Source organism: Ruegeria sp. BH8 (assembly GCF_056538065.1).
In genome coordinates, this window is the sequence record NZ_JBQFSP010000006.1 from 1 (window position 1) to 57,059 (window position 57,059).

General features: G+C 55.4%; 51 protein-coding genes, 2 tRNA genes, 1 pseudogene and 1 riboswitch (1 of these 55 running past the window's edge). Of the genes and pseudogenes, 33 read left to right on the plus strand and 21 right to left on the minus strand.

The features are described from left to right. Positions 1-465: 465 nt before the first annotated feature. Positions 466-642 (plus strand): hypothetical protein, encoded by a 177-nt coding sequence (locus tag ACR0AD_RS11975; protein WP_480487734.1) that lies wholly within the window; start codon positions 466-468, stop codon positions 640-642. A 282-nt stretch (positions 643-924) separates the two neighbouring features. Further along, positions 925-3,036, plus strand: a complete 2,112-nt coding sequence (locus ACR0AD_RS11980; RefSeq protein ID WP_480487732.1) for an ankyrin repeat domain-containing protein — start codon at positions 925-927, stop codon at positions 3,034-3,036. A 438-nt stretch (positions 3,037-3,474) separates the two neighbouring features. On the opposite strand, the gene ACR0AD_RS11985 is transcribed toward ACR0AD_RS11980, so the two are convergent. The 3 genes from ACR0AD_RS11985 to ACR0AD_RS11995 are packed head-to-tail and all read right to left on the minus strand — an operon-like array spanning position 3,475 to position 6,757. After that, a complete protein-coding gene (locus ACR0AD_RS11985) occupies positions 3,475-4,374 on the minus strand; it encodes a plasmid partitioning protein RepB C-terminal domain-containing protein (RefSeq protein ID WP_480487731.1) in 900 nt (299 codons plus the stop codon). Beyond that, positions 4,371-5,264, minus strand: a complete 894-nt coding sequence (locus tag ACR0AD_RS11990) for a plasmid partitioning protein RepB C-terminal domain-containing protein (protein WP_480487729.1) — start codon at positions 5,262-5,264, stop codon at positions 4,371-4,373. Before ACR0AD_RS11990 ends, ACR0AD_RS11985 begins: the two co-directional genes overlap by 4 nt. Continuing rightward, positions 5,264-6,757, minus strand: a complete 1,494-nt coding sequence (locus tag ACR0AD_RS11995; RefSeq protein WP_480487727.1) for a recombinase family protein — start codon at positions 6,755-6,757, stop codon at positions 5,264-5,266. The genes ACR0AD_RS11990 and ACR0AD_RS11995 overlap by 1 nt, the downstream gene beginning before the upstream one ends. A gap of 39 nt (positions 6,758-6,796) precedes the next feature. On the opposite strand from ACR0AD_RS11995, the gene ACR0AD_RS12000 reads away from it, so the two are divergent. From ACR0AD_RS12000 to ACR0AD_RS12010, 3 genes are all read left to right on the plus strand, one after another. Continuing rightward, positions 6,797-7,294 (plus strand): hypothetical protein, encoded by a 498-nt coding sequence (locus ACR0AD_RS12000; RefSeq protein ID WP_480487725.1) that lies wholly within the window; start codon positions 6,797-6,799, stop codon positions 7,292-7,294. A gap of 1,080 nt (positions 7,295-8,374) precedes the next feature. Further along, positions 8,375-9,001, plus strand: a complete 627-nt coding sequence (locus tag ACR0AD_RS12005) for an AbiV family abortive infection protein (protein ID WP_480487723.1) — start codon at positions 8,375-8,377, stop codon at positions 8,999-9,001. After that, complete coding sequence (locus ACR0AD_RS12010) at positions 8,991-9,461, plus strand: hypothetical protein (RefSeq protein WP_480487721.1); 471 nt, start codon at positions 8,991-8,993, stop codon at positions 9,459-9,461. Before ACR0AD_RS12005 ends, ACR0AD_RS12010 begins: the two co-directional genes overlap by 11 nt. 29 nt (positions 9,462-9,490) lie before the next feature. Here ACR0AD_RS12010 and ACR0AD_RS12015 read toward each other — a convergent pair whose 3' ends face one another. Beyond that, on the minus strand, positions 9,491-10,306 hold the full coding sequence (locus ACR0AD_RS12015; protein ID WP_480487719.1) for a hypothetical protein: 816 nt from the start codon (positions 10,304-10,306) through the stop codon (positions 9,491-9,493). A gap of 430 nt (positions 10,307-10,736) precedes the next feature. Further along, positions 10,737-10,929: riboswitch (cobalamin riboswitch) on the plus strand. Positions 10,930-11,082: 153 nt separating this feature from the next. On the opposite strand from ACR0AD_RS12015, the gene ACR0AD_RS12020 reads away from it, so the two are divergent. The 3 genes and pseudogenes from ACR0AD_RS12020 to ACR0AD_RS12030 form a co-directional block, all read left to right on the plus strand. Next, positions 11,083-12,087: an ABC transporter substrate-binding protein gene (locus tag ACR0AD_RS12020; protein WP_480482083.1), complete on the plus strand. Its 1,005-nt coding sequence runs from the start codon at positions 11,083-11,085 to the stop codon at positions 12,085-12,087. A gap of 14 nt (positions 12,088-12,101) precedes the next feature. Beyond that, positions 12,102-13,133, plus strand: coding sequence for a FecCD family ABC transporter permease (locus ACR0AD_RS12025; protein WP_480487737.1), 1,032 nt, complete (start codon positions 12,102-12,104; stop codon positions 13,131-13,133). After that, positions 13,130-13,639 (plus strand): annotated as a pseudogene (locus ACR0AD_RS12030) (ABC transporter ATP-binding protein); the annotation flags it as partial. The gene ACR0AD_RS12025 and the pseudogene ACR0AD_RS12030, both read left to right, overlap by 4 nt. Positions 13,640-14,529: 890 nt before the next feature. Here ACR0AD_RS12030 and ACR0AD_RS12035 read toward each other — a convergent pair. Next, positions 14,530-15,480 (minus strand): GlxA family transcriptional regulator, encoded by a 951-nt coding sequence (locus ACR0AD_RS12035; protein WP_267365279.1) that lies wholly within the window; start codon positions 15,478-15,480, stop codon positions 14,530-14,532. A 166-nt stretch (positions 15,481-15,646) separates the two neighbouring features. On the opposite strand from ACR0AD_RS12035, the gene ACR0AD_RS12040 reads away from it, so the two are divergent. From ACR0AD_RS12040 to ACR0AD_RS12055, 4 genes are read left to right on the plus strand one after another with little or no spacing between them, the layout of a single operon-like run. Further along, on the plus strand, positions 15,647-16,357 hold the full coding sequence (locus ACR0AD_RS12040) for a GntR family transcriptional regulator (RefSeq protein ID WP_480475669.1): 711 nt from the start codon (positions 15,647-15,649) through the stop codon (positions 16,355-16,357). A 7-nt stretch (positions 16,358-16,364) separates the two neighbouring features. Further along, positions 16,365-17,282, plus strand: a complete 918-nt coding sequence (locus ACR0AD_RS12045) for a dihydrodipicolinate synthase family protein (RefSeq protein ID WP_480487717.1) — start codon at positions 16,365-16,367, stop codon at positions 17,280-17,282. A 5-nt stretch (positions 17,283-17,287) separates the two neighbouring features. Then, positions 17,288-18,784, plus strand: a complete 1,497-nt coding sequence (locus tag ACR0AD_RS12050; protein ID WP_480487715.1) for an aldehyde dehydrogenase — start codon at positions 17,288-17,290, stop codon at positions 18,782-18,784. Beyond that, on the plus strand, positions 18,781-20,121 hold the full coding sequence (locus ACR0AD_RS12055) for an NAD(P)/FAD-dependent oxidoreductase (RefSeq protein ID WP_480487714.1): 1,341 nt from the start codon (positions 18,781-18,783) through the stop codon (positions 20,119-20,121). Before ACR0AD_RS12050 ends, ACR0AD_RS12055 begins: the two co-directional genes overlap by 4 nt. A 9-nt stretch (positions 20,122-20,130) precedes the next feature. Here ACR0AD_RS12055 and ACR0AD_RS12060 read toward each other — a convergent pair whose 3' ends face one another. Further along, positions 20,131-21,678 carry a trimethylamine methyltransferase family protein gene (locus ACR0AD_RS12060; protein WP_480487712.1) on the minus strand — a complete coding sequence of 516 codons (1,548 nt, stop codon included), beginning with the start codon at positions 21,676-21,678 and terminating at the stop codon, positions 20,131-20,133. Positions 21,679-21,906: 228 nt separating this feature from the next. Here ACR0AD_RS12060 and ACR0AD_RS12065 point away from each other — a divergent pair, with 228 nt between their 5' ends. The 4 genes from ACR0AD_RS12065 (at position 21,907) to ACR0AD_RS12080 (ending at position 25,729) form a co-directional block, all read left to right on the plus strand. Further along, positions 21,907-23,373 carry a flavin-containing monooxygenase gene (locus tag ACR0AD_RS12065; protein WP_480487710.1) on the plus strand — a complete coding sequence of 489 codons (1,467 nt, stop codon included), beginning with the start codon at positions 21,907-21,909 and terminating at the stop codon, positions 23,371-23,373. Next, positions 23,374-24,375 carry an alpha/beta fold hydrolase gene (locus ACR0AD_RS12070; protein ID WP_480487708.1) on the plus strand — a complete coding sequence of 334 codons (1,002 nt, stop codon included), beginning with the start codon at positions 23,374-23,376 and terminating at the stop codon, positions 24,373-24,375. It abuts the gene before it with no gap. A gap of 55 nt (positions 24,376-24,430) precedes the next feature. Continuing rightward, positions 24,431-24,507: transfer RNA gene (locus ACR0AD_RS12075), tRNA-Met, on the plus strand. An 820-nt stretch (positions 24,508-25,327) separates the two neighbouring features. Next, positions 25,328-25,729: a hypothetical protein gene (locus tag ACR0AD_RS12080; RefSeq protein ID WP_480487707.1), complete on the plus strand. Its 402-nt coding sequence runs from the start codon at positions 25,328-25,330 to the stop codon at positions 25,727-25,729. A gap of 122 nt (positions 25,730-25,851) precedes the next feature. On the opposite strand, the gene ACR0AD_RS12085 is transcribed toward ACR0AD_RS12080, so the two are convergent. Genes ACR0AD_RS12085 through ACR0AD_RS12095 form a run of 3 tightly spaced genes read right to left on the minus strand, consistent with a single transcriptional unit; the run spans position 25,852 to position 26,849 of the window. Then, the gene (locus ACR0AD_RS12085) at positions 25,852-26,343 is read right to left on the minus strand and encodes a hypothetical protein (RefSeq protein WP_480487705.1); all 492 of its coding nucleotides are present in this window, start codon (positions 26,341-26,343) and stop codon (positions 25,852-25,854) included. 57 nt (positions 26,344-26,400) lie between these two features. Beyond that, on the minus strand, positions 26,401-26,691 hold the full coding sequence (locus ACR0AD_RS12090) for a hypothetical protein (protein ID WP_480487704.1): 291 nt from the start codon (positions 26,689-26,691) through the stop codon (positions 26,401-26,403). Next, positions 26,688-26,849 (minus strand): hypothetical protein, encoded by a 162-nt coding sequence (locus ACR0AD_RS12095; RefSeq protein WP_480487702.1) that lies wholly within the window; start codon positions 26,847-26,849, stop codon positions 26,688-26,690. Before ACR0AD_RS12095 ends, ACR0AD_RS12090 begins: the two co-directional genes overlap by 4 nt. A 228-nt stretch (positions 26,850-27,077) precedes the next feature. Here ACR0AD_RS12095 and ACR0AD_RS12100 point away from each other — a divergent pair, with 228 nt between their 5' ends. Beyond that, on the plus strand, positions 27,078-27,239 hold the full coding sequence (locus tag ACR0AD_RS12100; RefSeq protein ID WP_480487700.1) for a hypothetical protein: 162 nt from the start codon (positions 27,078-27,080) through the stop codon (positions 27,237-27,239). A gap of 238 nt (positions 27,240-27,477) precedes the next feature. Then, the gene (locus ACR0AD_RS12105; protein ID WP_480487699.1) at positions 27,478-27,978 is read left to right on the plus strand and encodes an invasion associated locus B family protein; all 501 of its coding nucleotides are present in this window, start codon (positions 27,478-27,480) and stop codon (positions 27,976-27,978) included. A 149-nt stretch (positions 27,979-28,127) separates the two neighbouring features. Here the strand turns inward: ACR0AD_RS12105 and ACR0AD_RS12110 are convergent, their stop codons facing one another. Then, positions 28,128-28,649 (minus strand): hypothetical protein, encoded by a 522-nt coding sequence (locus ACR0AD_RS12110; protein ID WP_480487697.1) that lies wholly within the window; start codon positions 28,647-28,649, stop codon positions 28,128-28,130. Between the two features lie 1,467 nt (positions 28,650-30,116). Here ACR0AD_RS12110 and ACR0AD_RS12115 point away from each other — a divergent pair. Beyond that, complete coding sequence (locus tag ACR0AD_RS12115) at positions 30,117-30,527, plus strand: hypothetical protein (RefSeq protein WP_480487695.1); 411 nt, start codon at positions 30,117-30,119, stop codon at positions 30,525-30,527. A gap of 182 nt (positions 30,528-30,709) precedes the next feature. On the opposite strand, the gene ACR0AD_RS12120 is transcribed toward ACR0AD_RS12115, so the two are convergent. From ACR0AD_RS12120 to ACR0AD_RS12130, 3 genes are all read right to left on the minus strand, one after another. Then, positions 30,710-30,931: an HGGxSTG domain-containing protein gene (locus ACR0AD_RS12120; RefSeq protein WP_480487693.1), complete on the minus strand. Its 222-nt coding sequence runs from the start codon at positions 30,929-30,931 to the stop codon at positions 30,710-30,712. 636 nt (positions 30,932-31,567) lie between these two features. Next, positions 31,568-32,788: a tyrosine-type recombinase/integrase gene (locus tag ACR0AD_RS12125; RefSeq protein WP_480487691.1), complete on the minus strand. Its 1,221-nt coding sequence runs from the start codon at positions 32,786-32,788 to the stop codon at positions 31,568-31,570. Positions 32,789-32,966: 178 nt separating this feature from the next. Beyond that, positions 32,967-33,524, minus strand: coding sequence for a ZrgA family zinc uptake protein (locus tag ACR0AD_RS12130; protein WP_480487689.1), 558 nt, complete (start codon positions 33,522-33,524; stop codon positions 32,967-32,969). Positions 33,525-33,772: 248 nt separating this feature from the next. On the opposite strand from ACR0AD_RS12130, the gene ACR0AD_RS12135 reads away from it, so the two are divergent. The 10 genes from ACR0AD_RS12135 (at position 33,773) to speB (ending at position 44,804) form a co-directional block, all read left to right on the plus strand. Continuing rightward, the gene (locus tag ACR0AD_RS12135) at positions 33,773-35,044 is read left to right on the plus strand and encodes an imelysin family protein (RefSeq protein WP_480487687.1); all 1,272 of its coding nucleotides are present in this window, start codon (positions 33,773-33,775) and stop codon (positions 35,042-35,044) included. Between the two features lie 93 nt (positions 35,045-35,137). Then, positions 35,138-35,431 (plus strand): (2Fe-2S)-binding protein, encoded by a 294-nt coding sequence (locus tag ACR0AD_RS12140; RefSeq protein ID WP_480482354.1) that lies wholly within the window; start codon positions 35,138-35,140, stop codon positions 35,429-35,431. Continuing rightward, positions 35,379-35,864, plus strand: coding sequence for a bacterioferritin (gene bfr / locus ACR0AD_RS12145; RefSeq protein WP_267365109.1), 486 nt, complete (start codon positions 35,379-35,381; stop codon positions 35,862-35,864). The genes ACR0AD_RS12140 and bfr overlap by 53 nt, the downstream gene beginning before the upstream one ends. Further along, positions 35,824-37,371 (plus strand): di-heme oxidoreductase family protein, encoded by a 1,548-nt coding sequence (locus ACR0AD_RS12150; protein WP_480487685.1) that lies wholly within the window; start codon positions 35,824-35,826, stop codon positions 37,369-37,371. The genes bfr and ACR0AD_RS12150 overlap by 41 nt, the downstream gene beginning before the upstream one ends. A 3-nt stretch (positions 37,372-37,374) precedes the next feature. Continuing rightward, entirely contained in the window at positions 37,375-38,385 is a 1,011-nt protein-coding gene (locus ACR0AD_RS12155) for an imelysin family protein (RefSeq protein WP_480487683.1), read from the plus strand. A gap of 3 nt (positions 38,386-38,388) precedes the next feature. Next, positions 38,389-39,474: a DUF1513 domain-containing protein gene (locus ACR0AD_RS12160; protein WP_480487681.1), complete on the plus strand. Its 1,086-nt coding sequence runs from the start codon at positions 38,389-38,391 to the stop codon at positions 39,472-39,474. Positions 39,475-39,574: 100 nt separating this feature from the next. After that, the gene (gene speA / locus ACR0AD_RS12165) at positions 39,575-41,464 is read left to right on the plus strand and encodes a biosynthetic arginine decarboxylase (protein WP_480487679.1); all 1,890 of its coding nucleotides are present in this window, start codon (positions 39,575-39,577) and stop codon (positions 41,462-41,464) included. A gap of 22 nt (positions 41,465-41,486) precedes the next feature. Then, the gene (locus tag ACR0AD_RS12170) at positions 41,487-42,710 is read left to right on the plus strand and encodes a saccharopine dehydrogenase family protein (protein WP_480482112.1); all 1,224 of its coding nucleotides are present in this window, start codon (positions 41,487-41,489) and stop codon (positions 42,708-42,710) included. Between the two features lie 85 nt (positions 42,711-42,795). Next, a complete protein-coding gene (gene nspC / locus ACR0AD_RS12175) occupies positions 42,796-43,965 on the plus strand; it encodes a carboxynorspermidine decarboxylase (protein ID WP_480482114.1) in 1,170 nt (389 codons plus the stop codon). Next, a complete protein-coding gene (speB, locus tag ACR0AD_RS12180; RefSeq protein ID WP_480482116.1) occupies positions 43,962-44,804 on the plus strand; it encodes an agmatinase in 843 nt (280 codons plus the stop codon). The genes nspC and speB overlap by 4 nt, the downstream gene beginning before the upstream one ends. On the opposite strand, the gene ACR0AD_RS12185 is transcribed toward speB, so the two are convergent. Continuing rightward, positions 44,801-45,391, minus strand: a complete 591-nt coding sequence (locus ACR0AD_RS12185; RefSeq protein WP_267365093.1) for an HD domain-containing protein — start codon at positions 45,389-45,391, stop codon at positions 44,801-44,803. The two genes, speB and ACR0AD_RS12185, sit on opposite strands and share 4 nt — an antisense overlap. Before the next feature lie 101 nt (positions 45,392-45,492). Here ACR0AD_RS12185 and ACR0AD_RS12190 point away from each other — a divergent pair, with 101 nt between their 5' ends. Further along, on the plus strand, positions 45,493-46,326 hold the full coding sequence (locus ACR0AD_RS12190; protein ID WP_480482118.1) for a LysR family transcriptional regulator: 834 nt from the start codon (positions 45,493-45,495) through the stop codon (positions 46,324-46,326). A 2-nt stretch (positions 46,327-46,328) separates the two neighbouring features. Here ACR0AD_RS12190 and lptF read toward each other — a convergent pair whose 3' ends face one another. Continuing rightward, positions 46,329-47,468: an LPS export ABC transporter permease LptF gene (gene lptF, locus ACR0AD_RS12195; protein ID WP_480487677.1), complete on the minus strand. Its 1,140-nt coding sequence runs from the start codon at positions 47,466-47,468 to the stop codon at positions 46,329-46,331. Positions 47,469-47,904: 436 nt separating this feature from the next. On the opposite strand from lptF, the gene ACR0AD_RS12200 reads away from it, so the two are divergent. Beyond that, positions 47,905-48,123, plus strand: coding sequence for a hypothetical protein (locus ACR0AD_RS12200; RefSeq protein WP_480487675.1), 219 nt, complete (start codon positions 47,905-47,907; stop codon positions 48,121-48,123). A 164-nt stretch (positions 48,124-48,287) separates the two neighbouring features. Here the strand turns inward: ACR0AD_RS12200 and ACR0AD_RS12205 are convergent. Further along, positions 48,288-48,363 (minus strand) — tRNA-Trp (locus ACR0AD_RS12205). A 141-nt stretch (positions 48,364-48,504) separates the two neighbouring features. Between ACR0AD_RS12205 and ACR0AD_RS12210 the strand changes: the two genes are divergently transcribed. After that, positions 48,505-49,209: a lysophospholipid acyltransferase family protein gene (locus tag ACR0AD_RS12210; protein ID WP_480487673.1), complete on the plus strand. Its 705-nt coding sequence runs from the start codon at positions 48,505-48,507 to the stop codon at positions 49,207-49,209. On the opposite strand, the gene ACR0AD_RS12215 is transcribed toward ACR0AD_RS12210, so the two are convergent. The 5 genes from ACR0AD_RS12215 to ACR0AD_RS12235 form a co-directional block, all read right to left on the minus strand. Continuing rightward, entirely contained in the window at positions 49,206-49,451 is a 246-nt protein-coding gene (locus ACR0AD_RS12215) for a MoaD/ThiS family protein (RefSeq protein ID WP_170346142.1), read from the minus strand. The genes ACR0AD_RS12210 and ACR0AD_RS12215 overlap by 4 nt on opposite strands. After that, positions 49,444-51,699 (minus strand): xanthine dehydrogenase family protein molybdopterin-binding subunit, encoded by a 2,256-nt coding sequence (locus tag ACR0AD_RS12220; RefSeq protein ID WP_480487671.1) that lies wholly within the window; start codon positions 51,697-51,699, stop codon positions 49,444-49,446. Before ACR0AD_RS12220 ends, ACR0AD_RS12215 begins: the two co-directional genes overlap by 8 nt. Beyond that, the gene (locus ACR0AD_RS12225) at positions 51,699-52,178 is read right to left on the minus strand and encodes a (2Fe-2S)-binding protein (RefSeq protein WP_209597982.1); all 480 of its coding nucleotides are present in this window, start codon (positions 52,176-52,178) and stop codon (positions 51,699-51,701) included. The genes ACR0AD_RS12220 and ACR0AD_RS12225 overlap by 1 nt, the downstream gene beginning before the upstream one ends. Then, entirely contained in the window at positions 52,175-53,041 is an 867-nt protein-coding gene (locus ACR0AD_RS12230; RefSeq protein WP_480482127.1) for an FAD binding domain-containing protein, read from the minus strand. Before ACR0AD_RS12230 ends, ACR0AD_RS12225 begins: the two co-directional genes overlap by 4 nt. 125 nt (positions 53,042-53,166) lie before the next feature. Further along, positions 53,167-56,379 (minus strand): reductive dehalogenase, encoded by a 3,213-nt coding sequence (locus ACR0AD_RS12235; protein ID WP_480487669.1) that lies wholly within the window; start codon positions 56,377-56,379, stop codon positions 53,167-53,169. 75 nt (positions 56,380-56,454) lie between these two features. On the opposite strand from ACR0AD_RS12235, the gene ACR0AD_RS12240 reads away from it, so the two are divergent. After that, positions 56,455-57,059: the 5' portion of a LysR family transcriptional regulator gene (locus tag ACR0AD_RS12240; RefSeq protein ID WP_480487667.1), read on the plus strand. 298 nt of this gene lie beyond the right edge of the window; 605 of the gene's 903 nt are visible here — the first part of the coding sequence; the start codon lies at positions 56,455-56,457; its stop codon lies beyond the right edge, outside the window.

The window sequence follows — 57,059 nt, forward strand, 5'->3', positions numbered from 1 at the left end:
TCTCATCTCCACTCTCTGATGGTTACGATGAGCCTGAAATCCTCCGCTACGCAATCAACCTAGTCTGTTCCATGGGTGCTGATGGCGGACATCCAAATCATTCGATGACGGACAAAAAGCTTCTCACGACCCTCTATGTTCATGGCACTATGGCAGGACCATCTCGGTTCATATCAACGAGGAAGAGGCCTCCGGTCTATCCATCTTCAAAACCCCCTCCAAGATCGAGAATATTCTCGTCACGATCGATCCCCGCCCAGCATCTTCGACGGCGCCAAAATCGAACCTTAGGTGAAAGACGCGGATTCCGGCGACAGTCCATAGGTTATCCAGGACGGCCTCCTTGCGTGTGGTCACGCCGCTGATCCATCTGCCTGGACACACACAAGTCAATTCAAAAGAGCTCTTAATAAACTGGAATCGGTGTCCCCAATCTGTCCGATGACGTCAAGACCTACAAAACGCATGATGCCAATTGTCGAACAAACAAAGGAAGATCAACCGATGTCGAAGCCAACCAAAATGACGCCGAAAGATGCAGCGCGTATTCAGCGTGCAACAGCCAAAAAAACTGGCGGTGGAGTTCCCAAGGGCAGTTTTGCCGCAAAAGCGCAGTCTGCCGCGTACAAACCCAAGAAATAGGGCTCAGGCGACGGCGGGGGAGCGAAAGCTCCCCCGCTTAAAACAAGCGGAAAAGCGTATGAAGTATTGCAAAAACAAAGACATGAATCGAATGATACAGCACGAAGTCAGGGAAGGCGCTCTGTTCCGGAGCGGGCGAAAGCACGGCAAGTTGGAGCTTTCCAATGGGGGCCTTCTGGTGGTTTCCAAGAGCCCAAGCGACTGGCGAGCATTCAGGAACACGCGTGCAAGGTTGCGCGCTCTAAAGAACATAACGAAACAAATTCATACTCGAGAAACCTAATGACACCTATTCCTCAACCCGCAGAGATCGTGGCATTTATCGTCCGGTGTTTTTATCGCGTGGATCACGAGAACAACCCGGCCCTGAAGAAAAAGCTGCAAAGGCTAAAACAGGAAAAACCATTGTCGGTGGATGCGGCGATGGACATCCTGGAAGAGAACCTTGGTGAATTATTGGATGCGAGCCCAAACAAGGGACAAGTCTTGCTTGGAATCCGCCATTACTTTGGCGCCTATGTTGGATTTGCGAAAGACCTGGACTGCGGTGCGCTGCCGGCGAGCGAAGTTCGTCGTGTTTTTGATCAATACGCCGTTGGAATGTTTGCGGCCGCCCTCACACCGCTTCTGAGCAAGTATCGTGTCTACCCAACGGATGTCCTGGGGTCACCAGAACAATGCCTTTCGGTTCTGTGGAAGTCATATTGCCAAGGGCGGACAATTGGAGAGAAGGCGGCGTATTTCCAATCGAAAATGGCCAAGGAGGACGGCACTTGGGAAAAGAACATCCAACGCTGGCTGAAAGGGCAACGGATGAACGTGTCTACCATTCTGGAGATCACAACCAAGGTTGATTACGACTTTGGCCTGACACTCCTCTATGTCAGTGCCTATCAGGAGTATTGCCAGTTCACTCTCGTGGACTCGTCAACGCACCGGCCGCCGTTTCTCGAAACAGGTGAGAAAATCATTCAGGACATCATCGAATTGGGCGATGGGAAATTTGCGTACTGTGGAACGCTCACGTCCGAAACCCAACAACACGTTGAAAAGCTGACAAAGCTTGTCGATCCTCGCGCACTGAAAGAAGCTGGAGATGCACATAAAGCCGGTGAGTGCATCAAGGCCATCAGGGCAGATCTGGCTGGTGAAGACCGTCTCACGGGCTTGGGTTTTCAGGAAGGCCTTTACGAAGCACAGTTGGGCAACCTTAATCGTGCCCTGGAGCTTTTCGAAGAAGCCGCCGAATGGTTCAAATTCCGCAGCAGTATTCAGCTCAAAGCTTGCTTGCACCTTCTGCTCAACACGGCAGCGGCGCTGGGCAAGAAACGCATTCAGAAAAAATGGGCTGGGTGGTGTGAAACGCTTGGGCTTGAAGTGTTGGATCAAAAAACCGCACGTCCATTTCTGAGGGATTTTCCTCACCCTTTCGTTGAAGCCCAGAATTGGCCGTCGGAAAAACCGAATGACGGGAGCTTTGTGTTTTTGCCCAACTGGGAGACCAGACAGCCAGACCTGAGCAAGCCAAACAAGGTGATTAAAGGCTATGGAGCAACGCCGTCGCCTCAGTTGCACATCTTTGCCCATCTTGGACAGGTCGATAAAGTAAAGGCTCTTCTGGAAAATGGAGCTGACCCCAACAAATTTGATCCGGACAATAGCTCCGCATTGTTTAACGCGATTAAGGGCCGCCACGATGATTGCTTCGAAACGCTATTGGAGGTGACGTTCGAAAACGTAATCAACACAAGAACGCGCGATGGCAATTCATGTCTGCAAGAAGCAATCCACATGGTGAAACCGATTTGGGTGACAGCTCTGCTGGACAGTGGAGCAGATGTGGAAATCGAAGGAACCAAAGGGCAATCTCCGCTGTATTCAGCCGCCAGCCGTTTTCTGGACAAATCCGGAATCAGGCGGGGGTTCCGCGATCCATCGGTTCAGAACAATGGGGCAAAAATGCTGCCGGAGGGCTTGCGACCAAGCAGTTCGCCTTTCGTTGATGTTCAAGCTCAGCTCCTGGACCCAATCACTGAACAGCATCCGGGAATCGCTGCAGCCTTCCTCGACTACTGTGCCGATGAGGTCTTGGGGGACAAGGAAAGTCACCGAGAGATAGTTCTGGCTCTTCTCGAGGTCAGAGCAGACATCAATGCCAAGGTTTCGCCTCAGGGTTGGACGCCGTTTCTCTATGCGGCCGAGATTGGCAATGCGTGGCTTTTCGATACACTGATCGACCATGGCGCCAACATTCGGGACCGGCTGGCGAGCGGGCACACAGCCTACACTTTGCTCACCGGGTATGGACACCTTGACTTGGCCCGGGCATTCCTTCGCAAAACTACGGCGGCTGATCGCATTTGGTTACGCGAAACGCGTCCGTATGGAAGGTAATACGGAAAGGTGTTATTTCTCATTGAGAGATGGGAACTGGCCTCAAACTCTCGTCCAGTCCCTGTCGTTGTATGCGGGAGCGGCATCACGCCGCCATGCCTGACATGAGATTCCAACTTCCTTCAAGTTCTTGGTAAAATCTGACCGGCTTTTATGGACCAATGAGGGATTCCGACCACAGTGGCTATCTTTCGGAAGAAGCTACACGACCTTGAAGTCTGAGGCGGCACGCTCCTTGCCGCGCGCCGCCTCAAATTGAGCAATACTCACGTTTCACCGGGTGTATAATCCCGGAGTGGTGGGCCCCGTACGGGATCGCCGCCATCCCCACCGCCGCACTTGATCCGCCTCACCGTGCGGCTTCTCCTGCGGTCCCCGCGCTTTTCGGGTCCGGGTCCCCTGTCGCGATCCGGCCTTAACTGGCCGAAACCGCTCAATTCAGGAAGTTTGCGCTTCCGTCTCTGTTATTCTTTCGAACTCGGGAAGAAACTCAGGGTGGTGCGTTTCCATGTAACGCATGATGCGCGCATTACTGATGAGTTTCGAAACATACCCCCGCGCAAGAACCAAATCGAGATGATCAGTGCCGTAGGTGTCTTCAACCAGTCGAAGTTCGCGTTCCAGGTTGGTAGACTCGCGTTCCATCAACTCCAGCTGTTGCCGGGAAACGCCTTTGACCGCTTTGGGCTTATCCCGGTTGAGCAACTGGTTTTGAGGTGTAGCCGCAAGGAGCGAGCGTGCATAGTTCACCGTGTATTTATTCATAGCCACCATCAACTCTGCGGCCTCAATCTGACGCAGTGGCTTCATCTTCCTTAAAATTCGAAAACTCGTAAGAGTGACTTGCTTGTCCTTAAGTAGTTCGGCCGCTTCAGGACATATGCCGTCCAGCAAACGCCGCTTTTCCTGGAGTGTTTTGATGTTGATGTTCAGGGCGCGTGCCAGTCGATGTGCGGGAACACCTCGTTTCAAAGCCATCAGGATCATCTTGTGTTCCTGAATTGTTGCAAGTCGGCTAATGCGTTTGTTGTAAGTGAAGGCTTCGTCGTCAGTGGAAATCTGGCAAATCGCTTCTTTTTCTCCAGCGTCCTGCAGGATGGCATGACGCAGATGCCCATCGAGCAAAATATAGTTGTCAGGGTCCGATTTGTCGGGTGCCACTACCAGCGGTTCGACCAGGCCAATTTCCTTTATGGAGGCAGCGACCTGACGGTATTTGACAGTCTCTTTAGTATCTTTGTGGACAGCGTAAAGCGGGCAAATTCGACTAAACTCAATCCTGACAAGCTCTTGCTCGAACGCCAAGCCAATCGGCTTGCCTCGCTTTGAATGAGTCACGGTATTGCCCCCACTTTCGATGTAAGCCTATCCGTTAGATTTTTGGGTATCGTTGCCAATTTTTCCGCCCGAAGCAGCGTCACGAAATTCTCATCGTTCATCAAAGTTCGCAGTGCTTCAGTGATAAAAATCAACTCGTTTTGGGTCGCAGTCGCTTTTCGAAGCAAGACCTTCTTTCGCTCGACATCGTCCTGGTAAGTTCGAAGCAAACTTTCTACAGACAAGGGTCTTCTTTGCCTCTTGTCTGTGCTGCGTTGCCCTTTCCCATGTTTTTGACGGGCTTCTACCAGTCGCTTTGCAGCCAGAAGCTTGCCGCCCCTTAGAAGATTGTTTTCGTAGGCTTGGCGCAATATTTCTTGGATCTTTTCATCTTCAGCATTGGCGATGTCGACAGCAACGCTGACCGGTATTTTCCCGCTTTCCACAGCTCTGAGTAATCTGTGTTCGCCACTTTCCAGAAGCCTAAGAATTCCACGCACATATTTCATTGTTAAGTTGGTTTTTTGCGCGATTTCGATGTCAGAATAACCTCGATCTTTTAAACCTTTGATATCACGAAGCAGATCGAGGGCTTTGTGATGCCGCCGCGCCAAGTTCTCGACAAGGCTCATCACGAGGCAATCCTCGTTACTTGCTGAGATCACAATCGCGGGGATTTCAGTCTGGCCCAGCTCTTTGTAGGCTTCGAGCCGTCCCTGACCACATACCAGGTCGTATCGCGCTCCCTCATGTTTGTCCCTTTTTGCGACCGTAATGGGGCGCTTTAGTCCCAATTCAGCAATACTGTCGACCATTGCATCGAATGCTTTTCGGTTTCGAATGCGAGGATTGATAACCGAGATCAGATCAATTGAGATCATCTCTGCTAAACAAGGATCTTCCTCGAACATCAAGCAACCTCCGGAATTGGCACGTGAGCGCCCATCGAAAACAATGGAGACAAAGTGTCGAAGCGGTATGCATCAAGAGACAGGCCGTTATTCTCGGCAAGCCGTAGGCGCGGTAGAGTCATCGCGATGGAAGGGAGCAGGTAGTAGTCGAGCGGATTCCGATTAGATCGCTCCATCCTCACGGCAACAGTAACGTCGGGTTTCAGACTTGTGTCAAAGCGGATGTTCCAACGAAGCGAGCCAGCGTCGGTCTCACAGCAACGGACAACAACGAGTGACGCCGTAAACTCTTCGTTGATCGTGAGAAGGTCAGTTTGGGCATCCCTTACCACGGTTCCGCCGGCGTCTGTTATTCCGTCAATTGTGTGAGCCACAATACCCGGATGCAAATCACGCAATCGCCGATTGATTTCGACGTAACGGTAGTCCCGACCAGGCTTGAACCCAACAAGCTGATAAGCTCGGAGTAAGCTCCCAAAACGTGAACGATAGCTGCCGCTGGAAGGAAGCGAGCCAGATTCGTCAATGATCAAGCCAGACAAGTGACCCTGGGCTTCCAGTATTTCGCGAAGGCCAGTCAGCATCTCTTCATCAGTCAATCTGACTGATCTGGCGCTAATGATTGCGCTGGCAGCTGCAAAGAGTTCCGGATTGACAACAGGTTCAAATGCACTTTCTGCCCTCACCCAAGTATCCGGGTCGTTTCGCACGCGGTGCTTCTTTAGTTTGAAGGAGCTTCGATTCCATACGTTGTTACCAATGTACTTCTCGTTGATCAGAATCTGGTGGACTGTTCCGCGGGTCCAAGCACGCCCCAAGTCTGTAAGTATTGCTCGCGAGTTGAGGCTCTCCGCTATTTCACTCTCGGTTTTTTGACCTTCGACAAAAGACCTGAATACTTCCGATATAATTGCAACTTCTTCATCAGGTCCAGGGACGAGAATAACTCGATCTGTCTGAATGCTTTTGTGTTGCCCCCTTTCAAGAATACCTTTGGGTTGACCATGTTCATCGATCAGCATGCGTCTCAGACCGAAGCCAGGTGGTCCCCCCTGTCGGTAACCCCTTTCGATCAACCGACATTGGCCTGTGAAGACTTTCTGGGAGAGCTCCCGGCTGTATTCGCCGGCCATTGCGCGCTTGACACCCTTTACTATTGTCGAGACCGGGCTTCCGTCATTCTCGAATTGCTCGGCACAATACTCGATTGAAATGCCTGCTTTTTTGCAGGTGTATTCATAGTAGGCGCTTTCGTCGGCATCCTGAAACCGACCCCAACGGCTGATGTCGTAAACCAATACAATATCAAAGTCTGCATTACCTGACCGAATATCCTCGATCAGATTATTTAGCCCGTCACGCCCTTGGATGCGAAGACCACTCTTGCCCTCATCCGAGTACGTCCGAACAATCTGAATGTTCCGCTGCGATGCGTACCTTGATATCGCATCGGACTGGTTTTCAGTCGAGTAACGCTGATGCTCAGTCGACATGCGCACGTACTGCGCTCCGCGGATAGGCCTCCGGGATTTGTGACCGCCATTGCCATCGGCATGATCATTACTCCAACTCAACTGCGTAGCACCTCCATCCGAATTGCTCAATGTAAGATTGGGATCGCTGTCACTGCTGTGTGCAACAGCTTAAACGCCCATCTTCGGAAAAATGCTTCCGAAGATGGGCAGTTCTTTTCCAATTTGGGCTATCGACGCATGAAAAAGTTAGAGTACCGACGAGAAATCGCCGCAGCGCTGAAACGTGAACTTGGAGGATCACATCAGGCTGTCAAAGCGTGTATGAACTGGACAAACGCATCCGAGCGTACTGCAAAGAATTGGCTGACCGGGGTACATGGTCCTGCCGGTTATCATCTGATCGAACTGATGCGGCACTCAGATGAGGTCACCGAAACTGTTCTGACTTTATGCGGTCGTGGCGAAGTTTGCATATCAATTGAGGTCAGCTATCTACGCAGAGCGCTGCTCCGAATGTTATCTAAAGCGGATGAGATCATTGGGGATGAAGTCTGAGAGTTTCGAAACTTGCACGCGTACCACCGACATAGAAATCGCACTGAACGATGTTTTGAAGCAAAGCGGGCAAGGACTTCAGCCTCGAAGCGGTGTTAAACCTGCTGAGCGCCAAGTCCCTATGTTGGAACGGCCTTGCAGGATTCCCCATAATCGTTCGCGATACCCATAAGTTTTCGCGATACACCCAAAGTCGTTCGTTTTTCTGAATATTGGCGAGTTTCGGGACTGGCACGAAATGTCTGGAAATTCGCCAAAATCTGAAGAATTGACGAAGACGGACGTCAGCATTGTTGGCTCTGCCATTTTTCCTGCTGAGCTGGTTTTGTTGGGGGGTGTCTTCCTTTAATGGATTCGCGAAAAGGCACCAGGTTTTCTATTCATGACGTTGGCGTCTAATACGCCAGTCTGCGTGAATGGCCGTGAGCCGCCGTTTATGGCGCCGGCGGTTGCTGTATTACAGCGTCGACAAAGCAGTATTTCGCATGGTCCTCGCAAAACCCAAGAACAGCTACAGTCCAAAGATTTGCCCCTCATAGCAAGGAGTCGGCTTGACCGGGAACTCGTAAATACCCATGTTTCAGTGGTCATTCAGTTGGGGGCCCTTGGGTCTCTGGGGATGGTGGGGGGTTCAACTCCTCTGGTGTTATCAGGGCTCGCTCTTATTTTTCTGGTTCTAATAATCGCCTCGAAACATTTGCTACGTAGGGGCGCCAGTAAAGAAAGGAGATCCACCATGGAAACAAAGCCTAACGTTAATACCAACATCAGCCTGTCTAAGTCCGTCCACGAAGCTCTTCATGAATTCGCAGTGTCGTTCGGAGCGGGTTTCCTTGGTGGCACCATCCCATCCATTACTCCGCTACGTTTAACCACGTAGCGGACGTTATCTCGTTGTAGCGTTCTTTCACCCACCCGGCCTACGACTGACGTTCAAATCGGATGCGCCAAGTGGGCTATCATCCGTTCTCAGACATTGGACAGGTAGCTCGGCTCCGCTTATTGACCTTTGAAGCTAACATCACCGTCCAGTCCGGGATCAGTTGTAAAAAGGGGTGACGGACGCAATTGGAAAACAGTATGACGAATAGCGATCCACGAAACGTCTCGCATGAAGCGGCGCTTAAAGCGGTAACATTTGGTCCGCCGGATTTCGAAATCAAAACCGCTGATGACTTAAACCGATATCTCGACTACCTTGTGTCGCTTATGGAAGGTGCTGAAACCCTTTTTTCATCAGGGCATTTCCATCTCGCTGCATTCACGGCGATCACTGCGCTCGAAGAAACCAGTCGTGCACATATTTCAGCATTTAGAAAAACGAGCGACGAAAGGCTGAAGGGACGTGATCCCCTTCGCAATCATCTTCACAAGCAGAAGGCAGCAGTCTCTGTAGTGTTCATGGGAAGTAGAATGCATGAGGTGTTTGGCAGCGAGGCGGCTGCCAGAGATTTCCATCGGAAGATCAATGATGGTTACCTTAACGAGATACGAGAAAAAAGTTTATACTGCTTTGCCGGTGCTGATAGCTTCGTGCGGCCCACTGATTTCGTAGGCGCCGAAACTGCTCGAATTGTTTTGTTGGTCGCCATTGAAACTGTTGATGATACATTTTGCGGAATGACTGACTACAGTTATAAGGTATCGAAGGGATTTGACGAAATGTTTGAGAGACTTCGCAGCAACATGGTGTCTTGTGGAAAATAAACATGCACTTGCCGATCTGGCTTCGGACCTTTTCCGCACCTTTGCACAATTCGAATATTGCTTGAAGGTGATCGGATATTGCGTGGCAGGTCGCGGTGACACCGCTAATCCGGACTGGACGCGGTTTGCCCTCGACCTGCCACCTCTCTCAGACGAAACTGGAAATGACGTTGCTGAGGCCATCTCCTATTTGCAACAACGTCCTCCGAAAAAGCAGGTCTTTTTAGAAGGTGTCCTTCAATGGCGCGATGTTGCTCCGCAGGCTGAGAATGAAAACGACCTCATCTTTCTCTACGTTCGTCGGGTCCGGAACAACCTGTTCCACGGAGGCAAGTTCAACGGTCGTTTCTTTGACCCTGAGCGGAGCAGGGAGTTATTGGAGCATTCCATCACGATTCTGATGGCCGCGATATTCATGTCTGAGCCCATGATGGAGGCTTATGAAAATCGTGTGGATTGATGATATGAATATCCCTTAGGCCGCTTGCTTCACCAGCCGCCGATTTCATCATTCAGCATCCTCGTCTGTGCTTTGCGGAGTTCTTCAAGCGTCTGAATTGTCGGAGTGATATGAAGTTCATACATCGGGAGCTGCCAGCGGCCATAGAGCTTAATCAGGTCACCTTGGTCCGCGCTATCGAAGATCAGCCCAGCCGCCTCGATCTTCTCCAGAGTTGCCCGGGTCAGGGATTTGGCTGCTTGTGGCGTTTGTTCATCAGTGAAACGTGTCCGGCTCCAGACTGTCGCAATGATCCGAAGGCCGTCGAGACTAAGCATCCCCAACCGCTGCATGGCGTTGACAAGACTTAAGGCATCGGATTCTTCCGGTCCGAAAAGTGACGGTCTGGTTCTCGGTTCGTGCCAGGCCAATTCATCATTGTCGTATGATTGAATGTCCGCATAAAGAGCGCTTTCACGTTTGTGGACTGGCCCGCCAGGCATGATAAACTCTCCCGCGAAACCCTCCAGCGTGTGTTCTTCGCATTCCTTTTCCAAATAGTTCTGGAGCTGTTGAACGCTCGTCGGTTTCCAACTTGTCGCCTTCGCATAGACCAGCCGTGCCAAGTGATCGTAAAACCAGCGCATCAACTTTCCAATATTCTGGTTCACCTGCGCGGGGGGACAGCGAACAATGTCCATCAAGATAAGAACTTTCGCGGCCTCTTCATCCGCAAAGCTAACAAGCACATCTTCCTCTCTTGGACTGTCATGAAGCCGGGAAGCGGCATCCTGAAAACCCTGGGCACTGGCCAGTAGGATAGGAAGACCTTCAGCGATGAACGCCAGCCGGTCCTCGTGCCGCATTTGACACAATCTACGCCCCTGCCTGAGGCCAATGTCGGGTCTTTTAGCCATACTCTCTGCATAGCAGTCGACTGTCTCAAAATGCGAGAAAATTCCTGTCCGAGGCAGCAGGCGGTCTGAACTCCTCAAAAGAACGGTAGATAACCCAACTTTTCTTTTGCGGATACAAACCGGGATACAAAATTTCTAACTTGACCCCATATTCTTGATATTTTACATTTAAATAATATATATCAAGGACTTAGCATGGCATCCTACCACCCCAGCCATGATTTTCCCTAATATCACACACTATGAATCTGGGTCCGGATTTTGGCGCGTTCTCAGCGGCTTTTCTGATATCAGCGCCATGTTGAGACGCGCAGGTGCATGCTCTTGCGAGAAAATAGGAAAGACCCCGGAGTTTTTTCTTGCCGCAGGGTAAGTGTTAAGGTACCCGCGTTTTACCGGTCCCGATGTGGCTAAGAGGGAATCCGAGGTGCCTTTTGGTGCCAACCGGAACTGCCCCCGCAACTGTAGGCGGCGAGCGCTGTCCATTTCCGTCACTGGGCCATTTTGGTCTGGGAAGACAGGACAGACAAAGACCCGTCAGTCAGGAGACCTGCCGGTATGAAACCGAAACACGCCGGGCGGGGTTGTCCGGGGAGGTTGCCGAAGAAACGCGCCGGGCGGTCTATTTTCTACCCTGCGCTCACGGCAGGCAGTAAAGCGCCTGTTGCTTCGGTAAATGCCCATTCACCCGTTCTCTGGTCATTGACACATGGAGATCGATTGTCATGTTTCTACGCACTGGCCTGTTTGGCCTTTCCTTGCTGGCTACCAGCGCTGCCGCCGAAGGAAACTTTCCCCTTTCTATCGAAAACTGCGGTCACTCGGTCACGTTTGACGCGCCAGTGACGTCGTCAGTCACGGTCGGCCAGGCCGCGACCGAGGTGCTTTATGCGCTGGGTCTGGGCGAGCAGGTTCTTGGAACTTCGGTCTGGTTCAACGAGGTGCTGCCTGAATATGCCGAGGTGAATGCCAAGGTAGAGCGTCTGGCGGACAATGATCCCAGCTTTGAAAGCGTTGTTGCCAAGCGGCCGGGACTGGTCGCAGCGCAATATGAATGGCATGTCGGACCCGAGGGCATCGTCGCCACGCGTGAGCAATTTCACGAACTGGGCATTCCAACGTACGTAATGCCTGCAGATTGCATCGGCAAAGACAATACGGTCGGCGGCGATGGCACCCGCCTGCAAGCGTTCTCGACCGATACGCTGTATCAGGGTATCGAAGAACTGGCGGCAGCCTTTGATGTATCCGAACGCGGCACGGACCTGGTTGCCGAGTACAAGGCCCGCGAAGCCGCAGCCGTCGCCAAGGCGCAAACCGTGAAGCTGGACGATGTGTCAGCCGTATTCTGGTTTTCCTCTCCCGAAATGGAAAGCGACCCGTTTGTGGCCGGACAGAAAGGCGCACCGGGATACATGATGAGTAAATTGGGTATCCGCAACGTCGTCGAGACGGATGAAGAATGGCCAACAGTGGGCTGGGAAACCATTGCCAAAGCCAATCCGACGGTGATTGTTATCGCCAAGATGGACCGCCGTCGCTTTGCTGCGGACGACTACCTGAAAAAGCTGGAGTTCCTGCGCACTGATCCGGTGACCAGCCAGATGGATGCGGTCAAAAATGACCGGATCGTCATTATGGATGCGCAGGCCATGGACGCCACCATCCGCGCAATCCCGGCGCTGGAGGATCTGGCCGAGAAGCTGGATACCATCGGAAACAACCTGTGAACGAGGTCGCCGCAATTTTACGGCAGGGTTTCAAGGCTGCGTGCCTTACCGTGCCATTGTTGATTGCGGCGGTTCTTGCGGGCGCGATGATCGGGGAAACCTCTCTGTCGCCCGATTTGGTTCTCTCCGTTCTGGCCAACAAGCTGGCCGGAGCGGACTTTCCTGTAGACCCAATTGATCAGGGTATTATCTGGAGCTACCGGATTCCTCGCGCTCTGGTCGCTGCGTCCTGCGGTGCCGGTCTGGCTGTCGCAGGGGTCGTGTTGCAGGCTTTGCTGCGCAACCCGTTGGCCGACCCTTACATTTTGGGCATTTCTGCCGGGGCCTCGACGGGTGCCGTGGCTGTAACCATCGCTGGTTTGGGTGGGGGGGCCTTGTCGCTGTCTTTTGGCGCGTTCAATGGCGCGCTTTTGGCTTTTGGTTTTGTCGCGTTGCTGGCCCGAGCCGCTGGCGCAGGGGGCGGACGGGCTGCGACGGCACAGATCGTCCTGGCGGGAATTGCCGGGTCTCAGTTGTTCAATGCGCTGACGGCCTTCATCATCGCCAAATCCGCCAATGCCGATCAGGCGCGCGGGATCATGTTCTGGCTGATGGGAAACCTCAGCGGCGTGCGCTGGCCGGATGTGTATCTGGCCATTCCGGTGGCCCTTGTCGGTTGGCTCATTTGCCGCTTTCACGCCAGAGCACTGGACGCCTTTATTTTTGGCTCTGATTCAGCGGCCTCGCTGGGCATATCGGTACGTCGGGTGCAGGCAACCCTGATCTTTGCGACCGCGCTCACGACAGCTGTCATGGTTTCTATCGTCGGATCCATTGGCTTTGTCGGGCTGGTCATCCCTCATGCTGCCCGGTTCCTTGTGGGACCGGGGCATCGCAGGCTTATCCCAACCTCCGCCTTGATCGGAGCGGTCTTCCTGATCGGCGCAGATATCGTGTCGCGCATCATCATCCCGGGTCAGGTTCTGCCGATTGGGGTGGTCACCGCTCTGATCGGTGCGCCTGCCTTTGCCGTAATTTTGGTGCGCGGCCAGAGGAGCGCCCGATGAAGATCGAGGCGCAAAACCTGACATATTCCGTTCGCGGCAAGACTTTGCTGTCAGACGTATCCTTTGTCGTGGAGCCCGGCGAAACACTTGCTTTGGTCGGACCTAACGGTTCGGGAAAATCAACGCTGATGCGCCTGCTGGCGGGGTTGGTACGTCCGGTTTCAGGAAAAGTCGTCATAGCGGGTCATCCCGTTTCGCATTTGTCGCGCAGACAAATTGCCCAACGGATTGCCATCGTTGAACAACAGGCTGATACGGCCGAACGCGTGACTGCACGATCCGTGGTCGAACTGGGCCGCACGCCCTGGCTGTCGGCCTTACGGCCGTGGCGCGCCGAGGACACCTGGCAAGTCGACAAAGCCCTGCAAACCGTGGAAATGGCCGATATGGCACACAGAGAATGGGCGACATTGTCGGGAGGAGAGCGCCAGCGACTGCACATCGCACGCGCTTTGGCTCAGCAACCGGGACTCTTGCTTTTGGACGAACCGACCAACCATCTGGACATTCATCACCAACTGTCGATCCTGAACTGTGTTCGAATTCTAAAAGTGACGACAGTGATGGCGCTGCACGATCTGAATCAGGCGATGGCCTGTGACCGGGTGGCTGTTTTGTCAAAAGGGCGGCTGGTCTCTCTTGGCCCGCCCGAACATGCCCTGTCTTTGGAAACCGTTTCAGAAGTTTTCGGTGTCAAAGCACAGTGGGGGTATAGTACCGGCGGGACAGAACGATTTCTGTCCTATCATCTGGACTGACGGCTTCCGATCGCTTCTGGTCGTACTGGATATCAGTGTCGTCAGCGCAGCATGCCAGATACGTACAATCTACGGCCTCAAAGCCATATTCCAACGGCGCGCAATCTTGACCTGGGTTTCCTCACAACCCGTCAAGTTGCCCGTCGAATGCTGTCTTGATTCTGACCTGGATTGGATTCGTTCGTTTTTTGCCTTCAAAGATGATCGGCAGGCGCGTTGTCCGAGCGTGGGTCGACCAAACCTCAGTGATATGTTCACTACTTGTTTTGAACCGTGAAACAGATTCCTTTTAGAAACCTCTGAGGCCTGACACAAATCACGACACGCCATCAGGTTGAACAGATTGCGGCGACCGCATGTCGATATTGCAGATTACCCACAATCAAAGCCTCAACTTGAGCCTTAAATTAACGGTAGATTAACGAAACAGGGCACAACAAATCTCTGGATGACAAGTTCTTGATATACTTATGCCTATATCGAGATTTATTGGTGGGTAATCCTGCCGGTCTGTTGACTAGTCCAGTTTTTAACGAGGGGGTATCCCGGCAGGATCAGGGGGTGCCAGATCAGGCCAGTTCGAGGCCAACAGATCGCGGCACCCCCGCCGGTAAGCGCGAACCAGCAACCCATCTTTTTCAGTTGATCTTGTTGCGTTGCGCGTGCGGCGTGATGCCGAAACTGGATCTGTACACCCTAGAGAAATGACCCGGATTTTCGAAGCCGCAGGCCACGGCGACTTCGGTGACCGACGCCTCGGTTTGCAAAAGCAGCTTCCGGGCCCGTTCCAGCCGCATTTCCATAAAGTACCTTTTAGGGGAAGTGTTTAAGTATTTGCCAAACAACCGTTCAAGTTGACGGGTGGAAATACCCAATTTGTCTGCAATGAAGGATGGGGAAACTGGGGTTTCCAGGCTGTCCTGCATAATGTCTATCGCCTTTGCCAGATGGGCATTGCGCATTCCATTGCGCGATTGCAGCGAAACGCGCTGCTTGGCGGTCGCATTACGCACCGTGTTATAGACCATTTGATCCGCAACATCGGTGGCCAGCTCTTCGCCATGGTCGCGTTCAATCAGATGCAGCATCAGGTCTGCGGTCGCGGTCCCACCTGATGCGGTAATGTGTTTTTCGTCGGCGACAAAGACGCTGCGCACCAGATTGATATCCGGAAAGGCTTCCATGAACGCGTCGTGGTATTCCCAATGGATCGCCGCCTGCATACCATTGAGGAACCCGGCCTCGGCCAGCAGCCACGCGCCGGAACACAATGCCCCGATCCGCGTTCCACGCGCTCGTTCGCGCCGCAGTGTGGCCAGAAGGGAACGGGTCACGTGGTCACGCATGTGAATGCCCGACAAAACAAAGAGCTGATCGCACTTGGACAGTTCCTCAAGTCCGGAATGCACAAGGGTGACGGACCCATTGGAAGACACGGCCTGCTCGCCCTGTTCGGATACAAATGACCAGCGATACAGCTCTTCGCCACTTACAAGGTTGGCGATTCTCAGCGGCTCGACCGCACAGGAAAAGGCGAGGTGCGAAAACTCCTCGACCAGGATGAAGGCGAAGTGCTGCGTCTGAGGCATGAGCAGGACCATTTCCAAACTGGGCCGACGCCCGAACGTGAGTCTATTTTGCAGACATCCATGCTGCACGAGATTTTTTTGTATACAAGTTGTATTTTTTAGAAATACAAAACTGTGACCTCCGCGATTCGAACGCGGCGGCCACAGGACATAGTGAGGCCAAAGGATGAAAGACGAAGCCAAGTCGCGCAAAAATGCGCTCAGAGAACACCTGAAGATGTCCATCCTGACGCTGCGCCTTCGTCCAGGTGACGATCTGGATGAGGCGCATCTGTCCGATGAATTCGGCCTGTCGCGCACGCCTCTGCGCGAAGTGTTTCGTCAACTGGCTGGCGAAGGCTATCTGGATCTGCGAAAAAACCGCAGTGCCCGTGTTTCGGAAATGTCCTACACCACACTGCGCGATTTCTTCCTTGCCGCGCCGATGGTTTACGGGGCCATCCTGCGTCTGGCGGCAGTGAACGCGACTAACGCGCAAATCGAAGAACTGAAAGCGGCTCAGCAAGCATTCAAAGCTGCCCTTCGTTCAGGGTCGGCCGAAGATCGCGCACTTGCCAACAACCGTTTTCATGACGTGACCGGAGAGATGTCCGGCAATGTCTACCTGCTGCCGTCATTCAACCGGCTGCTGATCGATCATGCACGGATTGGCATGACATTCTACCGGCCACAGACAGTTGAAATGTCCGAAAACCTGTCGCTGGCCAGCCAACAGCATGACGCGATCATCGCAGCCATCGAGGCACGCGATGAAGCCGCGGCGGCGAAACTGGCCGAGGATCACTGGAACCTGTCCCGGGATCAGATCGGGATGTTCGTGATGCCTGACGCACTGGATGTCGCAATGGGTATCCCGCCACTTTCGAAGCCCGCATGAGGACGGAATGAACCCGATTTTCAAGTTTGAAGGGATATATACCCCTGTGGTCACCCCCTATCACGACGATGGCAGCGTGAACTGGGACGCCCTGTCCGACGTGATCGAATACCTGATCGAAAATAGTGTGCACGGCCTGATTTCCGGCGGATCCACAGGTGAGAATTATGCCCAGACCGTGCCGGAGCGGCTGGAACTGGCCAAATTCACGCATCAGCGCCTGAAAGGGCGGTTGCCCTTGGTGGTTGGCACGGGCGCGATGCTGACTTCGGACTCAATTGCGTTGGCCGCGGGCGCGCGCGACATCGGCGCGGACGCCATCCTGTTGGCAAGCCCGCCCTATTCGGTACCGACGGATCGCGAAAACGCGCTGAACGCGCTGGCCATCGACAAGGCCGCCGACCTGCCGGTGATGCTGTACAACTATCCGCACCGTACCGGCACAATGATGGGGGAAGAGTTCCTTGACCGCGTGGGTCGGAGCCGAAATTTCTGCGGCATCAAGGAAAGCTCGGGCGATATCAACCGGGTGCATCTGTTGGCGCGGGATTATCCGCATATCCAGCTGGGCTGTGGCATGGACGATCAGGCACTGGAGTTTTTCGCCTGGGGCGCACCATTCTGGGTTTGCGGCGGTTCGAACTTCCTGCCAGCGGAACATGTGGCATTGTATCAGGCCTGCGTGATCGAAGGCAACTTTGCCAAAGGGCGCCGGATCATGTCAGCGATGATGCCGCTGATGCGGGTGCTGGAACAGGGCGGCAAGTTTATCCAGACCATCAAGCATGGCGTCACCATGAACGGTATCGACGCGGGTATCATGCGGCCTCCGCTGAAGGGCCTGAACAAAGATGACAAGCGCGCGCTGGAACAGGTGACGCGCGTGCTGAGAAAGACAATCGCCGACATCGTGGCAGAGGGGTAAGAGACATGGATCTGCTGACACAGGACGAATACAAATCCATCGCCGCAGGTCTGAGCCTGCCGACAGGTGCCTTTATCGACGGCGCATTCCGTCCGTCGTTCTCGGGCCAGACCTTTGCGACAGAGAACCCTGCAACCGGTGAAAAACTGACCGATATCGCATCCTGCGATGGGGCGGATGTGGATTTTGCGGTCGCGAAAGCTCGTGAGGCGTTTGACGATGGCCGCTGGAGCAAGCTGCATCCGTCTGATCGCAAGGATATATTGATCAGGTTGTGCAAGCTGATAACCCGCAACGCCCGTGAACTGGCCGTGATGGAGAGCATCGACAGCGGCAAGACCATCTTTGACTGCGAAACTGTTGATGTGCCCGAGACGATCCACTGCCTGAAGTGGCACGCCGAGGCGATTGACAAAATTTACGATCAGGTTTCGCCGGCCAGCGACGATCACATCGCCATGGTGGTGCGCGAGCCAATCGGCGTCGTCGGTCTGGTGCTGCCGTGGAACTTTCCGCTGCTGATGCTGGCATGGAAGATAGGGCCAGCACTGGCGGCAGGCTGTTCTGTTGTTGTGAAACCGGCGATTGAAACCACTTTGACGGCCCTGCGCCTTGCCGAATTGGCGATGGAGGCCGGTTTGCCACGCGGTGTACTGAACATCGTACCTGGTGGCGGGACCGAGGTGGGCGAACCCATTGGGCGGCACATGGATATCGACATGGTGTCCTTCACAGGCTCGACCGTGACCGGCAAACGCTTTCTGACCTATTCGGCGGAAAGCAACGCCAAAGAGGTGGTGCTTGAGATGGGCGGCAAGAACCCTGCCATCGTGATGGAGGATGCCGAAAACCTCGACCGGGTGGCGGCGCATATCGTCAATGGCGCATTCTGGAACATGGGGGAGAACTGCTCGGCCTCGTCACGCCTGATCGTGCATAAGAAAGTGAAGGCCGAGCTGCTGGAGCGCATCGCGCATCACGTCAAACAATGGAACACCGGCGACCCGCTCGACCCCGAAACCCGCATGGGCGCACTGGTGAGCGAAGACCACTACACCAAGGTTTGTGGCTATCTGGATCAGGCCGAGAACGTGGTGATCGGTGGCAAAGCGGACAACGGGTTTGTCGAGGCCACCGTGGTCGAAGTGCCCGGCAACGACGCTGCATTGGCGCGCGAGGAGATCTTTGGCCCTGTCTTGTCGGTAATTGAAGTCTCGGGCTTCGATGAAGCGATCCAGATCGCGAACGACACCGACTATGGCTTATGCGCCTCAATCTTCACGGCCAATGTCAAACGCGCCATACGTGGTGCGCGGATGATCCGCGCAGGCACCGTGACGGTGAACAGCTTCGGCGAAGGTGACATCACGACACCTTTCGGTGGTTACAAGCAGTCGGGTTTTGGGGGTCGCGATAACTCGATCCACGCGCATGACCAGTACACCCAGTTGAAAACCATCTGGATCGATCTGGCCGATGACGCGGATGAGGCCGTCGATTGAGTCGACATGACGCAAAAAGGCTACCCCGGCAGACAGGCCCGTCGGGTTGGAATGCGATTCTGCCGCCCCAAACACCTCTGGCGGTGCTGGAACGGAACCTGACCGCGGATATCACAATAGTTGGCGGCGGGTTTGCCGGGCTCAGCGCGGCACGGCGGCTGCATCAATTGGATTCTTCGCTGAAAATCGTTCTGCTGGAAGCCGATCGCTTCGCGGAGAGCTCGGCAGGCCGGAATTCGGGGTTCATGATCGACTTGCCCCATGATTTGGCCTCGGATAACTACGCGGGCAAGGGATCAGAGGCAGATCGCGCCACCATTGCGCTGAACCGCAAGGCCATTGCCTTTGCGACCGAAGTGGCCTCCGATTGCGGGCTGCCACAGGAAATGTTCGACCCTTGCGGCAAATACAATGCCGCCGCCACCAAAGCGGGCGACGCGCAAAACCGCGCCTTTGCCGCGCACCTGACCAAACTGGGCGAGCCGCATAAGCTTTTAGATCAGCAGCAGATGCAAGAGGTCACGGGCAGCCCGCACTATACCTCGGGACTTTATGCGCCGGGGACAGTGATGATTCAGCCTGCGGCTTATGTGCGTGCGCTATCCGCCCGTCTGGCCGGGCAGATCGAAGTGTTCGAGCATTCACCCGTCACCGGTTTGGAACAACAAGGCGCAGGCTGGGTGGTCAGCACCAACAAGGCCAAGGTGAGCACCGGGCGGATAATTCTGGCCAATAACGGCCACCTGGAGAGCTTTGGGTTCTACCAGCGGCAATTGATGCACATTTGCCTTTACGCCTCGCTCACAGCCCCGCTGAACGAGGCGCAGATCAAGACACTAGGCGGGAAGTCGCGCTGGTCGGTGACGCCAGCGAACCCGATGGGGACGTCAGTACGGCGCATTTCCGGCAGCTATGGGGATCGCATCCTGATCCGCACCTGCTCCAGCTTTCATCCAACAATCGAGACCAGTCCAATGCGACTGCGCAATGCAGGCTGGGTGCATGACCGAAAGTTTAGGGAACGCTTCCCGCATCTGCCGGATGTGCAGATGGAACATCGCTGGGCCGGGATGCTTTGCCTCAGCCGCAATGGATCGGCTGCGTTCGGCGAGCTTGAGGACGGTGTCTACTCAGCCTGTTGTCAGAACGGTCTGGGCATTGCACGGGGAACACTGCAAGGCATGGGCATCGCTGAACTGTTGTTGGACCAGCAGTCTGACATCGCCGATCATTTTCTGGCGCAACCGGACTTGCCGCGTTTGCCGCCCGAGCCATTCGCCTCGCTTGCCGCCAACAGCTATCTAATCTGGAAAGAGTGGCGGTCCGGTAAGGAATGAACTTGACCGTCAGTAAGTCTGGTTCAACTCATCTGCTGCCGGAATTTCCCTCTCACGGCGGGCGATATAGTCCAGAAGGGCGTCGTTCTTGGCCTCGTCCAACTTTGGTTCCTGATACTCGGCTAAAAGCTTCCTCGCGTATTTCAGAGCGCGTTCGGTGATTTCAACTTCACCTTCCGCCACCCATTGTTCGATCGAGTTGTTGTCAAACAGTTCGGGCATGAAAAAAGCCGTCTGAAAATTCTCCTGGGTGTGCGGATGCCCCAAATAGTGCCCGCCGGGACCCACATCCGAAATTGCGGCCAAGCCTTCGTCAAAATCATGCCATTTAGGCCCCTCCGCCATCCGATAGGCCATCGCGCATTGTTCCGCGTCCACAACAAACTTGGCGACTGAACAATGCATCCCCGCCTCGTTCCAGCCTGCCGAATGCCAGATGTAGTGGGCCCCTGCATGCAGAACAGCGCCCAGAGTTGTGGCGGATTCGTACCCGGCCTGCGCGTCAAACGTCTTGGCCCCGCCCAGCGTGTTCGAGGTGCGCCATGGCACATCGTAAAAGCGCGCCATCTGACCAATCATGAAATTCATCAGACTGATTTCAGGCGTCCCTGCCATCGGCGCACCGGATTTCATCGAAACGGTTGACAGATAATGCCCCCAAATCGCCGGACAGCCCTTGCGGATCACCTGCGTATAAGCCAGTGCCGAAAGCGCCTCGGCGGTTAGCTGTGCCACGGTTGCGGGTACCGATGCGGGCGTATTGGCACCGCCCAGAACGAAGGGCGAGCACAAAACCGGCTGATTCCGGCGGCAGAAGGCGCGCATTGCACCCAGCATGGTTTCATCCCAGACCAGCGGGCTGTTGCCATTGCAGTTGCCCGTTGTAACCGGGTGGTCATCAATGAACCCTTGGCCGAAAAGGATATCGCACATGTCCATCACGTCTTCGGCATTCCGGGGCGAGGTGGTCATGCCCATGAACGTTTTGTCCGAGTATTTCATCGACGAATAAGTGATGCGCAGGTGCCGCTGGCTGATCGGGTGGTCGTAAGGTTCGACGATATGATGGGCCGAGCTGTGCAATGCGGGCATCATGTGCGACAGTTTGTGAAACATCGCCAGATCGTCCAGCGTCGGGTTCCGGCGCACGTCGTCAAGATCACGAAGAAACGGCGCGCCGGTCATCGGCACGAAGATCGAGTGCTTGCCGCCTAGAGCGAGGTTCTTTTGCGGATCGCGCGCGTGATAGGTGAATTGCGCCGGAATGGTCGCGATCAGCTCGCGCACCATGTTGCGGTCCAGAAAGACCAGCTCTTCTTCGACCTTTGCCCCCGCTTTCTTCCAGTCTTCCACTGCGGTCGGGTCGCGGAACTGGACACCGACGTTCTCCAGAATATCCATGGCGGCCTTGTCGATAAGCTCAACCTGACTTCCGTCCATAACTTCGCAATGCGGGATGCCGCGTGTCAGCCCCGGCAGCATGTCAAAATTCGGCGCAGTGCGAAGAGCGCGGCGCGCGGAACGCCCACCAGCGCGTGTAAGAGTACGGGTCGACAAGGGGCAATCCTCCTGTTTTGAATCAGACTGGCGGAATTACGCCGCGTTCACCTCTCTGATTGCGATATGTGTTTGCAGGAAGCGACACCGCCCTGATGACGGTTTTTCGCCATGTCTGTTCACGTAAGGTCGTTCGGTCAATTTACCTTGTGTGACCTACTTCACTGCCAATCACGTGCAGACATCTGCAACAGATATCCATAAAGTTGTTTCAGGAGGGGCGCTTCAATGCACCACACGACAGAGATGCTGATCATCGGTGCCGGGTTCTCGGGGCTGACGATGGCGCTTGAGGCGCGCAAGCGTGGCATCAAAGATATCGCCATTCTGGAAAAGGCCGAAGATATCGGTGGCACGTGGCGCGAGAATACCTATCCTGGCGTCGCCTGTGATGTGCCGTCGCATCTGTATTCCATGGCGACCCACCCTAATCCGCACTGGAGCCGCGCCTATGCCGGTGGCGCAGAGATACAGGCATACCTGCAAAATGTCGCGCATCAGGAGGGGTTATACGATCTTTGCCACTTTGGGCAGGCGCTGAAATCGGCGAAATGGGATGGCACGCTTTGGCAGGTTGAAACCGTGGATGGCCAATTCTGGTCGGCCCGGTTTCTGGTCTCGGCCATCGGCGCCCTGCATCATCCCAGCATTCCCGAATCTCCCGGCGCCGACAGCTTTCCCGGCCCCTGTTTTCATTCGGCCGAATGGGATCACACCGTCGATCTGACCGGAAAGCATGTGGCTGTTGTCGGCACCGGAGCGTCAGCCGTTCAGTTCGTGCCCGAGATTGCCAAGGTTGCGCGCCACGTCACCGTTTTTCAGCGCAGCGCGCCTTACGTCATGCCGCGCCCTGACGGCCCGATCGCGCCTTGGGTGCGCAAACTATATGCCTACCTTCCCCTGCTTCCGCGCATCCGGCGCAAACTGATTTTCATGTTCTTCGAGTTCCGCCACCGCGTGTTCAGGGGCGAGGAACGCGCGATGAACTTTGCTCTGAAGATGTGGCGAAAATCGCTGGAAGGCGCGATTTCCGACCCCGAAGAACGGCGCATTCTGACACCGGACTATCGAATTGGGTGCAAGCGCATTCTCAGTTCAAATGACTGGTACCCGGCGCTGGCCCGCGACAATGTCAGCATCATTCCACACGGCGTGGCCAGTATCGATGGCAACTGCATCGTCGCGACAGATGGCTCCAGAACAGAGGCAGACGCGCTGATCTGGGGCACCGGGTTTCAGGTCACCAATGTCGTAGAAAGGTTGGATATCACCGGTACAGATGGGCTAACGCTGCGATCGGCCTGGGCAAACGGGATGTCCGCTCATCTGGGCACGGCGATAGCCGGTTTTCCCAACTTTTTCATCCTTCTGGGGCCTCATACCGGATTGGGGCACAATTCGGTTGTGTTGATGATCGAAGCCCAGGTCGGGCATATCGGCCGGGTTCTGAGCGAGATGCAACGCAAGGAACTGTCGGTGATCGCCCCCGATGCGGCGAAACAGGCGGCCTTTACACAGGAAATGCAGGACCGTCACGCGGACAGTGTCTGGCAGACCGGAGGCTGCACATCCTGGTACATTGATGCGGACGGGAAAAACACGACGCTTTGGCCCGGAACAGTTGCCGAATTTCAGAAACGCATGTCACATTCGGGATTGGAGCAATACAACCCCGTAAGGACCGGAGACAGCTAGATGACATTTTTTCTTAGCCTGATTGCGGCCTTTGCCGTCTTTCTTCTGGCCATGGCTCTGTGGACCCGGCGGATAACCCGTCAGGGGCTAAAAACCGTGCCGCAGATGGGCCAGATCGTGCCCGTACGGGGCGGCAGCATCCACTATGTGGAAAAGGGCAATCCGGACGCGCAGACGGTCGTTCTGATTCACGGTCTGGCTGGGCAGTTACAGCATTTTACCTATGCGTTGGCGGATCAACTGGCCCAGGATTTCCACGTCATCGCGCTGGATCGCCCCGGTTGCGGATATTCAACCCGGGATACGGCAGAGCTCGCACAATTGCCGCAGCAGGCCGCGATGATTGCTGAGTTTCTTGAAACCAAGGGTATGGATCAGGTTGTGCTGGTGGGGCATTCTTTGGGAGGTGCGGTGTCGCTGGCGCTGGCTTTAGACCACCCCGAGCGGGTATCCGGCCTCGCTCTGTTGGCACCAGTAACGCACAGGGTGCCTGAAACACCGGTGATCTTCAAACCGCTCGAGATCCGGACCAAATGGCTGCGCAGCCTGATTGCCAACACGATTGCAGTGCCCATGGCCTCAATAACGGCGCCGCACAGTCTGGGCGTGGCATTTGATCCTGAAACCCCACCAAATGACTTTCTGGACCGTGCGGGTGGTGCACTCGGGCTGCGCCCGTCGGCCTTTGTCACGGCCTCGCAGGACGTTATCGGGTTGGATGCCAGTTGCGATGCGCTGGTGGCCAGATACCCCGAGCTGTCGGTCCCCGGCGGGATATTGTATGGAAGTCAGGATGCGCTTCTGTCCCCTGCCCTTCACGGGCCGCCGATGACCGAATATGGTCTGAGCTATGAAGAGCTTGACGGTCTGGGTCATATGATCCTGATCACAGAACCGGAGATATGCGCCGCGTTTATCCGCAGAACGGTGGACACCACGATATTCCGTCAGACGCCCTTGCAGGACCCGGTGAAAGAGCCCGTGAAAGAATTCCCCGGTTAGGGCGATTTCCCTCTTGACCCTCCCCGGCCCCTCGCTTACATCGCCTCTCACTCACGGCGGAGTAGCTCAGTTGGTTAGAGCAGCGGAATCATAATCCGCGTGTCGGGGGTTCAAGTCCCTCCTCCGCTACCACCACCTCATTGCAAGATACTTAAAATAAATAGTTTTGCCCTGGTGCGCCTCTAGATACCCAACATTTCGACCAACATTTAAAATTTGATGCAACTGGAAGCGCGCGCAACTAGCCATCTGCTGCTTTTGGACTTACCGGCCCCATCCCCAAACGAAAATGGCGGTGAAGCAGTTGATCCCGCATTAAACTCGAAACGATGCTGGATTCGTTTGCGCTGAAAAGATGCCTCAATAATGCCTTTTCCAAACTCTTCATCGCTATGCAAAAGTTAACACATTGTTAACGGAGAATGTTTGTGAAGCACCTTATTTTACTCTGCCTGTTTGCTCTTGTCCTTTCATCCGCAGTTGCATTTGCTCAGAATGAGCCCAAAGAGCCAGGCAAAACGACACTAGCCACTGAATCCTTTTGGAACCTTTTGACCAGCAAGCAAGACGCGAAGGTCTACAACGCCGCGTGTTGCAAGGTGTGCCGAAAAGGCAAGGCTTGCGGGAATAGCTGTATCAATAGGAGTTACACCTGCCACAAAGGTCCAGGGTGCGCTTGTAACGGATAATCAGTCGACAGCTCCCGCTATAGGCAACTTCGTTGCAAAGTTTGTAGTTAAAAACCGACCCAGATCAAACAGGCTTATGTCGCATGGTTGATATGGCGGTAATACCGACGAGCAGTGTTCGTCATGGCTTGTGTCGTTGTCTGCGGCGAAAAAAGGAGCTCCAATATGTAAAAGTGCGCCATCGTATGATATTGTGACGCTATATTAACCAAACTTAATTAGAAGTTTTGCTCAGCAGATATTGACAGGAAGAGATTAAAAACATGGCTACATTTACGAGAACTGATGGAGCATCCCTGAATATTCCCGGGAATACTGTTCAGCGTGTTCGACGCACCGTTCACGGAGAGGACAGTATAGCCAACACACGGATCGACGCCGCCGTAACTTCGTACGTAACCGAAAGTGTCAGTGATGTTGCTCAAAGAGTTCAAGCCGAGAATGCAAACTTTACGCATTTGAATTCCAGAGATGAATCTGAAATTTGGTTCAATGCTACCAAGGTGGTTGGGCCTTTAGAAATCACTGAGCGCATGCAGAGCTATGATTACAATTCCTCAATTAAACTCATGAATTATCGACAGTACGTGGTGCAAACACACGAGGAAGTCATTGCAGTGCTCTCGGAAGCAGGCGGGTCACCATTACCTGTGCCGACTAAATGATGACTCACTTAGTGTTCCGATACGCTACTCTTCGTCATAGCACGGCCCCTTGATACGCCGCCTTATCTTGGATCAGACATATTCCTTCGACCCCCAGTTAGGCCGAGCCCTCATAACGCGACTTATCCTCGCGCAACCACCAAAGGCGGTTCTTTCGGAAACGACCGTATGTCGAACCACTTGAAGCAAGTGCCATCCGCATTGCGTTTGTCACCCATGTACAGCTGTGAGTCAGTTGTTCGGTGCCGGATTAGCGCCGCCCTGAACGCCCGCAGGTCGAGCAACCACCAACTTTCAATTACCTGTCCGTCGGGTCCGGCGTGACCGTAGAACATCCAGTCGCCGTGGCCGTTTACAATCTTGGACAGTTCGGTTTCGGCACCAGAGGGTAACTTGGCGCGGATTGTGAACTGATGCGGGTATCTGGCCGCGTATCCGTGTCGCCTGACCCTTGCTGCTATCCGCATGTCCTTGGCGTCCAACATCAGTAGATCCGTGGCTTGGAAATGGTCCAGCGGATCGGGCGCGGCCTGTAGGATGTGACCGCCAATAATGCTCTTAATCTCTGGCAGAAACTGGTCGGACCAGTGCCGGTTTACGCTGTAAAAACTCATACTAAGTTCCAAAAAGAAAAAGGGCGCAGAAAATGCCGCGCCCAGCTTAAATGAAATTCAGGCAGCCTTATCTGGTACTGGCTTCTGCGTTTCAGACGCGCCTTGTTCCGTGCCTTTTGCCAGCTGGTTTTTTTGAGATTGCACCACACTCCACTCAGCCTCGTGCAATTCGAGAGCTGCGTTGGCTTTGTCCCTCAGAGCGGCAGCAACAGACTGAACCGAAAGGCCTTCGGGGCAGTTTGTCTTGTCGTACTCTGCAAGAAGGTCAGTCAGCGCAATCGACAAACCGGCAATCGTTTGCAGCTCATATTCGGTCGCTTCGTAAGCGTATGTGAATTGATCTGTCATGCTGTCGCCTCCGGCAGGTTCACACTGTCCAACATGCTGGCCAAATGGTTGGCCATATCACCGGACACCTTCAACAGCGCCGTAACGCCGTTGGGGTAAGTTCCTTCGTTGTCGATGACTGCGGCGGACTCGATCAGGCTCGAGATATCGGTAGCCATGTCTTGGCAGTCTTGGATGTACCGCTCGAGCGTAACTTCTCCATTCGCGCTGGCGCGTTGTTCTTGCATTGCTAAGTCCTCCGATTGTGGTAATGTTCTAAAAAGTAACATAAGGAATGTTCTAAATTGGAACAAGGGCAAAAATTCATTTCAGGGCAAATTCGAGCAGCAAGAGGCCTTTTGGATATTTCACAGGCAATACTGGCACAGACAGCAGGCGTTTCATCAATGACTGTCAAACGTGCCGAGGGGTCCGGCTCTCCTTTCCCAGCAGACAAAGCGATAATGGCTATCCAGGAGGCGTTGGTATCAAAGGGCATTCAGTTTCTGGACGAAGGTGACTCCGCCAAGGGGCCGGGTGTGGTTTTGGTCAAGAACGACGGACAATGATGGAGTGGCTCAAGCCTGTATTGGAAAGAGCACTCAAGGCGCGCCATCGCTTTTGGTGTCGAAGTTCTCCGCTCACGTTGGGCCTACTCAAATAAGAGGCTTAGGTATCTTGAAGCCTATTCAGATGCTGAAAGAATGCGAATGATGTCAACTCACTCTTTTCCTTTATTAAAAACTAGCAATTACACAACCGTAACGTTACTCGAGGAAGTCAGCTAAACCTGTTTTTGAGGCCCCTATGCTCAGAGTATTTCTTATTGCCGCATCTATTTTTCTTACAGTCGGTCAAGCGGAAGCAAAGGCGAAGAAAGTCGCCAAAGCAGGTAGTTGGGATATCTACTGCGACACTTCAAACTCAGAGTGTACGGCACTCCAGAACATTGAGTTCAGAGGCAAAAATATTGCAAACATAATTGGTCACCCGGTGGACGGTAATGTAGCTGTAGCTGGAATAGCTTTGCAATTGCCGACGACAATGGACCTGAACAAAGGGGTGGTTGTGACAATTGATGGCCGGTTCAGTCGAAGGTACACTTATCAGTTTTGCGCCCCACAGTATTGTCAGGTCAGCATTGGTTTAACGCAAGATATGTTGAACAAGTACAAGAACGGGGAATTCGGAAAAGTGGAGTATTACTTCGCAACTTCTCCGACTGTCAAACGCAGCTTTACGTTCTCACTTTATGGGTTTTCAGCAGCCTTCGAGGAGGTTCGAAAGCGCGGTTACCCTTCATATTGAATACAAACTCCACGAAATTGCCAGCGACCTAGGATGTGTCAGTCTGCGGGATAATCCAAATTGCGACACTGCTGTAAGGCGTTAACCGCGATTTGGCTGATGGCATTTGTGTGGAATGATGGGGGCGTCATATTACGACGTACGAGTTGTCATTGGCTGACCCAGACCTTGTCTGGGATTTCAATATTCGAAGGTCGAGAGGTGAAATTGTCTTGCCACTTCACACCCTTATGACACTTGATTTTCGAGCCGGTTACTAAGCTAATATCAGCAGGGGCGGCAATGGCCCCAAGAAGCGGAAAATTCAACCTTTTTCTCTCTGCAACTACTTTAGGTTCATTCACAAGCCAGTTTGCTCCGCTTAGGTTTGCCTTTACCACATTATCGCCTGAAAGAAGCTTCGACTTGCGTAAGAACTCCTTTGTCGGAACGTTCCCTAAGTAACCGACACAGGCGTAAGCTCTATCTTTTACTTTAATAGCTTTGTGGAATGCTACAACTTGGTACCAGTCTTTACCCAATTCTTCGACATGTGCGCCGTGAACTGTGACTTCGAATGTCTTGTCAATAACCACGTAAACGTCGGCCGTTGCGGCACTGCTTGTGCAAACGGACATCAGGAGGCCAGCCAGCCCCACCATAAACGCACAATTTCTTGCCTTACTTTTCATTCGCTTTGATCAATCCTCGAACATCGTTAGTATCCAAAAAGCACTTTGAGTTCTCGATTTCAACAGCCGTGTTGTGACCCAGTTCACCTACTCCGTCACCAGATCCAGCTATACAGAACACATTAACGAGTTAGCGCTCATGTTCGGTTTAGAGCGCGAGTTTTTTCATTTTCTCCCTGTGGACTGGGCGCGCTTGTAGTAAGCGCGTCACTTTTTGGATATCGAACATAACGCACATGCGCATGGTAACGCATGCATTCAAATTTGACTTGGAGCTCACATTATTTTGCATGATTGTGGCTTATTATGTTATGCCTATTGCGTGGGGGCATTTCTAATTTCCGAATTTTTCTAATAACATATTTGGGGGCACGTCGTTTCTTGTACCAGTTTGTTTTCACGCAAAGATTTTCCAAGTTACACTTGGGACAATTTTTCACCCTAATGACTGTTATTTTTGCAATAGCATCATGTTCGGCAACACCGGACACGGAGGAACCCCAAGGTGGAATAGAAAAGTACATTGATAGGGCTTCTTCAAGTTCTGTTTGGGGGGGCGCACAGCGTTTTGTGGAAAGCGCCAAAATGGATAGGCCATGCGCCAACCCATCAGTTGCGAAGGCTTCCGCTCAGTTCAAATATGGATGCTATTGCGGAGCGTACCACCCCCCACTTTCTTACCCAAAAACCCTTTCCGGAGAACAGCTTGTCAGTCGGCGAGAAAAAGACTTAACTCGCGCTCGCCCCTACGATGATATCGATGCGCTTTGTCAAGTTCACGACATTTGCCACGCACGTGGCATAGAAACTCGCGACTGCAACATTTACTTTGCACGAGCGCTTCTTCGAAGGGCCCGAAGTTTCCAGCAGGACCTAAAATCAACCAGTTTGAATGATACGGACACTCGACAGGAAATATTGAGATGCCAAGTACTCGCAACAACCATTGCAGAGGTTATGAATGGCTCTCTTGCACCTGCAGTATCCTCTCAAGGGGCCCCGAAGGTGGTCGACAGCGCCTTAAACTGGACAAGTAATTTGGGTGCAGTCTTAAGATCCCCTTTGTACGCAACCCAGTACGCTTTTCTGGACGGACAGCCGTTCCCTGGTCCGGGAAAGAAATGCGTCAGAATGAACGGATAAGTGAAATTAAAGTTGTCTACTGTTCGATGAGGTGGCTAAATTTCGATAATCGTATTGAGAAAAAACCCTTGGTGTAAATCGTGACCTTCGAAGCGAGAGTCTTGCCATGAAGAGACCGTTGAAAATTGCTTGGATTCTGATTTTGGGGTTAACCGTCTCGGCTTGCCTAGAAGGAGGAGAGCCGACTGTGGATCCCACAGTGGAAACGACTGATTGGGGCGGGCCAAAATTGTCATCTGAATGATGTTGCACAAGCGTGCCTTGCATTGAATTGTCTCTTTGGCGTGATTGGTATTAACCGTTTGTATGGAGACGAAGTAAAGGATGCCGACAAAAGAGGATGTGATTGAGAACCTTGATTCATTAACGGAGCGAATATCAAATCGAGTATGGACAATATCAGTCGGTGTGCTGGCTACCTCGTTGGCATACATCATTGAAGGCGCCAAAAAGGAAGGTGAACCCTTCCTAGAACCTTACCTAGTCGCCGGTCCTGTCGCAGTTGCGATTTTGGCGCTCACAGCTGACCTGTTGCAGTATCTGGCAGCAATTCAGCAGAACGTGAAAATGCTCAAAACTATAGAAAAAGCAGGAGAAGCTAGCTTGTCGTATGACAGAACTTGTTTTTTTTATAAAGTTAGGCACGCTGCGTATTGGACGAAGGTATTTGCCTGCGGATTTTCTGCACTTTGGTTGGTGTTTGTGTCAGTTCAACGCGCATTCTCAATGATTTGAACGCAACTCGGGTATCACTGTCTTATGATGGCAGCGAATTGAAACTGGAGACACAACAGAACTCAGGACGCGGCTAAGGGTTTCGCTCATTCCTCAGTTTTCGCTCAGCACGCAATGTTCTTTTTGGCGAGAGGTTTACGGCAATCAGGAGAAAAATAGGCACGCAAACTGAGCAAAAAACCTTAGCGTGCCGCCTGCTCAAGTGACCGCGCCAGTTCAATCAGACGATTGCGCTCTGCCCAATGTGCAACGTTTGCTTCTGATATGCGCCTCCGGCCCTCGGCTGTCTTTGCTCCGGTCGAAAGCCCGCCATGAATACGACAGCGGGTCTTGCCCTCAACAGGGGCTGACATACATACGCCATCCTTGGTCTTGGCTCCGCAGATTTTGGTTTCGCTAGTCATGTGGTGCCTCCTGTCTGGACTGCGGGTGAGCGAACACCTACCTTGGTGACATGCGTAGATTGATTATCGCCCTTGCCATTGTTCTCATTCTGCTTTGCGCCCCGATTACGGTCTTTGCCGTGGGCTGGGGATACATGCAGATTTACCATCAGTTCGGCTTCATCCCGTTTTTCATAGCCTGCATCAGCGGGACTGTGTGTGTGCTAGGGGCTGCTTGGCGCTCTGATAAAGCCCTAGAGCAGTAGTACCAGCCACCACACGGCCTATCAGCCGCGCCTGAGCGTCTTTGAGGGGCTGGCCATTTAATGCGCCCCTGACGGCCTTGAGCGCGTCCTGTGCGTCCTTTCCCTTGATGCCTGTCCGTCATCGCCCTTTCCACAAACCGGCATAAGGCAATTTCGGTCACTAGATTGCCGATTTCACGGCGAAGTCTTTGCCCGATTTCCTTTGGAAGACTAGGTGCATCAAGGCGTCGGTTATTCCGGGTAATTTCATCTTCAAAGTCCATGTACTTCAATGATGCTTCAATAAGCTCAGAATCTTGCGGTGGTTTCGGGAACAAGTGAAAGTAGGCACGTTCTATCAGGCTATAAGTCCCGCAATACCCAGGGGGATAATATCGGTTTGGATCTTGTCTCATGCCCGCCCCGCCATTTCGATGACCGTGCCGCTATTTTGCGCAAGATATGAGGCCCAGGCATCCATGAGCATCCGGCGCTTTGCGAACAGGTCAGACCTTGCATAAGCTATTTCGGTGTCATCCCCCACTTTATGCGCCAGCGCCATTTCGCAGACCTCGCGTGGAAAATTCGTTTGCTCCTGCGCCCACGTTCGAAAGCTAGCCCGAAACCCATGTATGTCGCAGTTGTAACCTTGCTCTCGGACAAGTTTTAATAACGTGGCATCACTTAACGGCTTCTCGTGCTTTCGACCAGGAAAGACTAGGTCGCCTTGGTGCAGTTTTCGCGCCTGTTCTAATATCTTAATGGCCCGGTCCGTAAGCGGGACTTTGTGCGCGACCTTCATTTTCATTCGGGTGGCAGGCACAGTCCACTCTCTTTGCCCTGTGTTCACTTCAGACCACTTCGCCTCTCTAACTTCCTTTGAGCGGCAGGCTGTCAGTATCAGGAACTCGACGGCTAATTTAGTTGAACTGTCTGCATCTGAATTCTGGACAGATTGAATGCATCGGGACACATCAGCGTAAGGAAGCGCCTTTCTGTTTTTCCGCTTGGTCATGTCCTGCTTGGGCAGCACAGCCTTGACGGCCTCCGCTGGGTTGTCTGTGCGCCAACCTTTCGCGATTGCCCATTTGAGAACTGACCCGATACGCTGACGCACTCTACGCGCAGTGTCGTCTTTGGTTGTCCATATGGGCAGCAGCGCGGCAAGCACTTGGCCACCGTCGACCTCAGCCACACTGACCTTGCCAAAGTGCGGGAATGCGTATGCCTCCAATGAACTGATGTATTTCTGGGCGTGCTGAGGGTTGCTCCAAGACGACAAGTTTGCCTTGTGCACCTCTCTCGCCGCCTCTTCGAATGTCGGGATAGCTTGGGCTTTCTTCTTGTTCGCGAGAGGGTCGCCCCCCGCCCGAGCAACGCGCCTATTCTCGATTGCTGCATCTCTGGCACTCGACAAGGAAACGAGGGCAACAGAGCCAATTGCGAGTTCTCTCCGCTTGCCGCGTATCATCAGGCGTTGAATCCAGCGGCGTGCCCCGCTTTCGTCAACCTTGAGATACAGGCCATTTCCGTCAGCATACAAGGCAGGCCCCTTTGCCGACTTAACGAAAGCCGGTGCAAGTGCATTGTGGGGATGTTTGCCTTTGCGTTTGCCTGCCATTTTACCCAACATTTTTTTGTCAATGTATGGCCACGGACAGCAACGCGCAACAAGAACCTTTCATTTTATTAAAGTGTTACTTCAAGGTGGGGCAACGCATGACAATCAATACATGTAGCCTCCTCCGCTACCAATTCCCCAGAGCATCAAACCGAAACACCACTTGTGGTTTTTCTTTTGATTTCAGCGCTCATCGATCCGGCTGAAGATCGAGATATGGTGCCGCGCGTGTGATTTCGACAGCGTCCTGTACCCCGTTCGTATTCAAGTGGATGTTCAGCTGGCCAGTCCCACTGAACCGCGCGAAATAGGCGAACTCGATCATGTTCAGCGCATTCATATCCTGACACTGAATGACATAGTCCGCCTGAAACTCCGAGTGACTCTCCGCCGTTGTGGAGCCTGAAACTGCGTTCGCCTCGCCACTCTGCCGTGTGATACCATATGTCAGAACCACATGGGCGGTCACCGTAGAGCACCCAGCTTCCGGCGGGGTTACGAACAGGTCCAGCGGGTCGGAAAGCTCTGACATTGCTATGGCCACACGCGTGCGGCTGTCATCGTTTTCAACCGGGGTTTCAAACCCGACGATGTCCATGCTTGGCACCCTCAGCGCCAAGGCGAACCCGGTGTCAGAAAACACGATGTCGATCTGGGCCGAACCATGGTGATGAGGCGTGGAAACCTGCGTTGCTTGCGCCGCAAGTGCCGCAGGAAACAGGAACAAGGCCAGAACCACGCGCTTCATGAACAACAAACCACCTACAAAGAATCACTTGGCTGATTTTAGCCCGAAACATGTATCGCACAATGTGATCCGCCGGACCGAACCCCCGCCAGATATGGGGATAGTGGCAACTGAGTCAGCGGTTTCATTATCCGACAAAAAAACTCAGATTGACAATGTTGACTTTTTAACTCAGTTATTTCAATGAAAGCCGCCGCGGGAACAAACCCGCCTGATCTGACAGTTCTGAAAAGAGAGTATCGACCTCCATGACCAAGTTGTTTGCAACAGCCAGCGCTTTGACATTTGCGACAGCCACTTTTGCTTTTGCCGGTGATGTGCCGACAAAAGCGGATATTCTGGAAACCTATGCCGATATTGCCGAAGCCAAGTATGACGACAGCCTGACTGCGGCAAAGGTTTTGCGGGACGCAGTCGGTGCGCTGATTGCCGAACCCTCGGACGCGACCCTGACTGCGGCACGGGCAGCATGGGTTGCAGCGCGTGTGCCTTATCAACAGACCGAAGTTTATCGTTTTGGCAACGCAATCGTTGATGACTGGGAAGGCAAAGTAAACGGTTGGCCACTGGATGAAGGTCTGATTGATTATGTCGACGCGGCCTATGGTGGCGCGACGGATGAGAACGAATTTGCGGTTCTGAATGTCATCGCCAACCCCAGCTTCGAACTGTCGGGCGAAACCATTGACGCCAGCGAGATTACTCCGGAACTACTGAGCGAATCCCTGCACGAAGCTGATGGTATCGAAGCCAATGTCGCGACCGGCTACCACGCTATCGAGTTCCTGCTGTGGGGTCAGGACATGAACGGCCACGGGGCCGGTGCAGGCAACCGTCCAGCCACTGATTATGCGAACGGCGATACCTGCACTGGTGGCAATTGCGACCGTCGTGCACAGTATCTGAGCGCCGCAACCGACCTGCTGGTCAGCGATCTGACCTGGATGGCCGATCAGTGGAAACAAGGCGGCGCGGCGCGCACGGCGCTGATGGAAAATGAAACCGCGGGTGTCAGTGCGATCCTGACCGGTATGGGTTCACTGTCTTACGGTGAACAAGCGGGTGAGCGGATGCGTCTGGGCCTGATGCTGAACGACCCGGAAGAAGAACATGATTGCTTTTCGGACAACACCCACAACAGCCATTACTACGATGGACTGGGCGTTCTGAACGTCTATCTGGGCAGCTATACCCGCATCGATGGCACACCTGTATCAGGCGCATCGCTGGCCGATCTGGTAATCGCAACTGATCCGGCACTGGACGCCGAGATGAAGGCGAAACTGGCCGTCACGATGCAAGCCCTTGGCAGGATCAAATCGACCGCGGAAGCAGGGTTTGCCTATGACCAAATGCTGGAACGCGGCAACGAAGGCGGTGAAACCCTAATCATGGCCGGCGTCAACGGCCTGATCGACCAGACCAAAACAATCGAGCGCATCGTGACCACACTGGAACTGGACCAGATTGAATTTGAAGGATCAGACAGTCTGGATAACCCCGACGCGGTATTCCACTAAACAAGAACGCGTGCCGGGGGCTTGCCTGCCCCCGGTACACTCAGCACGCTGACCCGCCAGCCCTTTGAACCACACAAACCCAAGCCAACATTCATGATTGTCTGCCACTGCACCAACATCTCGGACCACGACATCCGCGCCGCCATCGACTGGATGCGGACAGCCGACCCCCAAACCATCATCACCCCCGGCAAGGTTTACCGTGCTCTTGGAAAATCGGCGGATTGCGGCGGATGCATGCCTCTGTTTCTGGACACGATGCGGTCAAGCGATAATCTCGAAGTACCCATGCAACTCCGCGCCCTGCGCGCGGCAGTATCACAGGAGAGTGCAGATGAAGGGCGATCCAAAAGTCATCGAATATCTCAACAAATCTCTGCGGCATGAACTGACTGCAGTCAGCCAATACTGGCTGCACTACCGGTTGCAGGAAGACTGGGGGCTTGGCCACATGGCCAAGAAAAGCCGCGAGGAAAGCATCGAAGAGATGGGCCACGCGGACAAGCTGATCGAACGGATCATCTTTCTGGAAGGCCACCCCAACCTTCAGAAGCTGGACCCGCTTCGGATCGGTCAAACACCAAAGGAAACGCTGGAATGTGACCTTGCGGCCGAGATCGATGCACGGGCCTTGTACAAGGAAGCGCGCGAATATTGTCGGGATGCCGGCGACTATGTCTCGATGTCGCTGTTCGAGCAGTTGATGTCCGATGAAGAGGGCCATATCGACTTTCTCGAAACGCAGCTCGACCTCTATGAAAGGATCGGCGAAGCCAATTATGCGCAACTCAACGCATCGAAAATGGACGAAGGCGAATAGCCTTGTCGCCCTGTCGGTGGTCGCCTTTGCGGCCACCCCTTCCCTGTCAGCCGAGCTACAGGACCTGCATCTGAACTTCACCCCCCGCACTGACGATGAACGCGCCCGAATTGCCGTTGTCACAGCACCGCCCCAGGATTTCAGCGCACCGCAGCAGTTTGAAGAACTGCCCGCCGGGGCTGCGACTGTTCGGGTCCGTACTGACGCGGATGCGTTCTCGCAACCGTCAGACAACCTGAGCTTTGAACAGGAGCTGAATTTCAAAGTCGGAAACGGGCTGTTCAAGAAGGTCTGGGTTTCGTCGCCCTCATCGACGCTCGCCTCTGACGGGTTGGGGCCGCTCTATAACGCGCGGTCGTGCCAGCGCTGCCACATCAAGGATGGGCGCGGACACACGCCAAACGGGCCCGATGACAACGCGGTTTCGATGTTTCTGCGGGTCTCGATCCCCGGCACGTCGGAAGATGGCTATGCAGCGATAGAAGATTACATCGCCACTCTGCCCGAGCCTACCTATGGTGGGCAGATGCAGGATTTCGCACTGGCAGGTCATCCAGCGGAATACCGGCTGGACATCTCGTACGAAGAAATCCCGGTGGAGCTTTCTGACGGTGAAACCGCCTCATTACGCCGCCCGACTTATCAGGCAGCCGATCTGGGTTATGGCCCGCTGCACCCCGACGCGATGCTAAGCCCCCGGGTCGCGCCGCAGATGATCGGGCTTGGCCTGTTGGAAGCGATCCCGGTCGAAGACCTGCTTGCCAAGGCCGACCCTAACGATTTGGATGGGGACGGCATATCAGGTCGCCCGAATATCGTCTGGTCGGTCGAGTTTGACACGCCGATGATGGGCCGGTTCGGTCACAAGGCGGGGACGCCGTCAGTTATGGAACAATCGGCAGCTGCTTTTGCCGGGGATATCGGCATTTCGAACCCACTCTACCCTGCTCCGCACGGGGATTGCACCAATGTGCAGGTGAACTGCATCAAAGCCCCGCACGGCGACAATGATGAGCGCGGCTTTGAGATCGATCATCAGGGTATGGACCTGGTCGCTTTCTACAGCCGCAATCTGGGCGTGCCGGGTCGCCGCGACATGGACAACCCCAGGGTCCTTCGCGGGAAAGAGGTGTTCCATGCAACCGGCTGCGCGTCATGCCACACACCGTCACATGTCACTCATCGGATGGAAGACCGGCCCGAGCACAGTTTTCAGCTGATATGGCCCTACACCGACCTGTTGCTTCATGACTTGGGCGAAGGTCTGGCCGACAATCGCCCCGAGGCCCGCGCAACGGGCCGGGAATGGCGCACGCCGCCTTTGTGGGGCGTTGGCCTGACCGAACGCGTCTCTGGCCACACAGAATTTCTGCATGACGGGCGGGCGCGCACATTGCTAGAGGCGATCCTGTGGCATGGCGGTGAAGCGCAAGCTGCCCGCGACGCTGTTGTCTCGATACCCAAAGTCGACCGTGATGCCCTGATCCAATTTCTGGAGAGCCTCTGACCCATGCGAGTTCTTACCCTTGTTGCAGCGTTGATCATGCCACTTGCCGCGCAGGCACAGGATCGCGCGCCGATCCTGATGGATGTGACTGAAACCCATATCCTGCCCCGGTTCGACACGCTGCCGGAAACGACGGGCGCGCTAGTCAGCGCGTCACTGGTTGAGTGCGATCCGACCTCACCGGCGCTGCGCGCGGCCTACGATGCGGCTTTCGATAGCTGGATATCCGCCAGCCACCTGCGGTTTGGTCCGACCGAGGTCGATGACCGCGCTTTCGCCATGGCGTTCTGGCCGGACACGAAAGGGTTCACCACCAAAGCCCTGTCCCAGCATATCGCAACCGAGGATGACACCGTGCAAAGCCCGGAGGCCTATGCCGAAACGTCCATAGCAGGGCGCGGGTTCTTCGCGCTCGAACGGATGTTGTTCGATCCCAATTACGCGGAACAGGGCAATGCCGAATATCGCTGCGCGCTGATCAGGGCGATCACGGCGGATATCGATGCCAATGCCCGCGCGATGGCGCAGGACTGGCACAGCTATGCCTCTAGCCTTACCCAACCCCAAGAGAACAGACGCTACCGGACGCAGGACGAAGCGATGCAGGAGCTGTTCAAGGCCCTATCTACCGGTCTTGAGTTCACGGCGGACACTCGGCTGGGTCGCCCCATGGGGACATTCGACCGCCCCCGTCCGAACCGGGCCGAGGCGCGGCGGTCCGGGCGGTCTTTGCGCCATGTAGAACTGTCGCTGATATCCTTGCGGGATTTAGCCGCACGGCTGTCTTTTGATCACCCCGAAATCGCGTCGGAACTGGACGCTGCGTTTGCACGTGCCATCCAGAACGCTCAATCCATTGACGATCCCTCGCTGGCCGGGGTTTCAGATCCCCAAGCCCGGTTCCGGATCGAGGCGCTTCAACAGTCGATCCACGATATCCGCACCATCGCCGTGACCGAGCTGGGTCCGACATTGGGGATCAGCGCAGGATTCAACTCGCTGGACGGAGACTAACCCGTGACGTCACGCCGCCATTTTCTTGCCGGTCTTGCCGCAGCCGCGATTTCCCCGGTCCGCGGGTGGGCCTCGGCCGGTTCGCCTGATTTTCTGGCCGCAGGGCTGTTTCCCGACGGGTCCTTTCGACTTGCCGGGTTGAGCACATTGGGGAAAATCGTGTTCTCCGTGCCTCTACCCGGACGCGGACATGCGGCCGCAGCCCATCCGCACAAGGCCTTTGCGGTCGCGTTTGCCAGACGTCCGGGCACCTTTGCCATCGTCATCGATTGCGCAACCGGCGCGCAGATTGCACAGCTCAATGCCCCTGAAAGCCGCCACTTCTACGGCCACGGCACATTCTCGGCGGATGGCGCGTATTTTTTTGCCACCGAGAACGACTACGAAGCCGGGACAGGTATTATCGGTGTCTGGGACGCTGAAAGCTTTTCGCGTCTGGATGAGTTTTCATCTGGTGGAATAGGCCCGCATGACATGCGCCTGATGCCCGATGGGGAAACGCTGGTGATTGCCAATGGCGGGATCGAAACCCACCCCGAAACCGGGCGCACAAAGCTGAACCTGCCGACGATGGCACCCAACCTGAGCTATCTCACCCTGTCGGGCAGGATCCACGAGCAGGTGTCGTTACCTCACCAGCTTCACAAAAACTCGATCCGCCATCTGGCGGTGCGGAGCGACGGTCTGGTTGGCTTTGCCATGCAATGGCAGGGCAGCAAGTCCGAACACCTGCCCCTGTTGGGCTTGCATCGTCAGGGTGAAGCCCCACGCCTGCTGGCGGCACCGGATCACGAACAAAGCATGTTGCAGGGATACGCTGGCAGCGTCGCGTTTTCAGCCGACGCCGATATGATCGCAATAACCTGTCCGCGCGGCAATGCGCTGCACCAGTTCGACATAACCAGCGGCACACTCACCGGCGCCTTCGCGCTTGAGGATGTCTGCGGGCTTGGGGCCGGGGCGGGCGGGTTGGTCTTTACCACGGGAACAGGCGCTTTCGGGACATTGATGGGCGCGCGCCCAGCTGTTCGAACCCGCGCCGAATGCCAATGGGACAATCATCTGATCCCGATCCACCCGTCCGCGTAAAATTCGGAATCCCCAATCAGATAGTTTACACTTGGAAGAATCAAACTGCTGCCGTATTGGCGGGCGCGAAACTGGCACCCTACGTTAAGGACCGACTTGATTGAAACAGACGCCCGACGCACCGCATTCCATCTACGGAGTTGAGAAATGGGGCAAAGGCCTCATCGAGGTGACCGAACAGGGTGAGATCGGTCTGCGCAATCCCATGGCCCCCGAGACAGCGGCGATTAGCCTGCCCGGTATCCTCAGCGATCTGGACGACCGCGGCATCAAGGCACCGATGGTCCTGCGAGTCGCGTCTTATCTGGAACACGAAATCGCCCATCTGAACGAAAGTTTCCAAGATGCGATTGCGCGCGTGGGCTACTCAGGCAGCTATCGCGGCGTATTCCCGATCAAGGTGAACCAGCAGGCGCAGGTTGTTGACCGGATCGTCGAGTTTGGAAAGAAATACAATTATGGGCTCGAGGCCGGCTCCAAACCCGAACTGGTGATTGCGCTGGCGCATCGCCTGGCCCCCGAAGCGCTGATCGTGTGTAACGGTGTCAAAGATGCCGAATTCATCCAACTGGCTATTCTAAGCCGCAAGATTGGGTTCAACACGGTCATCGTTCTGGAAAGCCCGAAAGAGGCCGACACGGTAATCGAAGTTTACAACGAACTGGGCATCGAGCCCCTGATCGGTGTTCGGGTGAAGCTGACCAACCAGATCAGCGGCAAATGGGAAGAAAGTTCGGGCGACCGCTCGGCCTTTGGGATGAACACCGATCAGCTTATCGCCACGGTAGACAAGCTGAAAGACGCAGGCTTGCTGCATTGCCTCAAGCTGCAGCATTCACATCTGGGCAGCCAGGTTCAGGATGTCAACGATGTGCGCCGCGCTGTGGGCGAAGCCTGTCGCTATTACACCGAGCTCACTCGCGAAGGCGTTCCATTGACTCACCTGGATCTGGGTGGCGGCATGGGGGTCGATTACACCGGCGAAAAGAAAGCCGCCGAAAACTCGATCAACTACACGGTCGAAGAATATTGTGCCAATGTCGTCGAAACCGTGGCTTACGCCATGGACGAGGCAGAGGTGGGCCATCCGACACTGGTCACGGAAAGTGGGCGCGCGGTGGTGGCGACGTCCTCGATGCTGGTCTTCAACGTGCTCGAAAGCACGCTTTACGATGCGCCCAATGGCCCCGAGGTTGATCCGGATGACCACCACTTGGTCTCGGACCTCGCCGCGGTGCACGGATACCTCTCCCGCGGCCGTCTGCAGGAATGCTGGAACGACGCCACCTTCTATCGTAACGAGCTGCGCGCCCTGTTTCGTCGCGGCTATGTCGACCTGCGTCAGATGGCGCGGGCCGAACGGATATACCTGTCGCTGATGGCCCGGCTCAAGGCATTGGCCGCGTCAGAGGATCTGGAAACGGACCTGAATGACCAGCTTGAAAAGGTTGCTGATATCTATCACTGCAACTTCTCGCTGTTCCAGTCGTTGCCAGATGTCTGGGCCATCGACCAGCTGCACCCGATCGTGCCGCTGCAATATCTGAACCAGATCCCCGACCGTCGCGCCGTGCTGTCCGATATCACCTGCGACAGTGACGGCAAGATCGACCGGTTCATTCTGGCCGACGGTGTTTCCCCCAGCCTGCCGGTGCATTCCCTGCCAGAAGAGGACGAATACTTCATGGGTGTCTTCTTCGTCGGTGCCTATCAAGAGACCTTGGGCGATCTGCACAATCTCTTTGGTGACACCAACGTCGTCACCATCGACCTGCGTCGGGACGGTGGCTTTGACCTGCTGCACGAACAAGAGGGCGACACGATCAGCCAGGTTCTGTCATATGTCGAATTCGACCCGCAGGATTGCGTCGCCGCCTTCCGCAAAATGGTGGATGAGGCGATTTCGACCGGCACCCTGAAAGCCAAGGACCGCAAAACCCTGATGAGCGCTTACCGCGACTCGATCAACGGTTACACCTATTACGAATAACCCCTGAGAGGAGATCACCCCCATGGGCACTTTGAGTGGCAAAACACTGGTTGTCGGCGCGGGCGGCGTATCCCACGCTGCCGTGCACAAGATGGCAATGAATTCGGATATCTTCACCGAAATCACACTGGCCAGCCGCACGAAATCGAAATGCGACGCGATCGCCACGTCGGTGAAAGACCGTGTGGGAGTTGATATCGCGACCGCCGAACTGGACGCCTACAAGGTCGAAGACACCGTAAAGCTGATCAAGGAAACTGGTGCTGAAATCCTCGTGAACCTCGCCCTGCCCTATCAGGATCTGGTGCTGATGGACGCATGCCTTGAGGCGGGCATTCATTATGTGGATACGGCAAACTATGAGCCCGAGGATGAGGCCAAGTTCGAATACCACTGGCAATGGGCCTATCAGGAACGGTTCAAAGCGGCCGGTTTGACCGCCATCCTTGGTTCGGGCTTCGATCCCGGCGTTACATCGGTCTTTGCCAAATGGTTGAAAAAGCACAAGCTGGACACCATCCGCCAGATCGACGTGCTGGACGCCAATGGCGGTTCGAACGATCAGGAATTTGCCACCAACTTCAACCCCGAAATCAACCTGCGCGAAGTGCTGGCCGAAGTGCGCCACTGGGAAGGTGGCGAATGGAAACACTCTCCCGCCATGACCCACAAGGTCGAGTTCGATTTCCCCGCCATCGGCCCTAAGAACATGTACCTGATGTATCACGAGGAACTGGAATCGCTCTCGACCCACTTCCCCGAGATCGAGCGCGCCCGCTTCTGGATGACCTTCGGCGACGCCTATATCATGCATGCCAAGGTCTTGGAAAATGTCGGCATGACCCGCATCGACCCAGTGATGCATGACGGCAAGGAAATCATCCCGATCCAGTTCCTGAAAACCCTTTTGCCCGATCCCGGTGATCTGGGCGCGGAAACCAAGGGCAAGGCCTGCATCGGCGACATCGCCACAGGTCAGGCCAAGGATGGCTCGGGCGAGAAGACTTATTACATCTACAACATCTGCGATCATCAGGAATGCTACGCGGAAGTCGGCAGCCAGGCTGTCAGCTACACCACCGGTGTCCCCGCCATGATCGGCGCGGCGCAGGTGCTGAAAGGCAACTGGACCGAGCCCGGCGTTTGGAACATGGAACAACTCGACCCGGACGACTTCATGGCCATGCTGAACGAACATGGCCTGCCGTGGCAGGTCCATGAACTCGACGGCCCGGTCACCTTCTGATCCGCTTCAGCTTCATCTGGCCCTAAATATCCCGGGGGTCCGGGGGCAGCGCCCCCGGCCTCTCCACCAAACGGAGACGCCGGTTATGTCCGACATGATGACCACACAGGCCGGAGACGCCGGCGCCTTCCGCAATTTCAACCTCTCCCGTGTACCCAGCCCTTGCTTTGTCGTCGACGAAAAGGCGGTTGAACGGAACCTGAAAATCCTCGCTGATGTCGGAACCCGCTCCGGCGCGCATGTTCTCAGCGCGCTCAAGGCGTTTTCAATGTTCTCACTGGCCCCACTGGTGCGCCAACACCTCGGCGGCACCTGCGCCTCAGGTATCTATGAAGCGCGGCTGGGACGCGAGGAATATGGAGGTGAAGTCGCAACCTTCTGCGCCGGGTACAAAGACGCCGACATCGACGAAATCCTGTCGCAGTCCGATCACGTCATCTTCAACTCCGCTGCCCAAAAGGACCGGTTTCTCGCCAAAGCCCAAACCGCCAAAGTGCAGGTTGGCCTGCGCATCAATCCGGAACATTCCGAAGGCGAGGTTCCGAAATACGATCCCTGCGCCCCGTGCTCGCGCCTTGGCACACCAGTCAGCCAACTGACCGCCGACACGTTGCGCGGCGTTGACGGCTTGCACATGCATACGCTTTGCGAACAGGGGTTTGCGCCTTTGCAGCGCACCTGGGACGCTGTCGAACCGAAGCTCAAACCCTACCTTGATCAACTCAAGTGGGTGAACTTTGGCGGTGGCCACCACATCACCCGCGACGATTATGACCGCGACGGGCTGGTGGCCTTCCTCAAGGACATTCGCGAAACCTATGGCATTGATGTTTACCTTGAACCCGGTGAGGCTGTGGCGCTGGACGCAGGTATTCTGATCGGTGAAATCCTCGACCTGCCGACCAACGGCATGAACCTCGCGATCACTGATATCTCGGCCACATGTCACATGCCCGACGTGATCGAGGCCCCCTATCGCCCTGCCCTTATGGATGAAGCCAAAACAGGCCATACCTATCGCCTTGGCGGCCCGTCCTGTCTGGCGGGTGACGTGATTGGCGACTACACCTGGGGCAAGCCGCTGGAGATCGGACAGCGTTTTGCCTTCCTCGATCAGGCACATTACTCGATGGTCAAAACAAACACTTTCAATGGCGTCCCCCTGCCCACAATCGCCCTGTGGAACAGCGAAACGGACGAGCTGAAGATCATCCGGCAGTTCGGATATGACGACTTCAAGGACAGACTCTCATGAGCATTTTTCTCGACAGCGAATTGACCGCATCCGAACGCACCGAAGATGCCCGCTTTCGCGTGATCCCGGTGCCTTTGGAGCGCACGGTCTCTTACGGGGCCGGCACGGCCAAAGGCCCCGAGGCAATTATCGAGGCCAGTAATGAACTGGAACGCATCACCGGTCACGCGGAGCCCTGTGTCGAAGGGATTTTCACCGAAGAACCGCTAAATTGTGACGGCCCGTTGCCCGAGGTAATGGAACGCCTTGCGCACCGCACCGAAGCTGCAATTCGGGCTGGAAAGGTACCGGTCACTTTGGGCGGCGAGCATTCCCTCAGCTATGGCGCAGTGATAGGTGTGGCCCGTGCGCTAAACCAACCCATCGGCATCGTCCAGATCGACGCCCATGCCGACCTGCGCAACGCATATCAGGGCGAAAAACACTCTCACGCCTCAGTGATGCACCTGCTTGCCGAAGAGGGCGTTCGGCTCGCCCAGTTCGGTGTCCGCGCTTTTTCAACTGAAGAGGCCCAAAGCCGACTGAGAAACCACGTCTTTCACGTGGATGCCGAGGAACTGGTGACAGGTAACATCCATTCGGTCGACCTGCCTGCAGACTTCCCCGAGCTGGTCTATGTCAGTTTCGACGTCGACGGGCTGGATCCATCGCTGATGCCCGCCACTGGAACACCGGTGCCTGGCGGGTTGGGCTATTACCAGGCACTGCGGCTAGTCGAGCACGCGCTCAAGGGGCGCAGATGCGTGGGATTCGATGTGGTTGAGCTGGCCCCGGACGGCAATGCCGCCTGGGACTTCACCACAGCTCAGATTGTCTATCGCCTGATGGCTGCCTGTTAATCTTCGGCAGTTTCGTTCAGTTCCATATGGCCTTCGCCCTTGCTCAGGATGCGGCGCAGCATGGGTTCAAAAAACTCCAGCGGTTTCGTCGGATAGTCTGGGTCAAACGCCTTCTGATCGTATTCATGGCAGAAATAGCGGCAGTCCTCCCAATGGGGGCTGTCGCGATACTTGTCGCGCGCGTTTCGGTCTCCTCCAAGGTGGTGGTTGTAGTAGTAACCCTGAAACACGCAATGGTGCTTGAGTATCCAATAGGTTTTCTCGCTGACATAGGGCTTCATCATCGCCGCTGACAGCTCTCCATGGTTGTAGGGTGACAGAATATCACCGGTATCGTGGATTAGGGCAGCGACCACCAACTCCTCTTCCGCGCCATCCTCATAAGCCCGGGTCGCGGCCTGAAGGCTGTGCTGATACCGGTTGATGGGATAGGGTGTCCATTCCTCGTCCAGTGACCGAATGGCGTCCAGAATGCGATCCGGCAAGGCGGCATTATACGCCTCTTCATAATCCATAACGGCGTCCCAGTCGGCCTTGGTGGCATTCTCAAAACTAGTCCAGGTCGGTTTGTGGCTTTTGTCCAGCATGGCTGATCCTTTGGCGTGTTTCCCGAAGCCGACAATATTACGAGTCGCAACTTCAAAAAAATGAATTGATTTTATCACAACGATCAAAAAATACTCTCGGTATGCGAACCAAAGCTTTGGAAACCTTTCTATGTGTGGCGGAGACAGGTGGTTTTCATGCCGCTGCCCGTAAGCTGAATGTAACTCAAACGGCCGTCAGCGCGCGCATTCATCTGATCGAAGAAGAAACCGGCAGACCACTATTCACCCGCGGAGCCGGTGGCACTTCGCTGACCGAGTTTGGCCAACAATTCAAACCGTATGCAGAACAAATACTATCCCTTTGGGCCTTCGCGTCGCGGGATTTACCGTTGCAGACACAGAACCGTCCAGCGCTTCGGTTGGGTAGTCAGCTTAGCATCTGGGACCCTTTGCTTGTGGATCTGGCTGTTCGGTTTGAACAGCGCTTTGACAAACTGCTGCTGACACTGAATTACGACCACGATCTGAACATGGTTGAAGCTGTTGCGACCCATGTGCTGGACGTGGCGATCACGCATGAAACGCCATCAGACCGACGCGTCACCTATCACGAGCTGGAACCGGAGCTTCTAACCCTGGTCAGAACCCCGCAAGCAGCAACAGCAGAAAACGATTTGGTCTTCGTCAACCTTGAACTTGGAGAGATTTACCAAGATCACATCAGATCGGCTGTGCGACGCGCCTCGGGGCAGACCTTGTTTCTGGGTAATTGCATGATGGCACTACGTTATGTCCTGCAAAGAGGCGGATGCGGCTACTTCCCCGATTACGTTACTTCGCAACATCTGGCTTCGGGTGCACTCGAACCGGTCGAGGACAGTGTGAGCCTGCGGCTGCCAATGTATCTGGTCGCCCGTGGTGATCGCGAAGAATTCGACGACATTCGTTGTTGTCTGGAAGAACTTCGAACCTGAAATCAAGCGGGTGTTGGGATGACCTCGGACCCGCGCGCACGTTTCCGCAAAAGCGGACGACCTGCGACAAGCAGAAAACAGCACGAAATCAGCACACCCATTATGGCGGGAAGGTAAAGCAGCGCCCAAAGCCTCGGGTCATCAATCACAACCGGGGACACAAACCCGCGAACGCCTTCAAGCAGTACAAGTATGGTAAATGCACCCAAAATCTGAGGCCACAATCCAAACCGTGAAAAGCTGCCCAGCATCAGGGTCGAATACCCCGCCAGCGACACCGCAATGCAAATAACTATCCAGGAAAAACGCTGGTGCAATTCTTCGATCAACTTACCCTGGCTGAACCCTTCGGTTTTTGAGATCGCATCACGGTCGAAGATCAGATCAGATGTCGGAATGGCTTCGAGGCTGCGATGCGCCATTGGGCTTGTGTTCGTCAGCTCAGAGATGTCGTATGATGCGTCCTGAAACAGGGTCGAGGACAGAACCCTGCCCACCTTGTTCAGGCGCAGCGCTACCCCGTCGACCATCACCAGATGAATTCCTGCGTCGTTGTTGACCAGATAGGCGGTCACGCTGGAATAGCTGACCGCGTTTTCCGGGTCGCGGCGATCCGATACGAACACCTCGTGCAACGTACCGTCCAAATCGATGCCACCGATGTAAACCGTAACATCTTCGGCGGGGTGCAGAAATTCGCCTTCATTCAACAACTGCGCTGTCACATCTCCTGCTACTTCGGCTTGCCGGTATTCCAATTGTTGGACCGATGCAGGGCGCAGGAACACACTGATGGCAGCCATCATCAGACCAGTGATCACACCGAACAAAACAACGGCCCGCGCTAGTCGCCACGGGCTTGACCCGGTTGCCAGCATCACTGTCATCTCGCTTTCGCGACTCAATCTGTTGGTCGCATAGACGGCAGCCGCAAATACCGCCATCGGCATAACCGTACGAACAAGCGTTGGCAGGGTAAGCGCGGTGAATTCAAGAAACACCATAGCGGACTGGCCACCGCTGATGACTTTGTCAAACAGGCTGACAGAACGGGTGATCCAGAAGACACCCACCAGGACGAGGGTGAAGAAGCCGAATAAAACCAGCAATTGCCGCAGAAAATATCCATCAAAACGCGACATATATCCTCATCCGGCTGATTGCGTCGTGGCCGGACAATAAGTCAATCGCCCACCCAAGGAAACCTCGATTACCGCCTCAGAACCGGCATCGACGGCAACCTAGTTATTCGGACATAGGAAGGGCGCGCTCAACCACAAGCGCGCCCCGGCCACAGGAGGGAAAAACAAAACAGCGTCATGTACCGAACGTGAGCGCCAACTCGTAACAGTTGTAAGTAAAGCGGGATTCTAGTGATTGGTCTGTGATTTAGTTCACCTTTGAACCGGTCACATGAACACTCTTATGGACAAGAACCCCAGCAAAAAGTTAACGATACGTTAACGCCTTGTTTCCAGCCCATTCACTGTACTACCCACATAGTGATACCTGTCGGTTTTGGGAATGTCCGTGACAGGACGATTGCAAATAACAGTATCAGTTGGCACAAGGGGTCCGATGGCAATGCATAAACCTTCGACATCAGAAGCCGCTGCACTGAATGCGCAATTACTGAAAAAGACCGACTCGGATTACGATGTCGCTATGTGGGCCGCGTGTGCATTGATGGCGCTCCACTCAGACAAACCAGCGGTGTTTCAAGAATATCAGAATATGTGGGCTGAAAAACTGGATGCGGTACGCCCGCACGAAAAAACAGGTGCCAACAAAAGATAACAACAGGTCACGATGGCCTCGCGTCATTGTAGCAGTGTTGTCGAAGCCAATGCTGCGACTAGTATTGATCCAAGCGCGAAATAGCTGAAGACAGGTATAGCGAACTCAAAGGCTGAAACCCGTTCATCCTTGGAAATCACAACTTAGTATTCGGACAATTTCAATGGCAGGGGCAGCAGGGTTCGAACCCGCGACCTACGGTTTTGGAGACCGTCGCTCTACCAACTGAGCTATACCCCTGTAGTGAGCCCCAGATATGCCAGCCGCGCGGCGGACTCAAGAGGCTTTTTCAGATTCCGAGCCACGAAGTGCCCGGACAAACAAGTTGCGCAAACCGCGTGGTGCGCTAAGACAAGGACCGGTTAGCAGAAGGAACCCGGCGTGAACCTCCGAAAGAAGATTGCAAACAGCGAAGCTGTGCTAAACTGGGTGGCGCGTCGGATTGCAAACTATATTCGGCTGGTACACCGCAACACACGCTGGCAGCGCATCGGCTATGAAGAGCTGGACCAGTTGGCCGAACAGGGTGAGCCGGTCATCGTTGTTCTCTGGCATCAACGGCTGGCGCAGTCGCCCTATTTCTTCCCACTCGACAAGGGGCGCATCTGTTCGATTACATCGTCTGCGCGGGCTGGCAGCATGGTGGGGCGCGTGCAAAAGCTGTTCGGAATGGACACGATTGCCATGTCCAGTCATCAGCGCCACGTGGCGTTATCACGCGAAGTGCTTGGAAAGATGAAACAGGGAATATCCATTGGCATAGCGGCGGACGGACCCCGTGGACCAGAGCGGGTTTTGTCAACGGTTCCGCTGGTCTGGGCGCGCACATCAGGCAAACGCGTGTTTGGTATTACCTTTTCGGCGAAACATGGGCGCGAAGCAGGAACATGGGATCATCTATTGATGCCCCGCCCATGGGGTAACGAGGGGGTGTTTCTGTGCCGGGAATGGACAGAAACAGTTCCGCGCAAAGCCAGTGAAGACGAAATCGAAACCCTGCGCCAAAGCCTTGAGCAGCATATGAACGATATCACGGCCGAGGCAGACCGATTGGTCGGGCGCGAACCTTGGTCGCCTGACGCTTAACCGCCCCTCAGCCTTTGCATCAGATAGACTTCACTACCCTCTGGAATTGGTTCGGTCAGTCCGGTCGCGATCACGCGCCCGTCGACAGCGATAGACACGCCAGCGTCGATGGGTGCCTGAAGCTGCGGATGTGCACGCACGAGCGCGCGCAGCAACTCGCCAGTGGTTTTGGCCTCGACCTCAACCACCTGCTGCCCCCCGGTCAGTGACCGGAGGCCGGACCAGAGGTGAACCTCAACCATTGTCCTTGAGAGCGGCCAGAATACGTGGCGGCGACATCGGCAACCGCTTCATCCGCACGCCAGCCGCGTTGGACACAGCGTTGGCAATGGCGGCCAGTGGCGGCACGATACCCGTCTCACCCACACCGCGAACGCCAAACGGGTGGCCCGGATTCGGAACCTCGACGATCACGGTGTCGATCATCGGCAGGTCGCTGGCCACCGGGATGCGGTAGTCGAGAAAGATCGAGTTCTGCAAGCGACCGTCTTCGCCGTAGATATATTCCTCGTTCAGGGCCCAACCGATACCTTGCGCTGCACCGCCCTGATACTGGCCTTCGACATAGGTCGGGTGGATCGCCTTGCCCGCGTCCTGAATGACCGTGTAGCGGGTCACATTGGTCTTACCGGTTTCCGGGTCAACCTCGGCATCGACGATATGGGTGCCAAAAGACACGCCGGCACCTTCGGGGGTTGCCTCGAAATGGCCCGAGATCGGACCACCCGTGCGGCCCATATCAGCGGTGATATCGGCCAGCGGCATCGGATCGAAATCGCCTGCATTCGGGCCTGAGGGCACCGCACAGCCGTTTTCCCATTTCACCGCATCAACCGGGATGCCCCATTTGGCCGCGGCCCGTTCGCACAGTTTCTCAACCGCGTGTCTCGCAGCTTTGATCGTCGCCAGCCCTGACGCGTAGGTCACGCGAGAGCCATGGCTTACGTCATTGTAGCCCAGCGTGGCCGTATCGGCGATGGTCACCCGGATGTTTTCATACGGGATGCCCAGAACCTCGGCCGCCATCAGGGCCATCGACGCGCGCGAGCCACCGATATCAGGCGTTCCGACCATCACCTGAGCCGAGCCATCCTCGGACAAGGCAAGCGAAACGCTGGTCTCGCCACCATGGTTAAACCAGAAGCCACAGGAAATACCGCGCCCCTGCCCCGGCTTCAGCGGAGCTGAATAATGAGGATGCGCCTTGGCTGCCTCCAGCGTTTCGACAAGACCGATGCGCTCGTAGGTAGGTCCATAGCTGGCTTTCGTGCCCTCATGCGCGGCGTTCTTCAGACGCACCTCAACGGGGTCGAGACCCAGCTTGTTGCACAACTCGTCAATCACGGACTCGACTGCAAAGGCGCCCATTGGTGCACCCGGCGCGCGGTACGCTGCCTGCTTTGGGCGGTTGGCCATCACGTCATAGCCGATCTGCTTGACGTTGGTCAGGTTGTAGGGTGCGAAGGCACACATGGCTGTCATGTCGCCCGGCGCGCCGGGAAAGGCCCCGCCCTGCAAGCGGAAAACACCCTGAGCCGCCGAGATCGTGCCGTCTTTCTTCATGCCGATCTTGACGTCCATCGAGGCAGACGAAGTCGGACCAGTGGCCCGGAACACTTCGGACCGGGTCATCACAAGCTTGACCGGGCGATTGGCCTTACGGCTGAGCGCTAGTGCGACGGGTTCGATGAAAACGGTTGTCTTACCGCCAAACCCTCCGCCGATCTCAGACGCAGTGACGCGCAGCTGCGAGGTTTCGATGCCCAGAAGAGCGGCACAGGTTTTCTGCGCAATCCAATGCCCTTGTGTCGTGCACCACAACTCACCCTTGCCGTCATTACCCAATATGGCCAGACAGGCGTGCGGTTCAATATAACCCTGATGCGTCGCTTCGGTGACGAAACTATCTTCGATGATCAGATCAGCTTCGGCAAATCCGGCCTCGACATCGCCGTGACCACTTTCATGATAGCGGACAACGTTCGGGTGCATTCCTTCCGGCACGGAATAATCCGCTGCCCCTTCGCGGATCACAGGCGCATCCGGTGCCATCGCCTTATCCACATCGGTGACGTGGGGCAGAACTTCGTATTCGACCTCGATCAGCTTGAGCGCGTCACGCGCCGCCAATGCCGAAGTCGCAGCGACCGCTGCAACCGCGTGCCCGTCATATAGCGCTTTCTCACCGGCCATAACGTTTTCCAGAACGTTATAGAATTCACCTTCCAGACCGGGCTTGAACGGCACGTCAGCAAAGTCGGCGCGCGTCACAACTGCTTTGACATCCTTATGTGCCTCGGCTTTCGACGCGTCGATCTTCACGATCCGCGCATGCGCATGTGGTGAGCGCAGGATCGCGCCATGCAGCATTCCCGGGGCGTAGGCATCCGCTCCGAATTTGGCGCGGCCGGTCACCTTGTCCAGACCGTCGGGACGGTTGGGGCGGGTGCCGACAAAAGTGAAGTCTGATTTCCGATCGTCCAGAGCCATTACGACGCCTCCCGCATCTCAGCCGCCGTATCCATCACGGCGCGAATGATCTTGTCATATCCAGTACAGCGGCAGAGGTTGCCTGCCAGCCAATACCGCGTCTCTTCCTCGGTCGGGTTCGGGTTTTTCTCCAGCAAAGACTTGGCCGCCACCAGAATGCCCGGCGTGCAGATGCCGCATTGCAGGGCAGCGTATTCGATCATCTTCTTTTGCAGCGGATGCAGAATATCACCGTCGGCAATGCCTTCGACCGTTTCGATCTGCTTACCTTCGGCCTCGACACCCAGCATCAGACATGAACAGACCAGACGGCCATCAACGGTGACCGAGCACGCGCCGCAATCGCCGGTGCCACAGCCCTCTTTCGCGCCTGTCAGGTTCAGCTTGTCGCGCAGACAATCCAGCAGGGTTTCACGCGGATCACACAGGTATTCGACCGCATCGCCATTCACGGTGGTGGTTACGTGGAGCTTTTTCATGCGTTTTCTCCCTTCGCGCGGGCATAGGCAATTTTCGCGGCGCGCTTTGCCAGAACGCCTGCGACCTCGGTACGGAACGCGATCGTGCCGCGCTTGTCGTCAATCGGGTTACAGGCGGCAGAGGCGGCGGCGGCCAACGCATCCAGGGCCGCATCATCCAGCGCGCTGCCGATAATGGCCTTGGCACAGTCTTCGACCAGCAGAACGGTCGGGGCCACGGCGCCCAGTGATACACGGGCCTCGGTGATGGTGTCGCCGTCAAGACGCAGGTTCACACCAACGCCAACCACAGCGATGTCCATTTCGGTGCGGGGGATGAACCGCAGATAGGCATCGCCGCCGTTTTCGCCACGTGCCGGGATATTGACCGCCGAGATCAGCTCGCCTTTGGCCAGCGAGGTTTTACCGGGGCCGGTCGGAATATCCTCGACCGCGACTTCGCGAGTGCCGTCCGGGCCGGTCACGGTAACAGTCACACCAGCTGCGACCATGGCGGGCACGGAATCAGCCGCAGGTGAGCCGTTACACAGGTTACCGGTCGGTGTTGCGCGCCCCTGCACCTGGGTTGATCCGATCAGGTCCATCGCCTCGACCACACCGGGCCAGTCACGACCCAACTCGGGATGCTCGCTCATTTCGGCACCGGTTGCGGCAATTCCCAACGTCCAGCTTCCATCAGCATTGCGGGTAATGTCGTGTACACCGTTGATTTTCTTGATGTCGATCAGCGTATCAGGCGTCACCAACTCCGAGCGCAGCTGCACCAAAACGTCGGTGCCGCCCGCCAGAAAGCGCGTGATGCCCGTCGCATTTGCGGCCAGAGCCGAAGCCTCGGCAAAGCTGGCGGGGCTGTGATAATCCATAATGCTACCTCGCACCTGTTGGTCAGGGATATCTGGGTTCGGGGCGACGTTAATTCACCACCCACCTGACGTCCATGGGCCGAGCGACCAAATTTAACCGTCCAAAGGTCGCTTTCTGACCATGCTTACAGATCGAGCTCGATCACACCATCCGGCTCCGCAGCGCGGCTTTGGCACAGAATCATCGCCCCTTGGCGCTGCTTTTTGGACAGCACGAAATCCCGATGCTCGACCTCGCCCGAAAGGACACCGCATTTGCACACACCACAGATACCATCGGCGCATTTCACATCCACGCGAAAACCCGCCTCGTTCAGAACCTGAGCGGCATCCTTGTCTGCGGGCACAGGCAACGTTTTACCTGAACGCGCGAGTTTCAGGATAAATGGGTGGTTTTCGTAGTCCGGGGTTTCCGGGACCGAGAAATACTCAAGATGTCGGGCCTCTTCGGGGAAACCCTGATGTTCCGCGGCCTGCATGACCCCTTCCATGTACCGATCAGGCCCGCATGTATAGAGGTGCCATCCCTGCTGATACCCCGACAGGATCGCATCCAGATCAGCGCGCGAGCCTTCATCCGAGAAATGGTAGTGGACGCGGTTCGCCCAGGGCATCCCCGCCAGATCATCCAGATACCCCGCCCCACCCCGCGTGCTGGCCGAGTAGTGCAACTCGAAATCCATGCCCAATGAATGCAGGCGATGAGCAAATGCGATCATCGGGGTTATACCGATACCACCCCCCATCAAAAAGGTTTTGGACGCCCCTTCGTTCAGTTCGAAATGGTTGATCGGTTTCGAGATGAAAACCTTGCGCCCTTCGTTGAAAATTCGGTGCAGCAAGGCCGAGCCACCCCGCCCTTCATCCTCGCGCAGAACACCGATCTGATAAGACCCCCGTTCCGACGGGTCGCCAGACATGGAGTATTGGCGCAGGAACTCTGGCGCGACAAGCACATCCAGATGCGCACCTGCGGACCATTCAGGAAGCGGCGCACCGTCAAGGGAGGAAAACTCATACTTGGTGACATCCGAGGTCATCTTGTCGACCTTGGTCACAGCGACCCGCATCACCGGCGCGTCACCTGCGACCTGATAACGATGAATGATCGACATATCCCCCGCAGCTTTACGCGCCTTGTACTCTTCGGCTGTCACCAAGGCCTCATAGGCGGCAATTCCTGCCTCGCGATCCATTGCAAACGGATAGGGCCAGGGGTGCGGGGCCAGATAGGCCGGGTAGACCGCCAATGTCTGATCTTCGTATCTAAGGTACAGATCCTTTTGCAGATCGCGCCGGTTCAAAGGGTGTGTTGTTGGCCGATACGCCCCGTCGGGCTGCAACTCGATATCCCACCACCATTTCTTGGTGTCGTTCAAACCGCCATTGCCAACCGCATCATCCAGCTTGGCCAATGCAGGCGCCGCCGAGGGGATGTTCATCGCGGCCCAACGGAACGGGCGCTCCTTGAAGATACCCTCAAGGTTCCAAGGGCAGGTCTTCATGCACCGCCCGCACATTGCGCCTCCCGGAGTGGTCACGCGGTAGGTCGCGCATTTCTGGCTGTCGGATTTCCAGATTTCATAGCCGTTGAACATCAGCTTTGGCCCAGCCGTGATCGCGCCCGATGGGCATTCGCGCGCGCATTTGTTGCAAGACTCGCAAAAGCTTTGCAGACCGAAATCGATGGGCCTGTCATGCACGATCGGCATATCCGTGGTCACCACGCCTGATTTCAGTCGCGGCCCAAGATAGGGGTTCAGGATCACTTCGCCGATCCGGCTGACTTCGCCCAGACCGGACAGCAACAAAAGCGGAGGTTGCAGAACTTCGCCATCCATCACCGTATGCGCCTTGGCCTTGTAGCCAAGATTGCGGATCTGCTGTGCAATCACGCCACCCAGCAGCGAAAATCGCAGATAGGCGCGCATCGATTGGGCGACGCTGATCCAGTCGTCGCCGCTGGCACCCTCCATCGTTTCATAACCCTGATCGATGATCATGCTGACGGCCTGATCATGGGGCGGCACGATTTCTTCGCCCGTCGCGTCATGGGAATACCAGGCCCATTCCGGGCAGCGGCTGAGACCCACCGCATCGACCCCCAGAAAATAGGTCGCAGCCTTGATGTTTGCTGCGTTGCGTTGTGCGTCAGATGGCTTGGGCGCGTCAGCGCTTTCACCGTCCTGCAACAGTACAAACGCACCCAAAGCACGGCGTTGGGCAAAACTCGGCGCTGCCTTGCGGACGTAATACCCGCCTTTGGCCGCATCCTGTAGCGACTTGCCCATATCTCCGAACTGCGCCCGAGCAAACATATCTGCACGCTTGGGCACACGAGCGACATTCTCTTCGTCAATAAAGGTCGTTGGTGTCTCGACCCGTTTGAGTTTCTCAAACGGATGCGCCCCGTCCACATAGCGCCGTTTGGCATATGGGTCACGGTTGAGGGCGTTCTTGGCAAAGCCCGTGCCCAACCACCATGCCGGCCCCTGCGTCCGGAACCAGGGCTGATCGGCCATAGGCTTCAGCGGTTTGTCATGGGCGATCGGCATGTCAGTCGTCACGGCGGCCAAACCAAAGCGCTTGCCCAGCCAGGGCACGACAACCTCTCCATCCTCGACCGAAGCCAACCCGGCGGTGACCGCCAGCTTGCCCAAATCAACGTCGGTTGACATCATGCTGTGCGCCCGTGCGTCAAAGCCCAAAAGGCGGATGTAATTGGCGATGACCACCGCATTCTCGGTCGCCAGCAGACAGGCGCGATGATCCTGGGCGTCGACAATCCAATCAGCTCCGGGTTCGGACAGGTCGGGGTCGCGGTTGTGTTCGTAAAGAAAGACAATGCTGTGCCGATGGCTGTCGATTGGCTTGGGCGCGGCCTCCATACTGTCTTTCAGATCAGCCATGATGACGTCGATCCCGGATGCCAGCGTTTTGGTCTGACGGGTGCGCAAAGCGTGGGCAAGCCGGTCAATATCGGGATTGCGGCGGGCCTCGGGCAACAGCGCATCAGATGGCAGCGGTCCGCACCCCATCATCGACGCATCGTTGAAATAGCCGAATGCTTTAATGTGGTTGGCCCGTTCCTGCGGGTTCGATGGAATCTCCGAGGCAACCGGGTTCACCATTCCGTCGCGGATGGCGTCCATCATCGCCTGAAACTCACCCATCGCATTGACGATGCTGTCAGGGTGTTCCGGTCGGCGGAAACTCAGCTCGGCCAAAGGGGGCACAAGCGACAGATCCGGCATGTCATTTTGCCGGGCCAAACGCTCCAGCGGGTAACCGCCCATATGAACGGGCCGGTTTTTGTCCGAGAATAGACGGATCCCCATCGAATATCTCCTGTTGATGCCCGTCCCGTACCCCGCCATGGACAGCAATACCATTCATGATTAATCATAAATAGTATGAGCAAAATTGATTTCACTGACCTTGATGGCAAGGTTCTACGCATTTTTTTGACGATACTCGAGGAAAGCTCGGTCTCGAAAGCCGCAGATCGGCTGGGGGTTACGCAATCTGCGATCAGTCATACACTGGCCAAACTACGGCAGGTTCTGGGCGACCCGCTCTTTGTTCGTTCAGGTCAGGGTCTGACGCCTACCGAACGCGCCCTGTCCCTGAAAGAGCCTGCGCAAAAGGTGCTGGACGGGATGCGCGCGCTGACCGACGGCCGACCGTTCGATCCGTTGTCGGAACAGATCAACATCCGCATTGCCACTAATGACATGCCACGAGAGCTGATCTTTCCACAGCTGCTGCGTCACACCCGCGCCGAAGGCGCGCGCCTGCGGTTGGAATTCATCCCATCGGGTGTGCCCGATCCCGAGTTGTTGCGCAGCGACCGGTGCCAGTTGATGCTGACCCCGCTGCCGCCCGACGGACCAGATATTTTCCAGAAAAGACTGATCGAAAGCCCGCTGATGGTGTTCTACGACTCGACGCAACGCCGACCACCGGGCAGCTGGCAGGACTATTGCCACAGCGACCATGTCGAGGTGCGATTTGCCGA

What these genes read in the sequence shown, in the direction of transcription:
- ACR0AD_RS11975 (WP_480487734.1), top strand. Translation starts at nt 466, where the DNA reads ATGATGCCAATTGTCGAACAAACAAAGGAAGATCAACCGATGTCGAAG.
- ACR0AD_RS11980 (WP_480487732.1), top strand. Translation starts at nt 925, where the DNA reads ATGACACCTATTCCTCAACCCGCAGAGATCGTGGCATTTATCGTCCGG.
- ACR0AD_RS11990 (WP_480487729.1), bottom strand. Translation starts at nt 5,264, where the DNA reads ATGTTCGAGGAAGATCCTTGTTTAGCAGAGATGATCTCAATTGATCTG.
- ACR0AD_RS11995 (WP_480487727.1), bottom strand. Translation starts at nt 6,757, where the DNA reads ATGTCGACTGAGCATCAGCGTTACTCGACTGAAAACCAGTCCGATGCG.
- ACR0AD_RS12005 (WP_480487723.1), top strand. Translation starts at nt 8,375, where the DNA reads ATGACGAATAGCGATCCACGAAACGTCTCGCATGAAGCGGCGCTTAAA.
- ACR0AD_RS12015 (WP_480487719.1), bottom strand. Translation starts at nt 10,306, where the DNA reads ATGCGGCACGAGGACCGGCTGGCGTTCATCGCTGAAGGTCTTCCTATC.
- ACR0AD_RS12020 (WP_480482083.1), top strand. Translation starts at nt 11,083, where the DNA reads ATGTTTCTACGCACTGGCCTGTTTGGCCTTTCCTTGCTGGCTACCAGC.
- ACR0AD_RS12035 (WP_267365279.1), bottom strand. Translation starts at nt 15,480, where the DNA reads ATGCCTCAGACGCAGCACTTCGCCTTCATCCTGGTCGAGGAGTTTTCG.
- ACR0AD_RS12040 (WP_480475669.1), top strand. Translation starts at nt 15,647, where the DNA reads ATGAAAGACGAAGCCAAGTCGCGCAAAAATGCGCTCAGAGAACACCTG.
- ACR0AD_RS12045 (WP_480487717.1), top strand. Translation starts at nt 16,365, where the DNA reads ATGAACCCGATTTTCAAGTTTGAAGGGATATATACCCCTGTGGTCACC.
- ACR0AD_RS12050 (WP_480487715.1), top strand. Translation starts at nt 17,288, where the DNA reads ATGGATCTGCTGACACAGGACGAATACAAATCCATCGCCGCAGGTCTG.
- ACR0AD_RS12065 (WP_480487710.1), top strand. Translation starts at nt 21,907, where the DNA reads ATGCACCACACGACAGAGATGCTGATCATCGGTGCCGGGTTCTCGGGG.
- ACR0AD_RS12070 (WP_480487708.1), top strand. Translation starts at nt 23,374, where the DNA reads ATGACATTTTTTCTTAGCCTGATTGCGGCCTTTGCCGTCTTTCTTCTG.
- ACR0AD_RS12080 (WP_480487707.1), top strand. Translation starts at nt 25,328, where the DNA reads ATGGCTACATTTACGAGAACTGATGGAGCATCCCTGAATATTCCCGGG.
- ACR0AD_RS12085 (WP_480487705.1), bottom strand. Translation starts at nt 26,343, where the DNA reads ATGAGTTTTTACAGCGTAAACCGGCACTGGTCCGACCAGTTTCTGCCA.
- ACR0AD_RS12090 (WP_480487704.1), bottom strand. Translation starts at nt 26,691, where the DNA reads ATGACAGATCAATTCACATACGCTTACGAAGCGACCGAATATGAGCTG.
- ACR0AD_RS12095 (WP_480487702.1), bottom strand. Translation starts at nt 26,849, where the DNA reads ATGGCTACCGATATCTCGAGCCTGATCGAGTCCGCCGCAGTCATCGAC.
- ACR0AD_RS12100 (WP_480487700.1), top strand. Translation starts at nt 27,078, where the DNA reads ATGACTGTCAAACGTGCCGAGGGGTCCGGCTCTCCTTTCCCAGCAGAC.
- ACR0AD_RS12105 (WP_480487699.1), top strand. Translation starts at nt 27,478, where the DNA reads ATGCTCAGAGTATTTCTTATTGCCGCATCTATTTTTCTTACAGTCGGT.
- ACR0AD_RS12110 (WP_480487697.1), bottom strand. Translation starts at nt 28,649, where the DNA reads ATGAAAAGTAAGGCAAGAAATTGTGCGTTTATGGTGGGGCTGGCTGGC.
- ACR0AD_RS12115 (WP_480487695.1), top strand. Translation starts at nt 30,117, where the DNA reads ATGCCGACAAAAGAGGATGTGATTGAGAACCTTGATTCATTAACGGAG.
- ACR0AD_RS12120 (WP_480487693.1), bottom strand. Translation starts at nt 30,931, where the DNA reads ATGACTAGCGAAACCAAAATCTGCGGAGCCAAGACCAAGGATGGCGTA.
- ACR0AD_RS12125 (WP_480487691.1), bottom strand. Translation starts at nt 32,788, where the DNA reads ATGTTGGGTAAAATGGCAGGCAAACGCAAAGGCAAACATCCCCACAAT.
- ACR0AD_RS12130 (WP_480487689.1), bottom strand. Translation starts at nt 33,524, where the DNA reads ATGAAGCGCGTGGTTCTGGCCTTGTTCCTGTTTCCTGCGGCACTTGCG.
- ACR0AD_RS12135 (WP_480487687.1), top strand. Translation starts at nt 33,773, where the DNA reads ATGACCAAGTTGTTTGCAACAGCCAGCGCTTTGACATTTGCGACAGCC.
- ACR0AD_RS12140 (WP_480482354.1), top strand. Translation starts at nt 35,138, where the DNA reads ATGATTGTCTGCCACTGCACCAACATCTCGGACCACGACATCCGCGCC.
- bfr (WP_267365109.1), top strand. Translation starts at nt 35,379, where the DNA reads ATGAAGGGCGATCCAAAAGTCATCGAATATCTCAACAAATCTCTGCGG.
- ACR0AD_RS12150 (WP_480487685.1), top strand. Translation starts at nt 35,824, where the DNA reads ATGCGCAACTCAACGCATCGAAAATGGACGAAGGCGAATAGCCTTGTC.
- ACR0AD_RS12155 (WP_480487683.1), top strand. Translation starts at nt 37,375, where the DNA reads ATGCGAGTTCTTACCCTTGTTGCAGCGTTGATCATGCCACTTGCCGCG.
- ACR0AD_RS12170 (WP_480482112.1), top strand. Translation starts at nt 41,487, where the DNA reads ATGGGCACTTTGAGTGGCAAAACACTGGTTGTCGGCGCGGGCGGCGTA.
- nspC (WP_480482114.1), top strand. Translation starts at nt 42,796, where the DNA reads ATGTCCGACATGATGACCACACAGGCCGGAGACGCCGGCGCCTTCCGC.
- speB (WP_480482116.1), top strand. Translation starts at nt 43,962, where the DNA reads ATGAGCATTTTTCTCGACAGCGAATTGACCGCATCCGAACGCACCGAA.
- ACR0AD_RS12185 (WP_267365093.1), bottom strand. Translation starts at nt 45,391, where the DNA reads ATGCTGGACAAAAGCCACAAACCGACCTGGACTAGTTTTGAGAATGCC.
- ACR0AD_RS12190 (WP_480482118.1), top strand. Translation starts at nt 45,493, where the DNA reads ATGCGAACCAAAGCTTTGGAAACCTTTCTATGTGTGGCGGAGACAGGT.
- lptF (WP_480487677.1), bottom strand. Translation starts at nt 47,468, where the DNA reads ATGTCGCGTTTTGATGGATATTTTCTGCGGCAATTGCTGGTTTTATTC.
- ACR0AD_RS12200 (WP_480487675.1), top strand. Translation starts at nt 47,905, where the DNA reads ATGGCAATGCATAAACCTTCGACATCAGAAGCCGCTGCACTGAATGCG.
- ACR0AD_RS12215 (WP_170346142.1), bottom strand. Translation starts at nt 49,451, where the DNA reads ATGGTTGAGGTTCACCTCTGGTCCGGCCTCCGGTCACTGACCGGGGGG.
- ACR0AD_RS12220 (WP_480487671.1), bottom strand. Translation starts at nt 51,699, where the DNA reads ATGGCTCTGGACGATCGGAAATCAGACTTCACTTTTGTCGGCACCCGC.
- ACR0AD_RS12225 (WP_209597982.1), bottom strand. Translation starts at nt 52,178, where the DNA reads ATGAAAAAGCTCCACGTAACCACCACCGTGAATGGCGATGCGGTCGAA.
- ACR0AD_RS12230 (WP_480482127.1), bottom strand. Translation starts at nt 53,041, where the DNA reads ATGGATTATCACAGCCCCGCCAGCTTTGCCGAGGCTTCGGCTCTGGCC.
- ACR0AD_RS12235 (WP_480487669.1), bottom strand. Translation starts at nt 56,379, where the DNA reads ATGGGGATCCGTCTATTCTCGGACAAAAACCGGCCCGTTCATATGGGC.